General features: G+C 41.0%; 53 protein-coding genes and 1 other RNA gene. 24 read left to right on the forward strand and 30 right to left on the reverse strand.

Annotated features, from left to right (window positions below):
* Positions 1 to 15: 15 nt before the first annotated feature.
* The 5 genes from rlmB to H5182_RS15980 all read right to left on the reverse strand — a co-directional run bounded on the left by rlmB (position 16) and on the right by H5182_RS15980 (position 5,429).
* Positions 16 to 762 (reverse strand): 23S rRNA (guanosine(2251)-2'-O)-methyltransferase RlmB, encoded by a 747-nt coding sequence (rlmB, locus tag H5182_RS15960; protein ID WP_145236971.1) that lies wholly within the window; start codon positions 760 to 762, stop codon positions 16 to 18.
* Entirely contained in the window at positions 759 to 3,254 is a 2,496-nt protein-coding gene (rnr, locus tag H5182_RS15965) for a ribonuclease R (protein ID WP_182731626.1), read from the reverse strand. Before rnr ends, rlmB begins: the two co-directional genes overlap by 4 nt.
* Positions 3,255 to 3,374: 120 nt before the next feature.
* On the reverse strand, positions 3,375 to 3,989 hold the full coding sequence (locus H5182_RS15970; RefSeq protein WP_182760313.1) for a DNA-binding response regulator: 615 nt from the start codon (positions 3,987 to 3,989) through the stop codon (positions 3,375 to 3,377).
* Entirely contained in the window at positions 3,989 to 5,089 is a 1,101-nt protein-coding gene (locus H5182_RS15975) for a sensor histidine kinase (protein ID WP_404936220.1), read from the reverse strand. Before H5182_RS15975 ends, H5182_RS15970 begins: the two co-directional genes overlap by 1 nt.
* Before the next feature lie 13 nt (positions 5,090 to 5,102).
* Positions 5,103 to 5,429 (reverse strand): multidrug efflux SMR transporter, encoded by a 327-nt coding sequence (locus tag H5182_RS15980; RefSeq protein ID WP_182731628.1) that lies wholly within the window; start codon positions 5,427 to 5,429, stop codon positions 5,103 to 5,105.
* Positions 5,430 to 5,646: 217 nt separating this feature from the next.
* Here H5182_RS15980 and H5182_RS15985 point away from each other — a divergent pair, with 217 nt between their 5' ends.
* The 4 genes from H5182_RS15985 to queG all read left to right on the forward strand — a co-directional run bounded on the left by H5182_RS15985 (position 5,647) and on the right by queG (position 9,725).
* Positions 5,647 to 6,513, forward strand: coding sequence for a DMT family transporter (locus H5182_RS15985; protein WP_182731629.1), 867 nt, complete (start codon positions 5,647 to 5,649; stop codon positions 6,511 to 6,513).
* A complete protein-coding gene (locus tag H5182_RS15990) occupies positions 6,510 to 7,208 on the forward strand; it encodes a glycerophosphodiester phosphodiesterase family protein (RefSeq protein WP_145236954.1) in 699 nt (232 codons plus the stop codon). Before H5182_RS15985 ends, H5182_RS15990 begins: the two co-directional genes overlap by 4 nt.
* A gap of 95 nt (positions 7,209 to 7,303) precedes the next feature.
* Positions 7,304 to 8,521: a methyl-accepting chemotaxis protein gene (locus H5182_RS15995; protein ID WP_182760315.1), complete on the forward strand. Its 1,218-nt coding sequence runs from the start codon at positions 7,304 to 7,306 to the stop codon at positions 8,519 to 8,521.
* A gap of 70 nt (positions 8,522 to 8,591) precedes the next feature.
* Positions 8,592 to 9,725: a tRNA epoxyqueuosine(34) reductase QueG gene (gene queG, locus H5182_RS16000; RefSeq protein WP_182760316.1), complete on the forward strand. Its 1,134-nt coding sequence runs from the start codon at positions 8,592 to 8,594 to the stop codon at positions 9,723 to 9,725.
* A 25-nt stretch (positions 9,726 to 9,750) separates the two neighbouring features.
* Here the strand turns inward: queG and H5182_RS16005 are convergent, their stop codons facing one another.
* From H5182_RS16005 to H5182_RS16015, 3 genes are all read right to left on the reverse strand, one after another.
* The gene (locus H5182_RS16005) at positions 9,751 to 10,881 is read right to left on the reverse strand and encodes a PleD family two-component system response regulator (RefSeq protein WP_182760317.1); all 1,131 of its coding nucleotides are present in this window, start codon (positions 10,879 to 10,881) and stop codon (positions 9,751 to 9,753) included.
* A gap of 84 nt (positions 10,882 to 10,965) precedes the next feature.
* Complete coding sequence (locus H5182_RS16010) at positions 10,966 to 12,942, reverse strand: ATP-binding protein (RefSeq protein ID WP_182731633.1); 1,977 nt, start codon at positions 12,940 to 12,942, stop codon at positions 10,966 to 10,968.
* Positions 12,943 to 13,018: 76 nt separating this feature from the next.
* Positions 13,019 to 13,507: a GNAT family N-acetyltransferase gene (locus H5182_RS16015; RefSeq protein ID WP_182731634.1), complete on the reverse strand. Its 489-nt coding sequence runs from the start codon at positions 13,505 to 13,507 to the stop codon at positions 13,019 to 13,021.
* 124 nt (positions 13,508 to 13,631) lie between these two features.
* Here H5182_RS16015 and H5182_RS16020 point away from each other — a divergent pair, with 124 nt between their 5' ends.
* The 6 genes from H5182_RS16020 (at position 13,632) to H5182_RS16045 (ending at position 19,009) form a co-directional block, all read left to right on the forward strand.
* Positions 13,632 to 14,204, forward strand: coding sequence for a glutathione peroxidase (locus tag H5182_RS16020; protein ID WP_182731635.1), 573 nt, complete (start codon positions 13,632 to 13,634; stop codon positions 14,202 to 14,204).
* A gap of 85 nt (positions 14,205 to 14,289) precedes the next feature.
* Positions 14,290 to 14,571, forward strand: coding sequence for a peptidylprolyl isomerase (locus H5182_RS16025; protein ID WP_149980623.1), 282 nt, complete (start codon positions 14,290 to 14,292; stop codon positions 14,569 to 14,571).
* A gap of 68 nt (positions 14,572 to 14,639) precedes the next feature.
* Entirely contained in the window at positions 14,640 to 15,218 is a 579-nt protein-coding gene (locus tag H5182_RS16030; RefSeq protein ID WP_182758750.1) for a glutathione S-transferase family protein, read from the forward strand.
* 17 nt (positions 15,219 to 15,235) lie between these two features.
* On the forward strand, positions 15,236 to 15,586 hold the full coding sequence (locus H5182_RS16035; protein ID WP_145236925.1) for a DUF2750 domain-containing protein: 351 nt from the start codon (positions 15,236 to 15,238) through the stop codon (positions 15,584 to 15,586).
* A gap of 77 nt (positions 15,587 to 15,663) precedes the next feature.
* A complete protein-coding gene (locus tag H5182_RS16040) occupies positions 15,664 to 16,344 on the forward strand; it encodes a hypothetical protein (protein WP_149980621.1) in 681 nt (226 codons plus the stop codon).
* 94 nt (positions 16,345 to 16,438) lie between these two features.
* Positions 16,439 to 19,009: a M1 family metallopeptidase gene (locus H5182_RS16045; protein WP_182760318.1), complete on the forward strand. Its 2,571-nt coding sequence runs from the start codon at positions 16,439 to 16,441 to the stop codon at positions 19,007 to 19,009.
* Positions 19,010 to 19,056: 47 nt separating this feature from the next.
* Here H5182_RS16045 and H5182_RS16050 read toward each other — a convergent pair whose 3' ends face one another.
* Both H5182_RS16050 and H5182_RS16055 read right to left on the reverse strand, forming a co-directional pair.
* Entirely contained in the window at positions 19,057 to 19,422 is a 366-nt protein-coding gene (locus H5182_RS16050; RefSeq protein ID WP_145236916.1) for a hypothetical protein, read from the reverse strand.
* A 77-nt stretch (positions 19,423 to 19,499) separates the two neighbouring features.
* On the reverse strand, positions 19,500 to 20,369 hold the full coding sequence (locus H5182_RS16055) for a hypothetical protein (protein WP_149980619.1): 870 nt from the start codon (positions 20,367 to 20,369) through the stop codon (positions 19,500 to 19,502).
* Between the two features lie 137 nt (positions 20,370 to 20,506).
* Between H5182_RS16055 and H5182_RS16060 the strand changes: the two genes are divergently transcribed.
* The 3 genes from H5182_RS16060 to yjjG all read left to right on the forward strand — a co-directional run bounded on the left by H5182_RS16060 (position 20,507) and on the right by yjjG (position 22,693).
* Entirely contained in the window at positions 20,507 to 21,406 is a 900-nt protein-coding gene (locus H5182_RS16060) for a phosphoribulokinase (RefSeq protein ID WP_145236910.1), read from the forward strand.
* A gap of 67 nt (positions 21,407 to 21,473) precedes the next feature.
* Positions 21,474 to 22,019: an inosine/xanthosine triphosphatase gene (gene yjjX, locus H5182_RS16065; protein ID WP_182731640.1), complete on the forward strand. Its 546-nt coding sequence runs from the start codon at positions 21,474 to 21,476 to the stop codon at positions 22,017 to 22,019.
* Complete coding sequence (gene yjjG, locus H5182_RS16070) at positions 22,019 to 22,693, forward strand: pyrimidine 5'-nucleotidase (RefSeq protein WP_145236903.1); 675 nt, start codon at positions 22,019 to 22,021, stop codon at positions 22,691 to 22,693. Before yjjX ends, yjjG begins: the two co-directional genes overlap by 1 nt.
* Positions 22,694 to 22,949: 256 nt before the next feature.
* On the opposite strand, the gene lpxC is transcribed toward yjjG, so the two are convergent.
* The 16 genes from lpxC to mraZ form a co-directional block, all read right to left on the reverse strand.
* Positions 22,950 to 23,861: a UDP-3-O-acyl-N-acetylglucosamine deacetylase gene (lpxC, locus tag H5182_RS16075; RefSeq protein ID WP_182718054.1), complete on the reverse strand. Its 912-nt coding sequence runs from the start codon at positions 23,859 to 23,861 to the stop codon at positions 22,950 to 22,952.
* A 103-nt stretch (positions 23,862 to 23,964) separates the two neighbouring features.
* On the reverse strand, positions 23,965 to 25,209 hold the full coding sequence (ftsZ, locus tag H5182_RS16080) for a cell division protein FtsZ (RefSeq protein ID WP_182731641.1): 1,245 nt from the start codon (positions 25,207 to 25,209) through the stop codon (positions 23,965 to 23,967).
* Positions 25,210 to 25,230: 21 nt separating this feature from the next.
* Positions 25,231 to 26,463 (reverse strand): cell division protein FtsA, encoded by a 1,233-nt coding sequence (ftsA, locus tag H5182_RS16085; protein ID WP_145236894.1) that lies wholly within the window; start codon positions 26,461 to 26,463, stop codon positions 25,231 to 25,233.
* Positions 26,460 to 27,239, reverse strand: coding sequence for a cell division protein FtsQ/DivIB (locus H5182_RS16090; RefSeq protein WP_182735144.1), 780 nt, complete (start codon positions 27,237 to 27,239; stop codon positions 26,460 to 26,462). Before H5182_RS16090 ends, ftsA begins: the two co-directional genes overlap by 4 nt.
* A 1-nt stretch (position 27,240) precedes the next feature.
* Positions 27,241 to 28,161, reverse strand: a complete 921-nt coding sequence (locus H5182_RS16095; RefSeq protein ID WP_182760319.1) for a D-alanine--D-alanine ligase — start codon at positions 28,159 to 28,161, stop codon at positions 27,241 to 27,243.
* A complete protein-coding gene (murC, locus tag H5182_RS16100; RefSeq protein WP_259397186.1) occupies positions 28,158 to 29,597 on the reverse strand; it encodes a UDP-N-acetylmuramate--L-alanine ligase in 1,440 nt (479 codons plus the stop codon). The genes H5182_RS16095 and murC overlap by 4 nt, the downstream gene beginning before the upstream one ends.
* A gap of 9 nt (positions 29,598 to 29,606) precedes the next feature.
* On the reverse strand, positions 29,607 to 30,716 hold the full coding sequence (gene murG / locus H5182_RS16105) for an undecaprenyldiphospho-muramoylpentapeptide beta-N-acetylglucosaminyltransferase (protein WP_182760320.1): 1,110 nt from the start codon (positions 30,714 to 30,716) through the stop codon (positions 29,607 to 29,609).
* A complete protein-coding gene (ftsW, locus tag H5182_RS16110; RefSeq protein ID WP_182718050.1) occupies positions 30,713 to 31,888 on the reverse strand; it encodes a cell division protein FtsW in 1,176 nt (391 codons plus the stop codon). The genes murG and ftsW overlap by 4 nt, the downstream gene beginning before the upstream one ends.
* Entirely contained in the window at positions 31,885 to 33,210 is a 1,326-nt protein-coding gene (gene murD / locus H5182_RS16115) for a UDP-N-acetylmuramoyl-L-alanine--D-glutamate ligase (protein ID WP_182735146.1), read from the reverse strand. Before murD ends, ftsW begins: the two co-directional genes overlap by 4 nt.
* Complete coding sequence (gene mraY, locus H5182_RS16120) at positions 33,211 to 34,293, reverse strand: phospho-N-acetylmuramoyl-pentapeptide-transferase (RefSeq protein ID WP_145236872.1); 1,083 nt, start codon at positions 34,291 to 34,293, stop codon at positions 33,211 to 33,213.
* Entirely contained in the window at positions 34,287 to 35,675 is a 1,389-nt protein-coding gene (gene murF, locus H5182_RS16125; protein ID WP_182760321.1) for a UDP-N-acetylmuramoyl-tripeptide--D-alanyl-D-alanine ligase, read from the reverse strand. Before murF ends, mraY begins: the two co-directional genes overlap by 7 nt.
* Entirely contained in the window at positions 35,672 to 37,177 is a 1,506-nt protein-coding gene (murE, locus tag H5182_RS16130; protein ID WP_182735153.1) for a UDP-N-acetylmuramoyl-L-alanyl-D-glutamate--2,6-diaminopimelate ligase, read from the reverse strand. Before murE ends, murF begins: the two co-directional genes overlap by 4 nt.
* A complete protein-coding gene (locus H5182_RS16135; RefSeq protein ID WP_182731646.1) occupies positions 37,170 to 38,987 on the reverse strand; it encodes a penicillin-binding transpeptidase domain-containing protein in 1,818 nt (605 codons plus the stop codon). The genes murE and H5182_RS16135 overlap by 8 nt, the downstream gene beginning before the upstream one ends.
* Positions 38,984 to 39,310 (reverse strand): cell division protein FtsL, encoded by a 327-nt coding sequence (gene ftsL, locus H5182_RS16140; RefSeq protein ID WP_145236863.1) that lies wholly within the window; start codon positions 39,308 to 39,310, stop codon positions 38,984 to 38,986. Before ftsL ends, H5182_RS16135 begins: the two co-directional genes overlap by 4 nt.
* Positions 39,307 to 40,245, reverse strand: coding sequence for a 16S rRNA (cytosine(1402)-N(4))-methyltransferase RsmH (gene rsmH, locus H5182_RS16145; RefSeq protein WP_182760322.1), 939 nt, complete (start codon positions 40,243 to 40,245; stop codon positions 39,307 to 39,309). The genes ftsL and rsmH overlap by 4 nt, the downstream gene beginning before the upstream one ends.
* 29 nt (positions 40,246 to 40,274) lie before the next feature.
* Complete coding sequence (mraZ, locus tag H5182_RS16150) at positions 40,275 to 40,733, reverse strand: division/cell wall cluster transcriptional repressor MraZ (protein WP_145236856.1); 459 nt, start codon at positions 40,731 to 40,733, stop codon at positions 40,275 to 40,277.
* A 506-nt stretch (positions 40,734 to 41,239) separates the two neighbouring features.
* Here mraZ and H5182_RS16155 point away from each other — a divergent pair.
* The 7 genes from H5182_RS16155 to H5182_RS16185 all read left to right on the forward strand — a co-directional run bounded on the left by H5182_RS16155 (position 41,240) and on the right by H5182_RS16185 (position 48,679).
* Positions 41,240 to 41,584: a DUF883 domain-containing protein gene (locus tag H5182_RS16155; protein WP_182731648.1), complete on the forward strand. Its 345-nt coding sequence runs from the start codon at positions 41,240 to 41,242 to the stop codon at positions 41,582 to 41,584.
* A gap of 6 nt (positions 41,585 to 41,590) precedes the next feature.
* The gene (locus tag H5182_RS16160) at positions 41,591 to 42,040 is read left to right on the forward strand and encodes a hypothetical protein (protein WP_182731649.1); all 450 of its coding nucleotides are present in this window, start codon (positions 41,591 to 41,593) and stop codon (positions 42,038 to 42,040) included.
* Positions 42,040 to 42,297: a hypothetical protein gene (locus H5182_RS16165; RefSeq protein ID WP_182731650.1), complete on the forward strand. Its 258-nt coding sequence runs from the start codon at positions 42,040 to 42,042 to the stop codon at positions 42,295 to 42,297. Before H5182_RS16160 ends, H5182_RS16165 begins: the two co-directional genes overlap by 1 nt.
* A gap of 135 nt (positions 42,298 to 42,432) precedes the next feature.
* The gene (locus H5182_RS16170; RefSeq protein ID WP_220497101.1) at positions 42,433 to 45,531 is read left to right on the forward strand and encodes an EAL domain-containing protein; all 3,099 of its coding nucleotides are present in this window, start codon (positions 42,433 to 42,435) and stop codon (positions 45,529 to 45,531) included.
* Positions 45,532 to 45,651: 120 nt separating this feature from the next.
* Positions 45,652 to 46,320: a YoaK family protein gene (locus H5182_RS16175; protein ID WP_182760323.1), complete on the forward strand. Its 669-nt coding sequence runs from the start codon at positions 45,652 to 45,654 to the stop codon at positions 46,318 to 46,320.
* Positions 46,321 to 46,473: 153 nt separating this feature from the next.
* Entirely contained in the window at positions 46,474 to 47,103 is a 630-nt protein-coding gene (locus H5182_RS16180; RefSeq protein ID WP_182760324.1) for a response regulator transcription factor, read from the forward strand.
* Entirely contained in the window at positions 47,090 to 48,679 is a 1,590-nt protein-coding gene (locus H5182_RS16185; RefSeq protein ID WP_182760325.1) for an MASE1 domain-containing protein, read from the forward strand. Before H5182_RS16180 ends, H5182_RS16185 begins: the two co-directional genes overlap by 14 nt.
* Here H5182_RS16185 and H5182_RS16190 read toward each other — a convergent pair.
* From H5182_RS16190 to rsmI, 3 genes are all read right to left on the reverse strand, one after another.
* Entirely contained in the window at positions 48,676 to 49,218 is a 543-nt protein-coding gene (locus tag H5182_RS16190; RefSeq protein ID WP_182731654.1) for a hypothetical protein, read from the reverse strand. The genes H5182_RS16185 and H5182_RS16190 overlap by 4 nt on opposite strands.
* Positions 49,219 to 49,400: 182 nt before the next feature.
* Positions 49,401 to 49,765, reverse strand: an RNA gene (rnpB, locus tag H5182_RS16195) — RNase P RNA component class A.
* A 43-nt stretch (positions 49,766 to 49,808) separates the two neighbouring features.
* A complete protein-coding gene (gene rsmI, locus H5182_RS16200) occupies positions 49,809 to 50,666 on the reverse strand; it encodes a 16S rRNA (cytidine(1402)-2'-O)-methyltransferase (RefSeq protein ID WP_182760326.1) in 858 nt (285 codons plus the stop codon).
* Positions 50,667 to 50,727: 61 nt separating this feature from the next.
* Between rsmI and H5182_RS16205 the strand changes: the two genes are divergently transcribed.
* From H5182_RS16205 to dolP, 4 genes are read left to right on the forward strand one after another with little or no spacing between them, the layout of a single operon-like run.
* Entirely contained in the window at positions 50,728 to 52,605 is a 1,878-nt protein-coding gene (locus tag H5182_RS16205; RefSeq protein WP_182731660.1) for a penicillin-binding protein activator, read from the forward strand.
* Between the two features lie 40 nt (positions 52,606 to 52,645).
* On the forward strand, positions 52,646 to 53,017 hold the full coding sequence (locus tag H5182_RS16210) for a YraN family protein (RefSeq protein ID WP_145236829.1): 372 nt from the start codon (positions 52,646 to 52,648) through the stop codon (positions 53,015 to 53,017).
* 1 nt (position 53,018) lies between these two features.
* Positions 53,019 to 53,606, forward strand: a complete 588-nt coding sequence (locus tag H5182_RS16215; protein WP_145236825.1) for an SIS domain-containing protein — start codon at positions 53,019 to 53,021, stop codon at positions 53,604 to 53,606.
* Positions 53,606 to 54,172 carry a division/outer membrane stress-associated lipid-binding lipoprotein gene (gene dolP / locus H5182_RS16220; RefSeq protein WP_145236822.1) on the forward strand — a complete coding sequence of 189 codons (567 nt, stop codon included), beginning with the start codon at positions 53,606 to 53,608 and terminating at the stop codon, positions 54,170 to 54,172. Before H5182_RS16215 ends, dolP begins: the two co-directional genes overlap by 1 nt.
* A 191-nt stretch (positions 54,173 to 54,363) precedes the next feature.
* On the opposite strand, the gene H5182_RS16225 is transcribed toward dolP, so the two are convergent.
* Positions 54,364 to 57,660: an EAL domain-containing protein gene (locus H5182_RS16225; RefSeq protein ID WP_182760327.1), complete on the reverse strand. Its 3,297-nt coding sequence runs from the start codon at positions 57,658 to 57,660 to the stop codon at positions 54,364 to 54,366.
* Between the last annotated feature and the right edge of the window lie 11 nt (positions 57,661 to 57,671).

Here is a 57,671-nt window from a genome sequence, read left to right on the forward strand (position 1 = left end):
CTTAAAGCTTTTCTTTTATGGCTGTGTCGTATTTCTCTGACGCAGTACTTCAAATAAACAAATACCTGTTGCTACAGATACGTTTAAGCTTGAAACAGTGCCCGCCATTGGGATTTTAACTAACACATCACAATGTTCGCGCGTTAAGCGGCGCATACCTTCACCTTCTGCGCCCATAACAATCGCCATAGGGCCAGTTAGATTGGCATCAAATACATGAACATCGGTTTCGCCAGCAGTACCAACAACCCAAACACCGGCATCTTTAATTTCACGTAAAGTACGCGCAAGGTTAGTCACTTGGATCAGGGGTACTGTCTCAGCTGCACCACAGGCAACTTTACGCGCTGTGCCATTTAGTTTTGCTGATTTATCTTTTGGCACAATAATGGCGTGAACACCGGCAGCGTCTGCACTACGTAAGCAAGCACCTAAATTATGCGGATCTGTTATGCCATCGAGAACCAGTAAAAATGGCGTTTCTTCACGCGCAATGATTGCATCTAAATCTTTTTCATTGAAAGTAGGAGCTGCGATAACATTAGCAATAATGCCTTGATGCTGTTCACCCTTTGATTTGTTATCAAGCGCTTTACGCTGCATAAACTGCACTGATATACCAAATTTACGCGCTTCTTCAATAATTGGAGATAAGCGTTTATCATCACGTCCTTTTAGGGCATAAATTTCAATAAAACGCTCAGGCTCACTTGCGAAAATTGCTTCAACAGAGTGAAAGCCAAAAATTAATTCATTACTCACGTATCACTTGCTCCTGAACTCTTACTTTTACGGGCATTTTTGCCGGGTCTTTTCGGCTTTTTCACGGCCTTTCTCTTTGGTTTTTTTGCAGTCGTTGAAGTGCCAGCATCCGCTGATTTTCCTGCAGGCTTCTTTTTACCTCTACTGGCACTGTTTTTTTTTGGCTTTGGTTTTCCCTGTTCAGAACGACCGCTAAGTTCACCAGGCTCTTTCGCGTCAGCTTTTTTACCTGGTATTTTGCCACGTTTTAGCTGCGAACGAACACTTGCCGGCTGATGCCCTTTTGCATCACCACGACGACGGGCGTATCTGTCTTGTGCAACATCGCCACTGAGCGTTAAATTGATGCGACGCTCATCTAAGCTTACCGATGCCACCTGAACAGTGACTTTATCGCCTAAACGATAAACTTTACGAGAATGCTCACCAATCAAGCAATGTTTAGCGCCATCATATTGAAAATACTCATCGCCTAAATTAGTGACATGGATAAGGCCATCAATTTGTAAATCAGCTAAGCGAATAAACAAACCAAAGTTAGTAACCGATGAGATCACTCCTTCAAATTCGTCGCCCACATGATCTTGCATGTATTCACATTTCAGCCAATCAGCTACTTCACGGGTTGCATCATCTGCACGACGCTCCGTATTTGAACACTGCTCGCCCAATTGCGCGACTTCTTCGTCACTATAAACATACGCACCCGACGTAACCATACCTTGGGCTTTCAAAATGCCTTTAATCGCACGATGTACGACTAAATCTGGGTAACGACGAATTGGCGAGGTGAAATGTGCATATTCACCTAATGACAAACCAAAGTGACCGATGTTTTCAGCTTGATATACTGCCTGCTTCATCGAACGCAGTAGCATAGTTTGGATAAGTTCAGCATCAGGGCGGTCGCCAAGCTTGGCTAACACATGGGTAATTTCTTTTGGTGTTGGCTCATCACTGAGTGTTGATTCAATACCCAACTCTGATAAAAACTGTCTAAAGTTAGCCAGTTTTTCTCCATCTGGTTCAGCATGAACACGATAAAGCGCGCTGGCTTCGTGTTTTTCAAGCATTTTAGCCGCAGACACATTGGCTAAAATCATACATTCTTCAATCAGCTTGTGGGCGTCATTACGCAGCACCGGCACTATTGATTCAATCTTACGCTGAGCGTTAAATACAAAGCGTGTTTCAAGGGTTTCAAACTCAATCGCTCCGCGCTCTTGGCGGGCGGCTTTTAATGCCATATACATTTGCTGTAAATCAGTTAAATGTGGCACGACCGGTGCGTATTCAGTACGTAACTTCTCATCACCTTGTAGGATAGCGTTTACTTTAGTGTAGGTTAAGCGAGCATGCGAATTCATCACCGCTTCGTAAAAACGATAGCCTGATAATTTACCTTCAGCCGATACCAGCATTTCTGCGACCATACATAAACGGTCAACTTTTGGATTTAATGAACACAAGCCATTGGACAATACTTTTGGCAGCATAGGAATAACTTGCTCAGGGAAATACACTGAGTTACCACGTTCGATTGCCTCGGCATTAAGTGGGGTATTCATTGCGACATAATGGGATACATCAGCAATCGCAACCCATAACCGCCAACCACCCGATTCAACAGGCTCACAATACACCGCATCATCAAAATCGCGAGCATCTTCACCATCAATCGTAACCAATGGTAAATCACGTAAATCAACTCGATTTTGCTTGTCACCTTCTTCGACAAACTCACCTAAGTGTTCAACCTGCTTTTCAACCGCTTCTGGCCATACATGCGGGATATCGTGATTACGCAGTGCCACTTCAATTTCCATACCAGGGGCTAAATGCTCACCCAGTACATCAATGATTTTCCCTACCGCATTCATATTACGGTTAGGGTTTTGGGTAATTTGCACTTGCACCATTTGGTTGTGACGTGCGCCGTTTTCACTGCCCGGCAAAATAATAATATCTTGGGTGATACGTGGATCTTCCGCCACCACCACTGCTATGCCATGCTCAACAAAATAGCGACCAACAATCGGTGCTCGCTCGCCAGCCAGCACTTTAATAATACGCGCATCGCACTTGCCGCCGGAGCCTCGTTTGGTGCCTTTAGCCAGTACTATGTCGCCATGCAGCACCGAACTCATTTGATGCTTGGCAATAAACCAGTCTTTACTTTCGCCTTCGACTTCTAAAAAGCCAAACCCGTCACGGTGACCGATTACTTTGCCTTTAACAAGCCCAGCTTCATCAATTAAGGCGTAGCATTTAAATTTATTAAAGAACAGTTGACCATCACGCTCCATGGCACGTAAACGACGCTTAAAAGCAATTTGACGCTCATCATCGTTTACCGCTAACTCCTCACATAATTGATGAAAATTAGCAGGCTTGGCACGGTCTTTTATATGAGTAAGTATAAACTCACGACTTGGGACAGGGTTTTCGTACTTTTCTTGTTCTCGACTGAGATTAGGATCTTGGTTTGACATTCACTATCTTGTTAATTGGTTATGATGTTATTTTAACCCATAACCGATCAATGAGACAGGCAAAAGCTATGAAACTTTTAAGAAAGCGCTTTTACTTGCTTTAAACAGCTTATTACGGCGTTATAACCAACCTTTTTGTTTGGCTATACGCGCTGCATCTACTCGGTTTATGGCATTTAATTTAGCAATAGCGTCTGATAAGTAATTACGTACCGTGCCCTCGCTTAAGTATAACCTTGCGGCAATATCGGCTGTTTTCAACCCTTCACTTGCGAGTTGTAATGCTTTTCGTTCTTTATCTGTCAGCGGATCAGTTTCATCTAATGCGTTAATAGCAAGCTCAGGATCAATAACCTTTTGCCCGTGCATTACTTTTTTAAGCGCGCTAATTAATTCATCGCTCGGGGCTTCTTTTAAAATAAAGCCCTTAACGCCAGCACTTAAAGAACGCCTAATATAACCCGCTCGCGAAAAGGTGGTCATAATAACTATTTTTATAGCAGGGTATTTTGATGCAATTTGCTCACTGAGTTCGATGCCGTTCATGCTAGGCATTTCGATATCGGTTAAAATAATATCAGGAAGAGAGTTACTGTCTAGCATGTTTATGTCTGTTAATGCATCTTGCCCGTTACTTGCTTGACCAATTACCTCAATATTAAAATCTAGACTTAATAATGCTGCGATTGCGTCGCGCACAAGCCCCTGATCTTCTACTAAATACACCTTGATCATTAGAAACCCTTCGCTGTTAAAGGCAGCATTACATTTAAACTAAAGTTATCCTCACAGGTAAATGTAGCCTTACCACCTAGCTGCTCTGCTCGTTCTTTAATGCCATTTAAGCCATTTCCAGGTTTTATTGAGCTGCCTGGTGCATGATCAATCACATTGATTATTAATTGCTGCTGATTTTGCGTTATGCTAATTATACATTTCTTGGTGCTGCTATGGCGTAGTAAGTTAGTAACAACCTCCTTAATTATAAGACTTGCTATGCCTTCTACTTTCGCAGGTAACGCATTTAACTTCACGTTAAAATCGGCCTCAAAACCTTGCTCGATTAGCCTTTGTTTTAATTGTGAAATTTGACTCGCAAGATTGAGCTGTTTTAAATCACTGACAGCACTTCTCACATCACTCAATAGCTGCCTTGCAAGCTCTGCAACTTGGGCAATTTCAGTATTTGCTTGTGTGTAACGTTCACCTTGATTTAATTTATTAGCAAGCTCTGCTTTTAAAGCAATAGATGAAAGAGAATGGCCTAGAATATCATGTAAATCGCGAGCAATACGCTCGCGCTCAGCAATAGCTGCTAATTGCTCTAATTGTTTTGCACTTTCTTGCTCACGAATTTTATGAATATGCTCTTTACGCGTAGCGACACCAAAACTAAAAAGTGCAATACTCAATATTAATGAGCCACCTAAAAAATATTGTGGGTTATCAATATCTGTAATATAAGTACTAAACACCACACCAATAAAGACCCCTGTAACTGACATCGCTCGAGATAATTTTGCAAAACTAAAACCGGCAATAAAAGCTGAAAAACCAAATAATGTAGAGCTACCTGTCGTTAAAAAGCTTGCAAAAATACACACTAAGAGCATCGCAATAAATAATTTCGTTACTTCCCCTTGTTTTTTATTTACAGCCTGAATATACAGTGTAATAAATGTTATATAAAAACCTAAAGTAGCACTGATATTAAGTGTACTTAAGTGGGAAAAATTAAAAATGGTAGGCAATAAATAAAAAACCGAAAAAAGTAAATGCCCCCAACTCCAAAAGGATTTTGCTTTAGTCTTTGGGGTTAATTTATTAAGTAGCATACTCATCCTTAATTTAATTGCCTTGCACTTTCAGACCAACAATACCTATAAGAATCAAAATAATACAACCAATTTGAAAAGCAGATAATGGCTCTTTAAACCACACAAAGCTCATAATCGTTATTCCTAAAGTACCAATTCCTACCCATACAGCATAACTAATACCCAAAGGTAAAGACTTTAAAGCAAATGATAAAAATGCAAAACTTACCCACATCGCTAAAAAAGTAATCACACTTGGCCATAATTTAGTGAAACCATTGGATTGCTTCATAGACAACGCCCACACGACCTCAAATATACCTGCTATTAGTAAACTAACCCACGCTGCAATATTCATCAATTTATCACTCCTTAGTTATTAAATTTATGGTGTTTATTACCTTTAATAACTTAACTATCCCTTTTAATGATGAGTGAGTGTAGTGTAAATTGTCATGAATAAAACTGACTTTTGTCATACATAAAGATACACAATACCTAGTCATAACACCTAGACACTAAGCTCTTTGATAACAGGCAAAGTGCTGGTATTAAAAAAATAAAAAGGTTCATAGATGCAGGCTCAACAGCAAAGTTTAGTTTATTTACACATTGCGGTATTACTTTTTGGTGGCACAGCACTATTTGCCAAATTAATAAATCTAAACGCATTAGATATTACCGTGTACCGCGCAGCCATCGCGGGTCTGGCTATTATGATATTGCTGTTATGGCAAAAAAAAGCAATTAAACTCAGCTGTGCTAAAGATTACTTAATTGCTTTGTTGTTAGGAGCTGCTGTAGGTATACATTGGGTCACCTACTTTGCTGGTATGCAAATGGCTGGGATTGCGGTTGGCATGATTGCATTTTTTACCTACCCTGTGATCACCGTATTTATTGAACCATTCTTTAATGGTAGTAAACCCAAAGTAAACGATTTGCTCAGCGCCGGTGTAGTAATAACTGGGATCTATTTGCTGACCCCAAATGCAGATATGGGTAATGATGTCACCTTAGGCGTGGTAACAGGTGTTATTTCAGCATTTTTTTTCGCATTTAGAAATATTGTTCATAAGCGATACTTTAGCCACTACGGTGGGCCACAAACTATGTTTTATCAAACATTAGTGGCTAGCTTGTTATTATGTGCTTTTATTGAAGTACCAGTGATTAATATATCGAACCAAGATCTAGGGTTATTGCTCGTCGCTGGCGTAATTTTTACTGCAACTCCGCACTCTTTATTTGCAGCAAGTTTACAGTATTTATCAGCATCAACAGCGGGACTTATTTCTTGTTTACAGCCTTTATACGGCACATTTTTAGCTTTTTTGCTGTTGCATGAACAACCTTCACTACAGACCCTGCTTGGCGGTGCTTTAGTGATCAGTGCAGCATTTTACGAAACATGGTCAGTTACTCGGAAACACACATTATGATAAAAGTTTTTGCTCATCGCGGCGCCAGTGGCACTTATCCAGAAAATACCCAGAGTGCGATAACCGCAGCAGTCGAAATTGAAGTCGATGGTATTGAAGTCGATGTACAAAGCTGTTTGGATGATTACATGATCATCCATGATACTTGGCTAGATCGCACCACCAGCGGCCGTGGCAAAATAAATAAACTCACCCGAGAGCAAATTCAATGTTTTGATGCTGGCAATGGCGAATTTGTCCCAACCCTACAGCAAACTATTGATTGGACAGCCAATAAAGTGCTCTTAAACCTTGAGTTAAAACACACTTTCTCGTTGGATAAATTTGTTGAGCTGATTGAGTTAAATATCGTTAATAACAAACTATCTCAGGACATGCTGTTAGTCTCTTCATTTGATCATCATCAATTAATGTGGCTTAAACAAAAACTACCTTGGCTAAAAATTGGCGCGTTAACGGGCTCCATTCCTATCAACTATGCTGAATTTGCCCAGCGCTTACAGGCGTTTAGTATTCATGTTGATAAAAACTTTATTAACCATGAGTTTGTCGCGGATGCCAAACAACGCGGCTTACAAGTTTATGCATACACGGTTGATAAACAAGAAGATATTGAGTTAATGCTGAGTTTTGGTGTCGACGGAATTTTTACTAATTACCCATGCAACACGAAAATGATTTTAAACTCACTGTAGTTATCAAAAATGGCTGCCGTTCATCCTATATTCTTGAATTAAAGTGAATTTGAACGATACTGAGTAAAACAATACAACAGCCGAGCGGGCAATTGATGAGTGGGTATATGCGTATTTATAACTTTATAGAACAAAGCTTCTTTTTTACTTTAACCCGAAAGATTGTTGGCAATCTTAGCTTTGTATTTTTTTTCCAAGCTATTACTTTGATTTGGTTATATAAAAGTCTAACTACGCAAGACGCAGACACTAGCCTATTTTGGTTACTCACGGTGATTATTATTGCCGGCTTTGCCTTTACACTCTTTTACATGCGCTTTCTGATCGTGCGCCCAGTTACAGCAATGCGTGATACTTTAATAAAAATTAACCGCCAAGATGCAAACTTAGCAGCTAAACTCCCCCACTTTACCTATGATGAATTTCGTGAGATCAGCCAACAGTACAATACCTTTACTGATCATCTAAGCCAATTACTCGCTACCACTTACCAAAGTTCGCAGGCCAGCGCACAAAGTAATAATCAAGTGACTGAGTCAATGCAACATACGGCGCAGCTAAGCGAACAACAAATTGATTTTAGCCAAACAATAACCGCAGCCAGTAATCAAATAACTGATAGTCTGCAAAGTATCGTTACCAATACCGATGATGTTCATCAAGTAAACGCAGAGCATTTAAACTTTGTTACACACTCTGCACAAGAACTCACAAAACTAGTCACTCAAGTTAAATCGATTAGTCATGTATTGAGCAGTTTTTCAAAAACGATTTCTGGCTTAAAACAAAACAGCGAGAATATTCGTAGCATCCTGAAAATGGTTGAAGAATTTTCAGATCAAACTAATTTGTTGGCGCTCAATGCTGCAATAGAAGCCGCTCGTGCGGGTGAAGCAGGTCGTGGTTTTGCGGTTGTAGCAGATGAAGTAAGAACTTTATCGGTTAAAGTAAGTGATGCAACTCGCCAGATCAGCGATTTCATCAACCAAATGGATTCTTTAGTAAATCAAACAAATAAAGAATCTGAGCAACTTGTCAGTTATTCACATAATGCAGAAACAACCATTAGTAATACATCCCATGGATTTACCGATCGGCTTGTTGAATTTGAACACAATCAACAACAATTACAGCAAATTGTAAGCGCTGTGCACTTACTCGAACAGACACAAAATCAAACCCATCAATCAGTTGAACAAATCGTTGCATTAGGCAGCCAAGCAAAAGCACAAATTGATGTAGCGTTAAGTGATTGTCAATTATCACAACAACTAAGTGAGCAAACTCAGCAGCAGTTAAAGCGTTTTGTCTAAGTACAAGCGTTTTAACTGCGCTGTAAATGTGTTAAATTGCGCCGTTATTTTTTCTTAATGATGTACCCATGTGAGTAGTTCAATATCCGATCACACGCAGTTAGCCCTTGATATAAAACAGTGGGGTAAAGAACTTGGCTTTGCTGAAGTTGGCATCACTGACATTGATTTAAGCAAACACGAAGCACAATTACAGCGCTGGCTTGATTTAGGCTATCACGGCGATATGGAATATATGGCCGCTCATGGAATGAAACGCGCTCGCCCTGCGGAGCTAGTCCCTGGTACTATGCGGGTTATATCAGTAAAAATGAATTACCTGCCCCCCGATGCAAGCTTTGCTAAAACCCTCAAAAATACCGATAAAGCTTATATTAGTCGTTATGCGTTAGGGCGTGATTATCATAAACTGATGCGTAATCGATTAAAGAAATTAGGTCAAAAAATTGAGCTGCAAATCGGTCAATTAGGCTATCGGCCATTTGTTGATTCAGCACCAGTATTAGAACGTCAACTTGCTGAAAAAGCAGGTTTAGGCTGGCGTGGAAAGCACAGCTTGCTAATCAATAAAGAAGCCGGTTCTTGGTTCTTTTTGGGTGAGTTATTTGTTGATATCCCTTTACCAATTGATAAGCCCAATGAGTTTGAGGGATGTGGAAAATGCGTAGCCTGCATTACTTTATGCCCAACCGGCGCAATTGTAGAGCCTTACGTGGTTGATGCACGCAAGTGTATTTCTTATCTTACTATTGAGCTGCAAGGACCAATCCCTGAGCAGTATCGCTCACTATTAGGTAATCGCGTTTACGGCTGTGATGATTGCCAATTAGTTTGCCCATGGAACCGCTACGGGCAAATTACCGATGAAGCCGACTTTCACCCACGAACACAACTAAAAGATAAAGATTTACTTGATTTATTTAGTTGGGATGAAGCTACCTTTTTAAAAAATACCGAAGGCAGTCCGATCCGTCGAATTGGCCATCAGCGCTGGCTACGAAATATTGCTGTAGGTTTAGGTAATGCGCAATTTAGCCAATCGATCGTTGACGCGCTCAGCGCCAGCTATGATCAATCAACCGAGTTGGTAAAAGAGCATATAGAGTGGGCGCTTAAGCAACAATGCTCAAAACAAGATAAATTGCTACGAAAAACCGCCCGTTTGATACGTATCGTAGAAAAGGGCTTACCAAGAGATGCGTAGCTTCACACCCCTTGATTATTTACTGTTACTTTTTCAATAAGATAGATAGGTCTTGCTCAATTTCATGAAAAGCGGCTTTCACTCCCTGCACAGACTCTTCACGGGCAACTGAGTTTTGAATCGCTTGATCTACCTTCTGATAAATAAACACTTCTTGATCTTCGTCTAACCCCATTGATGGAATACGCTGTTCTAACTCTTCTTGTAAACGCTTGAACACCGCTTCATTACTCTTACGGTTTTCATTTAACAGCCCAATTAAGCCATGAAACTTGCTATTCACCATAGTAATTGCATCATTTAGCTTTGTTTGTTGCGACTGTAAAGCTTCACGAGTCATGATTGCTCGTAGCTGTTGCTCTGTGACACTGACAATAAAGCACACATGGTCACGGATCCGGCCATGCTTATCAGGATCGTGATCTGGCATATTTAAAATCAATAAACTAATTAATTCATAGTTAACTAAGATACGGTGAGAAAACTCATGTAAGCGGCCCTTATTTTTGAGCATATCAAACAACTCAATTACAATTGGCGAACACGTAGCATTGAGGGCAAAGTGCTCAGGAGCATCAGCAATAACTCTAAACTCAATATTACTTTGTAAATCAAACGATCTTAAACAATGAACTAGGGCCTCCCCAAGCGCTTTGGTGTTGTTAATCATACCAATCTTCTCAATATAATTAACTATTTGCCCCATTTCACTACTGTTTGCCATAGCATTGAATGCAGTTGATGTGGCCTCTTCAATTTGCTGTTCTAACGATTTTTTTTCAATCAGTACTTGATTAAGAATTTTCAGTTTCGATTTAAGTTCATCCTGTCCAAATGGCTTAACAATATAATCTTCAGCACCTACAGCATACCCTTCCATCCGCTCCTCTACTGTGCCTCTGGCTGATACAAACATGACTATGATATGAGCCGTACGAGGGTTTGCTTTTAGTCTTCTACATACTTCATAACCATTCATTTGTGGCATACTCACGTCAAGTAAAATTACTTGTGGCGCAAACTCTTCCACGATACTGAGGCACTCAGGGCCACTGCTAACCATCTTTAATTCAAAATCAAGATCTAATAATATTTCTTCTATAATTTCTAAATTAAAGGGCTCATCATCAACAGCTAGAATTCTCGTTACAGGCATAATTGTCATCCATTTCATAATTCATATTAATAGTTTAGTCGTAAAAAAAACTCTTACCAGTAAGGCTAAGTAATTTATTATTGCTTAGCTGAAACTTTTTATTTCTAAAGGCAGAGCGATGTGAATCGTCGTGCCTCCTGAGCTATTGTTATGAGCAGAAATAACTCCTTCATGTAATGAGACAAACTCACGGCATAAGGCTAAACCAAGCCCTGTTCCACCAGCACCGCTATTAGTTGTGCTACTCTGCACGAATTTTGAGAACACATACTCAAGTTCATCATCAGGTATCCCTATACCACTATCAATCACTTCAATAATTGCCTGCCCTTGTTGATTAGTTAAAACGACTTCAATACGGCTATGCTGATCACTAAATTTCAACGCATTGCCGAGGATATTACGTAATAATTGATTTATTTGCTCTTCATCACAGTCAATTATAATAGGCGGTTTTGGTGGCAAATACTGTACTTCAATCTCTTTTTCCATAGCGGTACCTGACACATCATCAATACTGGTTTTAATAATATTACTCAGGTTATGCGGGCGCGGATTAAAAGGGAACTTACCAACATCGAGTTTAGATAGGTCGAGTAAATTATTAAGTAATGAGAGCAGCCGCTCGCCACTACACTCTATGCGAGATAAATATTTCTGTAGCTTTTCAACTGAAATATCACCTCTGCCGAGTTTATCTAAACCAAAGCGAGCAAAACTTAATATTGAATGCATAGGAGTACGTAATTCATGGGACATATTAGCAAGAAACTCTGATTTACTGTGATTTGCTGCCTCGGCGACATTTTTAGCATGCTCAAGCTGCGATGTTCGGGCACGTACTTGCTCTTCAAGCATATCTTTTGCCTCGAGCAACAGCTCCTCTTTAAGTTTAAGATGAGTAACATTCTTAAAAATAACCGCGAGTGCAATATTACCATGATGGTCAATCTCATTAAACGAACCAACTAATGGGATAGCCTCTCCCTCTTTCATTGGCAGATATACATCACAACTAAATTGACGATTTTTATTTAACGTCGCTATTTTTTCTTTAATTTGCTCAGCAGACATCGTATCTAATAAAGTAAAAACTGAGCTACCTTTAAGTATTTTTGCAGGTAAATTAAAGAGTTTAGAGCAAGCATCGTTTGCTTCAATCACTTCACCATTGCGCTCAAATAACATAATCGCATCAGGTGTGTGCTTATAAATAACGCGTAACAAGCTATCCTTTTCAATAAGTGCATCAACGGTATCTTGCAGACGTTCAACTAACTCTGTGTTATGCCGTCTTAGCAACTCAGTTTGCCAAAGTTTATGCACAGATTGCAGTATCATATTTTCATTGATCGGTTTAACCAATACGTCTTCCACCCCTTGACGAATTGCTTCAATCATCGACACTTGATTTGGTTTTGAGGTAAATAACAAACAGCGACATTGCGGATATAGTACTTTGAGAGCGGCGAACACTTCTAAACCTGAGCCATCAGGCAGACTAAAATCACTCAATAACAGATCAATTTCATGCCCTTGCGCTTGAGTTACCGCAGAGCTAATACTATGAGCTGTAATCGTTTTAATATGGGCGCCTAACAGGCTATTTGCTATTTTTTCAAGCCGCTGGGGGATATGATCAACCAGCAATACCGTTGGTAATACTAAAACACTATCGGAGCCAAGCTCTAAAACACTCTCCAGCAAGGTGCTGATTTCTTTATTCGCAAAAAATGGATAAATTACAATAGCATTTGGCACCAGCCGATTAAGATCACTAAATGAAGAAAGTTGTTCATTGTTTTCAACTTTAGGGGCGAGAAGCAAAAAGCGATCTTGATTGATCTGCGTTACTAAAGAATTTGCGGTAGCTAATGGAACGCCATGAGCCACAGCCACTAAATCATAACAACTAAACGCAGTGCACTCATGTAGCATTGAAAAATGAATCAACTCAACTTCACAGCCAATCAATTCGAGCAATACTTTTATTCGCATCGCTAAAATGCTACTGCTATCAACTATCAATATTTTCCGCACAGCTTTGACCACGCTTTTCATCAACTTGAGATTGTAAAAGCGTAGCCTAAGTTTTCTGCATTAACATAATCAAAGAGGTTATTTTTTGGGAGTACCGCTACCCTAAGTGCTTACCTAAAATAGTTAAGCTGTAGTGATTGCCATCCATAATTGCTACATTAGGCAACTCTCCCCACCGTTGATAACCAAAACGCTCAAACAATTTAACACTCGGTATATTATGACTAAATATAAATGCCAGTAGTACTTTAATATTTAATGGCTTAGCTTGCTCTTGGGCAAAAGTAAGTAAACGTTTACCAAGCCCTTGACCTTGTGCATTGGCTGTAATGTAAATACTGACCTCTACCGTACCATCATAGGCTGGACGGCCATAAAATGACTTATAACTAAGCCAAGCTATCACCTTCGAGTCTTGCTCATAAACGTAAATAGGCCGCTGCTCGGTATGGCTATTAAACCAACTTTGCTTGTCTGCTATGCTTACTTGTTCGGTGTCGGCTGTAACCATTCTACTTGCGATTGTTTCATTATAAATTGCAACTATAGCGGCTAAATCATTACTATTTGCTAATCGTATTGTCATTTTGTTTTTAGCGGTTGTTGATCAATTCATTGCATAGTAACGTATGAGTTAAACTGACACTACTGCAAAATAAACGGTAGACTGCCATCTAGGGTGATCAGCCACAACAAGTTAAGGAATCGGTATGTTTAAAAAATTATTATTATGCTGCGCAATACTCAGTTGTAGTGTTTATGCACAGCCAGAGCAAACAAGCCAACAGCAGGTTGAGGCTACATCATGTGATGACTTCACTAATGTTACTATGCGCAAACTTCGCTCTAAAGAGAGCATTAATTTGTGTCAATTCAAGAATAAACCCTTATTAATAGTCAATACGGCAAGCAACTGCGGTTTTACGCCACAATTTGAAGGTCTAGAAGCGCTATATCAAAAATACCAAGATCAAGGTTTAGTGATACTGGGATTTCCTTCTGATGATTTTTTCCAAGAAGAAGATGACGAAAAAGACACCGCTAAAGTTTGCTTTGTAAATTACGGCGTAACTTTCCCGATGTTTGCCACCAGCGAAGTCAGAGGCAGTGATGCTAATGCTATATTTAAACATTTAAATGCCCAAACGAGTTCGCCAAATTGGAACTTTTATAAATATCTTGTATCTGCAGATCGCAAACAGGTTGAACGTTTTAATAGCAAAACCAAGCCTGATTCAGACAAGTTAGTTAAAGCAATAGAACAAGCAATTTCAGATATTTAATTTTATACTGGTACAAGTAGTTATTATTGAACTAGAATAACGTAAGATTTGATTAAAAAAACACCACCTTGAAACGGGAGATTTTATGACAGTGGCAAGTGCAAGACACATATTAGTAGACAGCGAAGCGCAGTGCTTAGATTTAAAAACCAAGATTGAACAAGGCGAAGATTTTGCTGAGTTAGCTAAGGTACATTCAAACTGCCCTTCAGGTCAGGATGGCGGTGCATTAGGTGAGTTTGGTCCTGGTATGATGGTTCCTGAATTTGATAAAGTGGTATTTTCAGCACCGATTAATCAAGTACAAGGTCCTGTGCAAACTCAGTTTGGCTACCACTTACTTGAAGTGACTAGTCGTACAGAATAACGTTGGTTTTATTACTAACCTAAAAGAAAGCCGCCTCTGCGGCTTTCTTTTTATCCAAAGGAAAGCACATGCAACTATTAGGCTCAACAACCTCGCCATTTGTACGCCGCATTCGTATTTGGGCACTGTTAAATCAATGTAGTCTTGAGTTTATCAACTTAGATATTTTTTCAGACACTGATCGTCAGCTGATGATACAAAATAATCCAGCCCGAAAAATTCCAGTGCTAATCACTAAGCAGCAAACTTTAGCTGATTCAAATAACATCATCCGCTTTTTGCTCGAACAACACAGTCAAACTCGTCTGAATTGGCAACAAGAGCACCTACTAACAATCATTAATGCATGCAATGATTCGCTGGTTGAGCTATTACTTTGTCAGCGTTCAGGATTCGATACACAGGATGATAAATTATTTTTTAATCTACAAAATGAACGCATTGCTGAAACATTAAGCTATTTAAATAACCATTTTGCAGATGCAGAATTTAAAAGCTGTGAATACCTGTGCATCAGTTTATACTGCTTACTTGATTGGATTTGCTTCCGCGAGTTAACGGATTTAACGGCACATACCGAGTTAATGAATTTCTATTATTCATTTGCTCAGCAACAGGCAGTGCAGCAAACCGATCCACGTAATTAACATTTAAGGGTAAACACATGAGTGATATCGAAATTGAATCAGAACTAGTTAGTTTTGTTGAAAAAGTACGTCAAAGTGAACAAATCTGGGCGCTAGGTGCTGAAGATGGCGGTTTTGTGGTTTGTGACTCTAACCAATTTGAAAACACCGATGTACTACTATTGTGGGAAAGTGAAGCAACAGCAAAAGCCCAGTGTAAAGAAGAATGGGCCGATTACAGCCCACTGCAAATCACCTTGGATGAGTTTTTAGATGACTGGGTTGAAGATCTAAAAGAAGATGACGCACTGGTTGGCCTAAACTGGAATGACGACCAAGTATGTGTTGAAATCGAGCCGGTTGGATTAGCACGCGCACTAAGCGAATAAGCATTATTTAACATTGCTTTACTGCGCTGGTTTATTTGCTATAAACTAGCGCAAATCTTTACTTTCAGGGTATTACGTTGAAGTCCCATCTTGGTCGCCGCCCTTTTTCCGCTATGGAATTACATACGCTTTACCATGGCTATATATATGGTGATCAACGCTTACCTCGCGAACAGCCGAAACACTGGCATTTTTGGCTCCCTTTAATCGCTTATTACAGCGGAGCTTACAGTGATGAAATTGGCCATTTACAACTGTGCGATATTGTTGAACATCAACAGATCCTTTGTTTTCATTTCCATACCCACGGTAAAATAAAAGCCCGTATTGTGCCTATCCATCAAGCACTTTTTGATGCTGGCTTAAACGAGTATATCGCAGCAGTTAAACAACAAGGACACAATCGCCTATTGTTTGACTTACCATCTAAGTCAGGTCGCTATAGCGAGAAAGTTCGCATTTGGTTCTCTGGTGAAGGAGAGCGTGCCGGCTACTTACAAAAGTGTGATATTCCCAATATCGATCAACTTGGTATGAAAACCGCTGTCAGCAGTCTCAGGCTCAATTTTGAGCAGCAAATCCGCATTTATGCAATTCAAGCAGGCAATAAAGATGCTTTTAATTATCTGCTGGGTTTTAATGAATATGAATTGACTGAATTTAGCGATGTAATCACCCTTAATCAGATCTGCCAACAAATACGCGTGATCAACCAGCACATTGATTGGCACCGCTTTAATCAGCGCCACACCATTTGACAAACTTTGTTACCAACTAGCTCATTACTCACTGCTTAAAAACTGTTACGATAACTGAGCACAAAACTCTAACAAGAAAATATCAGGGATATCTATGTTTATTAAAAGCCTACTCACACTCAGTGTGGCCGTTGCAGTAAGTTCAGCTCATGCTAATGAGTTTGTCCTAGAAAAGCTCGCAAAACCAAGTTCTCAACACGTATCTCTAACGCTTGATCCAGCTCAAGAAACCTTTAGCGGTATGACCGAAATCGCCCTTGAAGTACTTAAGCCAACTAACTATATCGAGCTAAATGGTGTTGCTTACGCAACGCAAATGGCAAAACTGCTTGGGGCAGAAAACTGTGACTTAAGTGCTGAAATGCTAAAAACAGGTAAAGTAAAATTTAGCTGCGATGAGCAAATTCAACCAGGTAAATACACGCTTAAAGTCGACTTCACTGCCCCCTATAATCGCCAAAGTGTTGGCCTGTATAAAACCTTAGATCAGGGTGTGCCGTATTTATTTACCCAATTTGAAATGAGCGATGCCCGCCGCGCATTCCCTGTATTTGATGAACCAAGTTATAAAATTCCATTCCAATTAACGATTACAGCACCTAGCTCTCAAAAAGTGTATGCCAATACACCTGAGTTAAAAACGACCGTTAATGGCGATATGACCACTCACTTTTTTGATAAAACACCGCCAATTCCTTCATACTTAGTGGCCATGGCTGTCGGTCCATTTGAGGAGCGTGAAGTCAAAGGCATGCCAATTCCAGGTCGTGTGATCACGCCACAAGGTAAAATTCACTTAGGTGAATATGCCGAGCAAGCAATGCCAAAAGTATTGGCCGCGCTTGAAGGCTACTTTGGTATTCCTTACGTTTATAAAAAACTAGATTCAGTCGCTGTTCCAGAGTTTCCATTCGGTGCCATGGAAAACGCAGGCTTAGTTACCTACCGTGAAGATATTTTGCTGCTTGATTTGGCTACAGCGACTCGCAATAAAAAACAACGTAATGTATCTATCATCGCTCATGAACTTGCTCACCAGTGGTACGGTAACTTAGTAACCATGAAATGGTGGAATGACTTATGGCTAAATGAAGCGTTTGCAAGCTGGATGGCTGCTAAAATCACAGCCCAGCTTAACCCTGAATTTGAATCACATTTAGACCTGCCGCAAAATAACGTTATGGCGTTAGATGCTCGTTTAAGTACTAAGCCAATTCGTAAACCAATCAAAACCGAAGCCGATATTATGGACGGCCTAGGCTTAGCTTATAGCAAAGGCAGCTCGGTATTAGCTATGGTTGAAAACTGGATTGGCGAAGAGGCTTTCCAGCAGGGTATTCGTGCTTATTTAAAAGAGTTCTCGTATAAAAACGCCGAAGCAGCCGACTTATGGCAAGCCCTTGGTAAAGCATCAAATAAAGATGTGGCAGCGGTTTTAAAATCGTTTATCGAACAATCTTCATTCCCACTGATCAAAGTAACTCAGCAAGGTAAAACGATTACCATTAATCAAAGCCGCTTTACTAACGCGGGCGTTGATGCTCCTGCACAGCTTTGGAATGTGCCAGTTGCAATAAAATACGGTGCTGGCGATAAAGTTAAAACTGCCAATGTATTACTAACTAAAGCCAATCAAACTGTTGAACTTGAATTTGAACCTGAGTGGATTTATCCAGATCAAGGCGCTTTAGGTTATTACCGCTGGGTGATGGATGACAAACAATTTGCTGCATTGATTGATAACGCTGCACAGTCATTGACAGTACGAGAACGTTTAGCGTTATTGTCTGCCGCTGATGCATTACTAGATGCTGGTGTTATTTCTGCTGCACATTTAATGCAAACACTAGAAGTTTTTGTAAGCGACAAACACCCACGCGTTGCTAATACCGCTTTGGGTTATTTAGCCGCACAAAAGCGTACCTTTGAAGATGAAAGCAACCAAGACCTGTGGCCTGAATTTATTCGTAAAAGCATCATGCCTGCAGCTAAACAGTATGGTTTAACTGCAAAAGTTAAAGAAGATGCTGCAATCTCGCAATTACGTACTCAAGTAGTTGCGCGTTTAGGTTTTGATGGTGAAGATCAAAGTGTGATCAATACCGCCAAGGCACAAGCCCGTGTTTACTTAAATAACCCAGAAAAAGTTGATCCGTACCTTGCGTCAATCTACTTAAACTTAGCCGCATTCCATGGTGATAAAAACCTACTCGATGCATATATAAATACCTTTAAAACTACCAAAGATCCGCAAGTGCGTACAAAAATGCTAGCGGCTATGAGTTACTTTGGCACGCCAGAGCTACAAACTAAGGTATTAAATTACAGCTTAACTGACGATGTCACTGCATCTGACATGCGTACGATTATGTCAGGACAGGCTTACACGAAAGCCCGTGAAGCTTTGTTTATTGAATGGATATACGCGAATTACGATAAGGTAGTTGCAAACTTGCCACCTTTCTTCGTACCTAACCTGCCTAACTTTACCACCTCAGGTTGTAGCGCCAGCAGCTTAGCAAAAACACAAAGCTTCTTTATGAGTAAAATTGCTGACGAACCAGGTTATGCCCGTACCTTAAGCAAACTTGAAGAAAGCGTGAATAACTGTATTTCACTTAAAGAGCGTGAATTAGCGTCTGTAAATAGTTTCTTAAAACGTTAATTTGTACGGCAAGCCATTGGCTTGCCGTTTTTTATCAACAGCGTTATTTATCCATTGATAATTTTTACTAGCTGAGAAATAAACTCTTTTGCTCCTTCAACGCTGGTCATTTTAAAACCAATTCCATAATGGATTGGATTCGTGCTTTTAAAAATACGCGTTGGAAACCGTGTCATTTCACTACTATGAAAAAAACCGCTAATGCGGTTAACGCCTGCTATTTTATTAAAATCATCACTAAAGACTTCCAGTGCAGGACGAAGCACAAGCTTAGCTTGGCCACCTTCTATATGCAGATAAATTGCTTCTTTGGACTTAGGTAACATATATTCAGTGATATTCTTAATTCTAAAATTACTACGGCACTCTAATGCAATAAGTTGCTCGTTGATTTGCTCTGGACTAGCTGACATGGATATCCTTGATTTTCATTAAGCTCTTAGCTGTAAACTACAGCACAGCCAAGAACCTGCAAAGTTTTATATTATAGTTATTTAACGCAGACAAAAGCGAGTTGATCATTTAAGTAGCTCATACGGGTAATATTGGTATCACAGAAAGGCGTTAAATCAAGCCATAGCGAGACCTGCTCAGGGCTATTTAGCTGGCGCTGGTAAACACGATTATCGACCGCATAAATGACCGTATTAGCGTCTTTAAATGCGTAATCTTGTACAGTCTGCGGTAAACGAAAGAGGTCAGTGACGGTATTTTCTTGCGGATCATAACTTGCTAACCAGTGCTGCTGCGCTTTGCTATAACTAAATGTATAGGCAGCTAATGCATGATTAAATGTCAACGTACGGCCAATATGCTCAGCAACCACTTTTGGCTTCGCTGCAGCAACCTGAGTATATTGTAAAGTATGTGGTTCGCCTAAAATAAACATCACCATATCATTTTTGGCGCCCCAGGCATGATAACCAACTGGTTCTATCCACTCAAAAATACGACTTGGTTTAACATTATCGTCAAACGGATATTGCCATAACTTTTGCTTACCATCCGCCTCGACTACGATAGCTGACAGTGCCTTACCATTAGGTGTTAAAGTCGGCGAGTATTCACTCACAGCAGTATTTGTTAAATTAGTTACTTGCTTATTGGTAAAATCATAAAAAGCTAGATCTGTTTGACTTTGCCCTTCACTTTGCACTTCTTGGGTAAAATAAATACCACCTTTGGTAAGTAAAGGCTGATTATTATAAACATCATTATTAGTGATACGGCTTACTTGTAACCCATATTCTGTGTTAAGTTTAGCAAGTAAAATTTCGCTTTTTGGCATCGCAGCTAAAACGCTATTAGGGGTAACTGCAAGGGTGGCAACAAAACTTAGCCAAGGTAAAGTCAATTTCATATCATTCTCTAATTATTTTTATCGCCCTTATAATAGCGCTATTTTATAGTTATTCCCAAGTCTGTTATTGATATGTCACTTGACCTACCCCCTTACTACGCCTTATAACTACAGAGCTACTTAAAACGAGAAAAATTATGTCAGCTAAACATCCTATTATTGCGATCACTGGTTCATCTGGTGCGGGTACTACCACCACGACAAGTGCTATTAAGCATATATTTCGTAGTCTTAATATTGAGGCCGCATTTATAGAGGGCGACAGTTTTCATCGCTATACTCGTCCTGAGATGGATAAAAAAGTTCGCGAAGCGCAGCAAGAAGGTAAACACATTAGTTACTTTGGTCGTGAAGCTAATGACTTTGCAGCCCTAGAAGGTTTGTTCAGCACCTATGGCGATACTGGAGCAGGTAAACTACGTCGTTATTTGCATACCTTTGACGAAGCCGTGCCATACAATCAACTACCAGGTACCTTTACTCCGTGGCAAGAACTGGAAAGCAGTACCGATATTTTATTCTACGAAGGACTGCATGGCGGTGTTGTCGATGAAGATCATGATGTAGCTAAGCATGTTGATTTACTAATTGGTATGGTGCCTATCATTAACCTTGAGTGGATCCAAAAGTTAATCCGCGACACCTCTGAACGTGGTCACTCTCGCGAAGCTGTTATGGGCTCAATTGTCCGCAGTATGGATGATTACATTAATCACATTACGCCACAGTTCTCACGTACTCACATAAACTTTCAGCGCGTGCCAACCGTTGACACCTCAAACCCATTTAGCGCAAAAGATATTCCGTCCCTTGATGAAAGCTTTGTGGTTATTCGTTTTCGTGGCATAGATGACGTCGATTTTCCGTATTACCTACGTATGATCGAAGGCAGCTTTATGTCGAGGATCAACACCTTAGTGGTCCCTGGCGGAAAAATGGGACTCGCTATGGAGTTAGTATTAACCCCACTTATCAAAGATATTATCCTTAAAAAGCGTGCGCTTGCCGAATTAGCCCCCGTTGATTTGCCTATTTAAGAAATACGCTTGCTGAAATACATAGCTTATGTAAACTGCTGACTTCATCATAAAAGGAGATGTCAGCATGACAGAGCCATTACGCATTCTCGTCGGTTCCAAAAATCCGGTAAAAATAAATGCTGCCCGCAGTATTTTCTCTCTCTATTACCCTGATATGACGATTGATTGTCAAGGAGTTGATGCACCTTCACAAGTACCTGATCAGCCAATAGGTGAAGATGAAACACGAATAGGCGCACAAAATCGTGTCTTGTATTGCCAACAGCATTACCAAGCTGATTTTTATGTTGCAATGGAAGGTGGTGCTGAGCAATTTAGCTACGGCCCTGCGACCTTTGCATTTGTAGTCGTTGCTGATAACCAACAACGTGCTATCGGTCGTAGTAGTAACCTTCCTTTACCCCCAAGCCTGTATAATGCGTTATTGCAAGGCAAAGAACTTGGCGATGTAATGGATAACGCATTTAATACTACCAATATCAAACAGCAAGGCGGTGCTATTGGTTTATTAACTAATCATCATGCCACCCGAGAAAGTACCTATACGCAAGCGCTGACACTCGCTATGGCGCCTTTTCTTCATCCCGCGCTTTACTCTAAGGAAGTTTAATGAAGTACACCCATGTTTTATTTGATGCCGACGAAACCTTATTTAGCTTTAATGCCTATGCAGGCTTAAAAAGAATGTTTGCAGTTTATGGCGTTGATTTTAATGACGCTGATTACAGTCATTATCAAGCAACAAATAAACCGTTGTGGCTTGAGTATCAAAACAATACTATTTCCGCTACTCACCTACAAGTCACTCGATTTAGTGAGTGGGCTAATAAGCTCAATGTTCCAGCTCAACAGCTTAATGATGATTTTTTAACTGCCATGGCTGAGATCTGCGAACCATTACCTGGTGCTATTGAACTGCTAAATAAACTAAAACCGCATGCTAAATTAGGCATTATCACTAATGGTTTTACCCAGCTACAAGCACGCCGCTTAGAGCATACCGGATTAAAAGAGATGTTTGATTGTTTAGTTATCTCTGAGCAAGTGGGAATTGCAAAACCAGCCGCAGAAATTTTTTATCACACTTTTGAACTGTTAGGTAATCCACCAAAAGAACAGATCTTAATGGTCGGTGATACCGCAAGCAGTGATATCTTAGGTGGCCAAAATGCCGGGATTGATACCTGCTGGCTACAGCATCCCAACACAGTTCTGCCAGAAGGCATTGAACCAACATACCAAGTGACTGAGCTGGTACAGTTACAACAGCTGTTAGGATTGTAAAAAGGTTTAATACCAATCGACTTAAATATTTAACCATTCTAGCGAGCTAAATAAAGCGCTAACTGCGTTATAATTTTTTAAGTAGAACAACTACATGTCAAAATTTACGCCTTGTTATCACTCCATTTATCTGTCGCTATAAATGGTCAGTAACTTAACACGATTGGTATAACATTAAAAAACTAAACCGCAATATTTAAACAAAAAAATGACGCTAGATAGCGTCATTTTTTATAACTGTTTTAAGCGTTTGCGATTAAGCTGTGGCTACTTCTAAACCTGGTGCTGGCATGTATACTGGGGTATCAAATGTTGCCCATTCCCATGCTGACTCAGTCGCCATAATTTTACGAAGTAACTTATTGTTCAGGTCATGGCCTGATTTATAAGCTGTAATTTTTCCTAAAATGTTGTGGCCTGTCATAAACATGTCACCAACACAGTCTAGAATCTTATGCTTAACAAACTCATCGCTATAACGCAGACCGTTAGGATTAAGTACTTTAAACTCATCCAATACCACGGCGTTATCCATGCTGCCACCTAAAGCTAGGTTATTAGCATGCATATATTCAATGTCTTTCATAAAGCCAAAAGTACGTGCGCGGCTGATTTCTTCCGTAAAGCTTTGTGCCGTAATATCTAAACCGATACGTTGGCGGCTTTCATTGATTGCCGGATGATCGAAAGCAATTTCAAAGTCGATATGAAAACCATCATATGGTTCAATCTCGGCCCATTTATCACCTTCTTCAATACGTACTTTTTCTTTAATACGAATAAAGCGCTTAGCCGCATTCTGCTCTGCAATGCCGCCTTTTTGTAACAAATAAATGAATGGTAATGCACTACCATCCATTATTGGTACTTCTGAGCTATCTAATTCAACGATCAAATTATCGATACCCATTGCCGCTACCGCAGCAATAAGGTGCTCAGTCGTAGATAAGCGAACGCCATCTTTATTAGTTAAACAGGTACATAATTGCGTATCGCCAACGGCTTCAGGTGTTGTTTCAAAATCAACAACCGGATCAAGGTCGACACGACGAAATACTATCCCAGTATTTGCGCTCGCAGGTCGGAGAGTAATAGTGACCTTCTCACCTTTGTGAAGTCCAATTCCTATGGCTTTGACTATCTCTGCAATGGTACGCTGTTTAATCATAGCTTCGCTCACTTATAGTTACAGTTAGACCGCCGATTATATCACATATACGACCAGCTGCCAAATTCGTTCGCTTTTTAAACAAAAACAATTACCTTTTTGCTTAATCTGCTTGTTTTCTTAAAAATGCAGGGATGTCGAAATAATCGCCACCTTCTGATTTATTAGACTTTTTACCGCTATCATTAGTTTTAGATAAACCACTATTGCTTTGCGTTGTCTTGCTCGATTCATGCTTTTCAATCGCTGGAGCAGCAGTCATTTCATCGCCACTACCTTGGCTTGCAAAGCTTGGTACATACATACTGCTAGTTTGGTTTGTTGAACTGCTAACATCAGAACCTGACGCTTTTTTAAAGCCGTTATCGACAATACCAAACTGTGGACGACGATCGCCGCCTAAACCTGTAGCGACTACAGTTACACGTAGTTCATCAGTCATTTCAGGGTCAATAACCGCACCAACCACCACAGTCGCATTTTCAGATGCTAATGCTTTAACGTGATTACCAACAATTTCAAACTCTTCAATTGCGATATCCATACCTGCAGTGATGTTAACTAGGATGCCTTTCGCGCCAGTTAAATCAACGTCTTCAAGCAGTGGGCTTGAGATTGCAGCTTCTGCAGCTTCTTGCGCACGATCAGGACCCGATGCAGACGCTGTGCCCATCATCGCAGTACCCATGGCTGACATTACTGTACGTACGTCGGCGAAATCCACGTTAATCAAACCAGAACGAGTAATTAGTTCCGCAATACCTTGCACGGCACCAAATAATACATCATTAGCTTTAGCGAATGCGTCTAATAGTGTAGTCCCTTTGCCTAAAACTTTAAGCAATTTATTGTTAGGAATTGTAATAAGTGAATCTACAATTTCTGACAATTCGTTAATACCTTGTTCAGCCGCTGCTGCGCGCTTTTTACCTTCAAAGTCAAACGGACGTGTCACTACAGCAACCGTTAAAATACCTAACTCTTTAGCAATTTTGGCAACCACAGGCGCAGCACCTGTGCCAGTACCACCGCCCATACCCGCTGCGATAAATACCATATCAGCACCTTCAAGGCTGGCACGAATAGTATCGGCGTCTTCTTCTGCTGATTTACGACCTACATCAGGGTTTGCACCCGCACCTAGCCCAGATGTGATCTGAGTACCTAGTTGCACCGTAATATCTGCTGATGAGTTACGTAATGCCTGAGCATCCGTATTAGCGGCAATAAAACGCACGCCTTCAATTTGTTGCTTAACCATGTGCTCAACAGCGTTACCGCCGCCGCCGCCCACGCCTATTACTTTTATAACAGCTTCTTCGCTGTGTTGTTCCATTATATCAAACATGTTTACTCTCCGACTTGAGTATTAAAACTCGCCTTGAAACCACTTCGTTATGCGGTTCCACCAATTATTATCGCCTTCAGGTTTCGATTTTTGTGCATTCATCGATTGCATTGTGCGGCCATATTGTAATAAGCCAACCGCCGTTGCATATGAAGGGTCATCTACATAATCTGTCAAACCAACTATCCCTATAGGTTTGCCTATTCTCACTGGCATCTGGAAAATGTCTTCAGCCACTTCCATCGCGCCAGCCATTTTAGCACTACCGCCAGTAATGACGAGTCCTGCTGCAATTTGGTCTGCTAATCCTGAACGATGAATTTCTTCCATCGCTAATTCAAATAATTCTCTAAAACGTGGCTCAACCACCTCAGATAAGGTATGACGCGACATTAACCGCGCTGGTCGCCCGCCTACACTAGGCACTTCAATAGTTTCTTCGCTGCTGGCCATTTGGCTACTTGCACAGGCATATTGTACCTTGAGTGATTCAGCATGGGATATCGGTGTACGAAATATTTTTGCAATATCGCCAGTAACTTGGTTACCCGCTACAGGAATAACTGCAGAGTGGCGCAACGCACCATTGATATAAATAGTGATATCCATCGTACCGCCACCGATATCAAGTACCGCAACACCAAGCTCTTTTTCGTCATCGGTTAATACCGAATAACACGACGCTAATGCGGTGAAAATCAGTTGGTCAACTTCAAGACCACAACGCTCAACACATTTTTCAATATTTTTCGCCATATCGTTTGAGCAAGTTATGATGTGAGCACGGGCTTCCATTCGTACACCACTCATACCACGCGGGTTTTTAATCCCTTCTTGCATATCGATACTATATTCTTGCGGCAGCGCATGCAGCATTTTACGTTCGGCTGAAATAGGCACAGAGCGCGCAATATGAATAACATTTTCAATGTCTTCATCAGTCACTTCAGTGTTATTAATTGCCACAACACCACTTTCGTTTTGGCACTGAATATGTTTACCTGAGATCCCCAAATACACGGAGCTAATACGGCAATCAGCCATAAGTTCAGCTTCATCGATTGCACGACGAATAGACTCCGACACCAAGTTAAGGTCGTTTACGCCGCCTTTATCCATACCATGGGACACTTGGCTGCCAACCCCAACAATGCTGAGTTTGTTATCTGCGGTGATTTCACCAACCGTGGCCACCACTTTTGAGGTGCCAACGTCTAATCCAATCACTAGGTTTCTTTCTGCTGACTTAGTCATGCCTTACTCTTATTTTGTAATTGCGCTTCTTCCAGGAGCTTCCAGCTCACTGCAAGGCCGGTATCATACCGTAAATCCACTACATCTACTTGTGCATCTGCACGTTTTTCCATCCGCGGGTAAACATCTATAAACCGCTGTACCCGTTTAGCTTTTTCTTTACGCCCTAATTTAAGGCGAATACCGTTATCGAGCCATAACTGCCATGAAAATCGCTCTGACAATGCAAGACTGGTTAACTTAAAACTATTGACCTTAAGCATTTCATCAAGCTGCTTGAAAGCTCCCCAAGCTTCAAACTCACTGCCCTCAGGGCCATAAAGTTGTGGCAGCTCGTCACTGAGCTTCGCACTGCTAGCTTGAAACACTTCACCGCTTTGGTTAAGTAATAAATCACTGTTCCACACTGCGACGGCCTGATGCTCTACCACATACACTTGTAATGTATCTGGCCACTGCTTGCGTACCGATGCAGTAGCAACCCATGGCAGCTCTTGAACCAAATGTTGAACATGTTTAACATCTAAATCAAAAAAACTCGATAAGTCAGCTTTTTTAATCGCGCCAATAATCGCTTTTTCGTCCGTATATTGAGGTTTCCCCAACACCGCTAAATGCTTTATCTGCGCATCTTTATTTTCCACCAACCACTGTCTAACGCCGCTGGTTATTTGTACTAAGCTAAAAACTACAATAAGGAAAAAGCTCACACCAAAGATTAACGACCAATTGAGTTGCTGTTTTAATTGTTGCGCTTTTTCCAAAAAGGGATGCATATTAAAGCGTTTGCTCCAAAATGCGAACAACTAATTGCTCAAAGCTTGCACCATTTGCTTTAGCAGCCATTGGCACTAACGATTTTTCAGTCATTCCTGGTACTGTGTTTACTTCTAACAAATAAAAGTTACCGTCTGCATCTTGCATTGCATCAACACGACCCCAACCACTGGCACCCACCAGCTCAAATGCCGCTAAAGCCATTGCTTGTAAATGCGTGGTATCGCCAGCTGATAAGTCTGCTGGGCAATGATATTGCGTGGTATTTGACTGATACTTTGCTTGGTAATCATAAAAACCATTCGGGGTGGTCATTTCAATTACTGGCTGTACCTCATCGCCTAGTACAGTGATTGTAAATTCGCGCCCTGTTATCCACTGCTCAACCAGCACTTGGCTGTCAAACTTAAACGCTTCGGCTAAAGCAGCTTCAAGCTCTTGCGCATTATTTGCTTGCGCCATACCAATGCTAGAACCTTCGTGCGACGGTTTTACCATCACTTTTTTCAGTTCATTCATTATCGCTGTAGCATCAAAACCACGTTTGCTATCCACCACCGCATAAGGCGCAGTGCTCAAGCCCGCAGATTTAAATAAATGCTTACAACGTATTTTATCCATCGCCAATGCTGAGCCTAATACGTTACTGCCAGTGTATGGCAACCCCATAAACTCAAGTGCACCTTGAATAGTACCGTCTTCACCACCGCGACCATGCAGGCCGATAAATACTCGTTCAATGCCGAGTTCTTTTAATTGCCATAACGGTTGCTCTTTTGGATCAAAGCCAATGGCATCAACGCCCGCATTTTGTAATGCGTTCAATACCGCTTGGCCTGATTTTAGTGATACTTCGCGCTCAGCTGAGTGTCCACCAAACAACACTGCCACTTTGCCAAACTGTGTGTTTAATTGCGTCATACCTTTACCTGCTTAAGTTGCTCAATCGACAGCGATGTCGCCGCGAGTGTTTTTACTAATTGACCAATATTACCAGCACCTTGGGTTATAACTAAATCATTATCTTGTAACGTATCAGCTAATACTCCAGCTAGTTCAGAGCTACTTGCAACATGCAGTGGTTCTTTACCGCGTTGACGTAAGCTGCGACATAAACTTTTACTGTCTGCGCCAATAATTGGCTCTTCACCAGCGCCGTATACATCAAGCAATAATAACTGATCAACATCGGCTAACACTTTTACAAAGTCTTCATATAAATCACGAGTACGAGTAAAGCGATGTGGTTGATAAATCATTACTAAGCGTTTATCAGGCCAGCCTTGGCGAATTGCCGCTATAGTCGCTGCAACTTCTGAAGGGTGATGACCATAATCATCCACCAGCATTACTTTGCCACGTTCGTTTTCAAAATCGCCATAATGCTGAAAACGACGTCCGATACCTTCAAACTGTTGCAATGCTTCTAAAATCGCGTGATCAGCTATTTGTTGATCTTTTGCAACAGCAATCGCTGCAGTGGCGTTCAATGCATTATGTTTACCTGGCATATTTAAATGCACAGTTAATTCATCACCTTGCTTAGTGCGCACTTTAAACTGACTGGTATTTGCCGTTTGGCTAAAATCAGTCATGCGGTAATCGGCGTCGCTCGATTCACCATAAGTGATCACAGGACGGCCAAATCGCGGAATAAGCTCAGCTGCCACTTCTGAATCGATACACACCACAGCAAGGCCATAAAAAGGCAGGTTATGAATGAAATCCACATAAGTGTCTTTCATTTTTTCTAAGCTACCGCCGTAGGTATCCATGTGATCTTCTTCAATATTAGTGATCACCGATACCATAGGTTGCAAATGCAAGAATGACGCATCACTCTCATCAGCTTCAGCAATTAAAAAATCACTTTTACCGACTTTTGCGTTACTACCCGCACTATTAAGTAAGCCACCAATAATAAAGGTTGGATCCAGCCCAGCTTGAGCATAAATACTCGCGATCAAACTAGTGGTGGTGGTTTTACCATGAGTGCCAGCGATAGCAATACCGTGGCGAAAGCGCATTAGCTCGGCCAACATCTCGGCACGGCGCACAACCGGAATACGTGCCGCCTTAGCTGCAATAATCTCAGGGTTAGTTTCATCAATTGCACTTGAAACCACCACTACATTGGCATCTTTAACATTACTTTGATGATGGCCAATAAACACTTCAGCGCCAGCTTGGATCAAACGTTCGGTCATTGCACTATGGGCAATATCAGAGCCTGTAATACGATATCCTTCAAATGCGAGTACTTCGGCAATACCGCCCATTCCTGCGCCACCAATACCAATAAAGTGGATAGTGCTAATTCGGCGCATTGCCGGGCGAGTGCTCTTGTGTGTTGACATTTGTTTCACTTAATTATCTCTTTTTTCTGTTACTTGCAGCGCTGACAAGGGGACACCTGCGGCATCCATACAATGCCATGCGACATTGGCAGTAGCTTCTAGTGTCGCCAATTGCTTAGCATTGCCTGCAAGTTCACTGATTAATGCTGGTTTGGCTAAATACGGGCGTAATAGTTCAACAATACTGTGTTGATTGAACTGCCCCTGTGGCATTAATAATGCCGCATTGCCATCAACTAAAAATTTTGCATTCGCAGTTTGATGATCGTCAACCGCATGCGGAAACGGCACAAACACGGCCATTTTTCCTGCAGCAGCAATCTCACTGACGGTTAACGCCCCCGCGCGGCAAATTACAATATCTGCCCAGCTATAAGCCGTATCCATATCATCAATAAACTCAGCCACCTTAGCTTGTTCAGCACTAAAACCTTGCTGCTGATATGCCTGTGTTACTGAGCCTAAATGACCTTTACCGGTTTGATGCCATGTATTGATCTGAAACTCTTCACTGAGCTGTTTAAATGCTGCTGGCAAAGTTTGGTTTAGCACCTGTGCACCTAACGAGCCACCAACGACCAACACGTTAACCGGACTTGATACTTCCCGCATTGCCACATTTGCTACGCTGGCTCGTACCGGATTACCAACCACGTCACTGTATCCAGAGGCAAATGCTTGCGGAAATGCAGCCAACACTTTATTGGCAAACTTGGCTAAGTACTTATTACTCATACCGGCAACTGCATTTTGCTCATGGATCACCAGTGGTATACCTAAGCTTTTTGCGGCAATGCCAGTCGGCCCAGTAACATAGCCGCCCATTGCTAACACAACATCAGGTTGTTGTTTTTTCAATACTTTGCGTGCTTGTAATATGGCAATAATCACCATAAAAGGGGCTTTTACTAAACGTGCAAGGCCATTGCCACGTACACCTTTAACATTAATAAAATCAATCTCAATATTATGCTTTGGTACAACCTGCGCTTCCATTCGATCAGCAGTGCCAATCCAACTCACTTGCCAACCTTGTTGCCTTAAGTGATCAGCCACAGCTATGCCGGGAAAAATATGCCCGCCAGTACCGCCAGCAACAACGACTAATTTTTTATTCATCGCTTGCCTCCACCGGATGTTGCTTGTTTAGTGGCCATTTTGGTTTCAAAATCCACGCGTAATAAAATACCTGCCGCAATAGTCATGATAAGTAAACTTGAGCCACCATAAGATACAAACGGCAAGGTTAAACCTTTGGTTGGCAAAATACCGGCACTCGCCCCCACATTAACCATGGTTTGAAATGCAAACCAAATACCTATTGCGAATGCAAAGTAACCTTCATATTCTTTGCCACATTTAAGTGCTTGCTGACCAATTAACAGTGCTCTAAACACCAAAGTACCAAACACCATTAAAATACTGACGATACCGATAAAACCTAACTCTTCGCCAATCACCGCAAAAATAAAGTCATTATGGGCTTCAGGTAAATATTGCAATTTTTGCACACTATTACCTAAACCTTGGCCAAACCAACCACCTTGGCTATATGCCATCAGCGATTGTACTAACTGGTAGCCTTTACCAAATGGGTCATCCCATGGTTCTAGAAAACCGACCACCCGCGCCATCCGGTATGGCTCAACAATAATGAGCAATACGACTAAGCCTACGCCTGTTAATATCAAGGCAAAAAACTGCCATAACTTAGCCCCAGCTAAGAACAATAAGCCTACGGTAGTTACAAACATCACCACCACAGTGCCTAAATCGGGCTGTAATAAAATCAACAATGCGTAAACTGCAAACACCGCGATTGGCTTAGCAAAGCCTTTGATGTTTTCTTGAACTTCCTCGCGTTTACGCACTAAGTAACCGGCGATATAACTGAAAAAGAATAATTTAGCCGCTTCAGCGACCTGAAAGCCCACCGGACCTACTGGGATCCAACGTTTTGCGCCATTCACTTCACGTCCAACGATTAACACCACTATCAGTAGCGCCATGCCAAACAGTAATAAGTAAGGATTCGAGCGTTTCCACCAAGTCATTGGTACACAACAGGTGATCCAAAACAGCACAAAGCCCATCGCCAAAAACATGCTGTGGCGAATAATAATATGATAGGGATTGTTAAATAAGCGATCAGCGGTCGGCATCGACGCACTCGTCACCATCACAAACCCCAAGCCAATTAGCATGATCACACAATATAACAGTGGCACATCGTATAACTGCGCCGAAGGCTTAGGAGTAAGGGTGTCACGAATATTAGCTAAAGCAATCATACTGCCTCCGCTAATACGCATTGACTAAAGTGCTCACCACGTTGCATATAATTGTTATACATATCTATACTGGCACATGCAGGTGCAAGCAACACAATATCGCCCGCAGTGGCAAGTTGCTTGGCAAGCATCACCGCTTGCTGCATATTTTCTGTTAAGTGGCCTTTGTCAGTCAACGCAACCAGTGCTTTGGCATCTTTACCAAAACAAATAAGCGCTTTAACTTGCTGTTGTAAATACGGCTTTAAGCTATCGAGATCGGCGCCTTTGGCATCGCCTCCGGCAATCACCACTAGTTGCTTGGCCTGATCGGCTAAACTTTCTATCGCCGCAATGGTGGCCCCGACATTCGTAGCTTTAGAGTCATTAAAATATTTAACCCCCGCTTGCTCGGCAACAAACTGACAACGATGCGCCAAGCCAGTAAATTGGCTAAAAGCTTGTGCAAACTGACTAGCACTGATATCAAATGGGCTCAATAATGCCATAACCGCTAACGCATTTAGCTGATTATGACGACCAACTACGGCTAAGCTACTAACAGGCAATAGAGCTTTGCCTTGATAACTAAAGTAACTGTCACCTTGATACGTCATTAAACAATAATCCGCATTTTCTAAGCCAAAGCTTAATTGCGGCATTGTTTTTGTATACGTTGCTGGGTCAGTCTTATTTACTACAGCCAGCGCGGCATTAGCATAAATCGTTTGTTTTGAATCAATATAGGCTTGGTAGCTCGGGTAACGGTCTAAATGATCTTCCGACACATTAAGTACCGTAGCGCTAACCGGTTTTAAGCTGTGCATCGTATCGAGCTGAAAACTCGATAGCTCTAATACGTAAACATCAAAATCATCAGCTAATAAATCCAGTGCGGCAGTACCAATATTTCCGCCAAGTCCGACTTTATAGCCAGCCGTTTTCAATACTTCATAAGCCAACGTAACGACAGTCGATTTACCGTTAGAGCCTGTTACAGCCACCACCGGCTTGTCTGTTAAACGAGCAAATAACTCAATATCACCAATCACTTCAACACCCGCTTGCATTGCTTGTGCAACTGCTGGAAGTGTTAAACTTAAACCGGGGCTGATGATGATCATATCAGCGCTTTCAAGCTGTGCAGTTGCCAAATTACCAAACTGCGTCGTTAAATTTGGCGCATGTTGTTGTAACCAATCACAACCGGGCGGTGATTGGCGACTATCAACTACATTAGGCGTTAAACCTTGAGATAATAAAAAACGCACAATGCCCAGACCGGTTACACCGAGTCCGAGCACTGTAATATGTTTGTTTTTCATCTCGTTTAAATACGTCATTTACCTGATCTTTAATGTTACTAGGCCAGCTAACACTAGCACGATAGAAATTATCCAAAAACGCACGATAACTCGTGGCTCAGGCCAGCCTTTTAATTCGTAATGATGATGGATTGGTGCCATTCTAAAAATCCGTTGGCCACGTAATTTATAAGAGCCAACTTGCAAGATAACCGACAGTGCTTCCATCACAAATACACCGCCCATAATGATTAAAATTAACTCTTGGCGAACTAATACAGCAATAATACCCAATGCTCCACCAAGCGCTAATGAACCAACATCACCCATAAATACTTGTGCTGGGTAAGTGTTAAACCATAAAAAGCCTAATCCGGCACCAACAATGGCGGTACATACCACAACCAACTCACTGGCCAATGGTAAATGTGGAATATGCAAGTAAGCTGAGAAATTCACGTTACCTGTTAAGTAAGCGATAATAGCCAGTGCTGCTGCCACTAAAATAGTCGGTACAATGGCCAGACCATCCAAGCCATCGGTCAGATTCACAGCATTTGACGTACCCACCACTACAAAGTAAGTCATAACTATGTAAAACAAACCTAGCTGCGGTAATACATCTTTAAAAAACGGCACTACTAATGATGTTTCGTTGGCATGATTAGCAGTAAAAAATAATGCGCAGGCAACCACTAAGGCAATCACTGACTGCCAAAAATACTTCCATTTAGCAATTAACCCTTTTGGATCTTTGCGGATCACTTTACGGTAATCATCAACAAAGCCAACAATTCCCAATGAGCCGATCACAAACAAGGTAGCCCATACATATTTATTCGCTAAATCAGCCCACAGTAAAGTACTGGTAAAAATAGACGCTAAAATTAACAAGCCTCCCATGGTTGGGGTGCCCTTTTTCGATAAATGCGACTCCGGGCCATCGTTACGAACTACTTGACCAATTTGCATTCTTTGCAAAGCACGGATCAACTTAGGCCCAAAATACAATGAAATTAATAATGCCGTTAAAATACCAAATACAGCGCGAACGGTTAAATACGAGAACACATTAAATGCACTGTAATATTGTGTTAAATACTCAGCCAGCCAAACTAACATTGAGATACTCCATTGCGGCCAGTTTGCTGGCTGTTAACTAAATCTTGTACTAATAATTCCATGCGAGAACTGCGTGATCCCTTCACGACTATGGTGGTTTTTTGTGCTGAGTCAGTTAACTGTGCTTGTAATTGTTGTAACAGTTCCTCGCGGCTTGAAAAATGCCGCTGTGGTTTAGCAAATTCATCACTGGCGTATTGACTCAATACACCTAAGCTATACAACTCATCAATACCTTGTTGTTTGGCATAGGCGCCAACTTGTTGGTGATAAAGCGCAGCTTCTTCACCAAGTTCTCCCATATCACCTAACGCTAAAATACGCTGACCTTGGAGGTCGCGTAATAAATCAATTGCAGCCTTAACCGATTGCACATTGGCATTATAAGTGTCATCAATCACGGTTAGTGTTTCATTGACTTGAATAATGTTTACTCGGCCTTTTACTTCAGCCATGCTTGCGAGTGCCGTTGCCACCGCCTCAAGACTAACGCCAAATTCACAGGTTAATGCAGCTGCTATAAGGGCGTTTGTAACATTGTGACGACCTGGCAATGCAAGCTTAACGGGTACTCGCTGCTGCTTGGTACAAATATAAAAAGACGCCTGAGCTTGCTCATCGAGGCTGACTTCTTCTGCCCAAATATCTAGTTTATCAGTGCTTGAAAAACGTTTTACACTGCGCCCTTGTAACTTAGTAAGCCAACCATCACTGAATTCGCTGTCACAGTTAACTAGCGCAATGCCATGCTCTTTCAAACCATCGTAAATTTCACTTTTAGCCGTTGCCACACCCGCAAGAGAGCCAAAACCCTCAATATGCGCAGCTGCCACATTACAAACAACGGCAACATCTGGCTTAGTCATCGCCGTGGTGTAGGCAATTTCACCAATATGGTTAGCGCCAAGCTCGATAACCGCATATTTGTGCTGCGGTTCTAGGCGTAACAAGGTTAATGGCACGCCAATATCATTATTAAAATTACCTTTGGTCGACAGTACTTCACCGTGAGGAGCTAAAATAGCTGCGCACATTTCTTTTACTGTGGTTTTACCGACACTACCTGTAATTGCGATAGTTTTTGGTGCCACACTGGCCATTACCGCAGCACCAATTTCGCCTAGCGCAATACGCGTATCAGTAACTAAAAACTGTGGAATATCAACGGCAACTTTTTGACTAACAATAGCGGCTATTGCGCCTTTGTCTTTCGCTTGTTGTAAAAACTGATGGCCATCAAAATTAGGGCCTTGTAGGGCTAAAAATACTTCTCCTTCGCATACGGTGCGAGTATCGGTATTAATATTTTTTACTGTTTGATTATCACCTTGATAATCAGTTGCTAGCACATTTGCTAGCCAATCAAAATCCATTGGGATCATAACTGCGATCCTCTTATTTGTTGTTCTTGTGGGTCTAGCTTTTGCTTTTGTTGTAAGTGCTGCTGGACAAATTTACGATCGCAAAAATCTATCCGTTGCGTACCAATTATTTGATAATCTTCATGGCCTTTGCCTGCAATAAGCACTACGTCATTGGCATTTGCGTTATCTATTGCAAAGGCAATAGCATGAGCACGGTCAGCTTCTAAGTGCGCACGGTCAGGCTGGCTTAAACCAGCAGCAACATCTTTAATGATCTGCCATGGCTCTTCGCTACGCGGGTTATCACTGGTAATAATTACTTTATCAGCATTTTGCTCAGCCGCTTGGGCCATCATTGGTCGCTTGCCTTTATCACGGTCTCCGCCGCAACCAAATACACAACTTACGCCACCGGGCACATGTTGTTGCAATGCTTGCAATGCTAAAGCTAACGCATCTGGCGTGTGAGCATAATCAACAATACAGGTTGGTTGGTTTGGCGCGCTAAATGCTTGCATGCGTCCAGCAACTGGTTGCAAGCTTGCACAACCCGCTGCCAGTTGATCTAATGGGTAACCTAAACCAAGTAAAGTTGCGATTGCAGCCGCTAAATTATATAAATTAAATTCGCCAAACAGCGGACAGGTAATAGCAATATCACCCCAACTTGTAGTCAACTGTGCCGATATACCGGTTTTATGGTAAGAAACATCAGTAAAGTACACAAACTTAGCACCTTTTGGCTGCAAGTTTTTATGGCCATAACACACTAAGTTATTAAAATCGTATTGTTCTAACCATTGCTCTACTTGGTTATCATCTTGATTTAGTACCACCAGCTGCGCGTCAAAATCTCGCATTAGCATTAACTTTGCATCGGCATAACTGGCCATATCACCGTGGTAATCTAAATGATCGCGCGATAAATTGGTAAACACAGCAGCTTTAAAGTGCGTTTTCGCAACACGCTGCTGTACCAAACCATGTGATGACACTTCCATCGCCACCAGTTTGTTATTGTCAGTGGCAAGTTGCGCTAATATTCTTTGTAAATCAACACAAGACGGTGTGGTATTGATTAACTCAGTTAAACTTTCTGGTTGCCCATACCCAAGCGTACCGATAATCGCTGATTGGGTGTCGCAAAACTTAGCTAAATGAGCAATCATCGCAGTGGTAGTTGATTTACCATTGGTGCCAGTAACACCTACCACATCTAATTGTTTACTTGGTTGCTGATAAAAATGACTCGCTAATGCGGGCAATTTCTTATTCAAATCGGAAATTAAATAAAGCGGCTCAAAATCACATTCAAACTCACATAAACGATCAGCAATTACTGCGACAGCACCATTTGCAATCGCTTTATCTATAAATTGTCCGCCATCTAATTGATGACCTTTAATTGCTACAAAGACATCCCCAGGGGTTACATCTCGACTATCTAAACGTAAGTGCCTTACTAATAAGCTTGTTGCTGCTACTTCTATTTGTTGTAAAATTATTTTTAAATCACGCATCATCATCTATGCCCTTCACGTAGGCAACCGAGCCTTTGTCTGGTGCCACGTTTAAAATTCTTAACGCATTGGAGATTATTTCTGCAAACACTGGTCCTGCAGTTGCACCGCCATAATAAACATCTCCACCGGGCTCATTGATCATTACAACAACAGCTAAACGTGGATTACTCGCAGGTGCTATACCAGTAAAGTAACCTACATACTCATCACCATAACCACCTGCGGCAGCTTTTTTAGAGGTACCCGTTTTACCCGCAGCACGATAACCATCAACTTTTACCCGGCTCGCTGTACCACCTTCTTCAAAAACGCTTTCCATCATATGCACAACCGCTTCAACATCTTTTTGTTGAAAAACACGCTCGCCTTCAGGGATTGAATCTTGCTTGAGGATGGTCAATGGTCTATTGATCCCGCCGGCACCTAACATGGCATAAAAACGCGCCATTTGTGCGGTGCTTACAGCAACGTTATAACCAAAAGAAAGTGCTGCAATTTCATGGTCAGACCAACGTCGATTCGGATAAAACAAGCCACTACTTTCACCAACCATGCCGGTGCCTGTATCTGAACCAAAGCCAACCTTTTGGAACAAGCCAACAAAGTAATCCTTCGGTACATCTTGCGTTATTTTTGTCACCCCCATGTTACTGGAGTACTTTAAAATCTCACGTAAGGTCATTTCACCATGGTTACGCGAGTCTGTAACTAACGTACCACCAATGCGCATCCAGCCTGGGTAAGTATCAATTTTATCATCCGGTTGGATTGAGCCGTAGTCTAACCCAGCTAATATGGCTAGAGGCTTAACGGTTGAACCTGGTTCGAACAAATCCGTGATCGCTCGATTTCGGCGTTTATGCGGGGCTGCATCATTTAAATTATTTGGATTAAAAGACGGGCTGTTAACCATCGCTAACACTTCACCAGTTTTCACATCGACCACCATCGCAGAGCCAGACGTTGCTTTGTAGGTTAGAACTGCTGATTTTACTGCTTTATAAGCAATCGCTTGAATGCGTTGATCAATACTTAAATGAATACTTTCAGGCTCGATCCGTTCACGTTCATCAAGCACTTCAACTTCACGACCCTGTGCATCTTTGCGAATTGTGCGACGACCTTCAACGCCAGTTAATGCGTTTTCGTAAAGCTTCTCTATGCCTTCGATACCTTTGCCATCAATATTAGTAAAACCAAGCACATGTGCGGTAACTTCTCCGGCAGGATAATAGCGTTTTGATTCATCTAATAGATGAATACCAGGCAGACGTAAGTCGCCAATATAATTGGCAACGGCAGGGGTTACTTGGCGTTTTAAATAAACAAAGCGGCGACTGGCATCATCCCGCAAGCGACCATTGATTGTTTTCGGTTCAATACGCAGTACGTCGGCAAGTTCACGCCAACGCAAATCATTTTTGTAGTACAACGCAATACGCTGTTCAAGTAGCGCGGTATTTTCTGCAAGAGCATTCTCATCTTCGCCATTTTTACGCGCTTGCTTGAGCACTTTAGCACGCAATGATTTATGCAATGCTTTAGGATCCGCATACACGCTTACCACAGGCACACTAACTGCAAGTTCTTTACCATGACGGTCAAAAATCATCCCGCGTTGCACATGCAACTTTTCCACGCGCACAGTACGTTTATTACTTTCTGAACGGGCTTTATCAGGCTCGATAACTTGTAAATAAGCAGCACGAGAAACTAAAGTAACAAAAACCAGCAGCACCACAGAGCACACCAGCATAAAACGCCATGTGATCAAACTATTAACTGGTTTTTTCCCTCTACTTCTCATGGTAGTACTATCACCTGTTCGTCTTGGCTTGTGGACCGTTTCATCTGAAGTTGCTCGATAGCAATTTCTTCAATGCGTGCATGTTGCGAATAAAACTCTTCTTCAACTAATAGGTAACGCCATTCTAAATCGAGTTCATCTCGCTGTTGTAACAACTGATCTTGCTCAATCAGCTCTTGGCGAGCAAAGTGAGTGACCTGCACCACACTCAAACTTGATGCGAATATCACAACCAACAAGGCCGAGGTTAGCTTATTAGCTCCTAGGCCTTTGATTATTTCTAAAAATAAATTGGGTTGTCGATGATTCGCTTTAGGCTTCATCCCAACCTCTGTGCCACCCTAAGTACTGAACTGCGTGAACGTGGGTTACGGTCAACTTCAGCTTGGCTTGGCTTAATAGCTTTACCCACTGCCTTTAACGTCAGATTTTTATTTATTTGTGCATCAGTTAAAGGCAGACCTCTGGGTAATGCCACTCCCTTACTCTGTTTTTTAATAAACTGTTTAACAATACGATCTTCTAGTGAATGAAACGAAATCACCACTAACCGACCACCGGGCTTTAGTACACCCAGCGCAGCTTGTAATGCCGTTTGAATCTCTTCCAATTCACTGTTGATATAAATACGAATAGCTTGGAAAGTACGCGTCGCAGGATGTTTGAATTTGTCTTTTACTGGCACTGCTTCGTCAACTAAATCAGCTAGTTGCTTAGTTGTTGTAATCGGCGTATGTGCTCGCACTTCAAGCACTTTATGTGCAATACGACGACCAAATTTTTCTTCGCCATAAGTTTTGATCACATGAACAATCTCCTCCAGCTCGGCTTCAGCTAACCACTGCGCAGCACTGCGGCCGCTGGTAGGATCCATGCGCATATCAAGCGGGCCATCTTTCATAAAGCTAAAACCACGCTCGGCATCATCTAGTTGTGGTGATGACACACCGATATCTAATAAAATGCCATCTACTTTTCCTAATAGATCGTTTTGCTCTGCCACTTCGTATAGATTAGAAAAGCGAGTATGGGCAATGGCAAAACGACTATCATCGGCAAACTTTTCGGCAGACTTGATCGCTTGTGGATCTTGGTCAATAGCTTGTAATCGACCATGTTCACCAAGGCGCGCCAAGATTTGTCCAGAATGTCCGCCTCGGCCAAATGTACCATCCATATAAATACCGTCTGGCTTAATTGCTAGACCTTCGATGGTTTCGTCCATTAGTACGGAAATATGTTCAAATTGCGCTGTCATTAGCTATTGTTTGCCTTTTTATTGTGTGATCAGAGCGAAAAATTATCTAAGTCTGGGGTCGATTCAAACTCACCGAGTCGTTCAATTTCGGTGTCTTGGCGCATTTGTTCATGCCAACGCTCTTCATCCCAGATCTCAAATTTATTCATCAAACCGACCAACATGATTTTTTTGCCTAAATCAGCATGAGACCGTAACGACGGTGCCAGCAATATTCGACCATTTTTATCTAATTGGTATTCTGTTGCATTACCTAACAACATCCTTTGCATGCGTCGAGCGCGTGGATTCATATTGGAAATTTTAGCTAAGCGATCTTCTATATCCTGCCATTGCGCCAATGGATATAACCACAAGCAAGGCTCGTTCAGTGCGACAGTACAGATCACCGTCCCCTGATCTTCAGACAACAACGAGTCTCGGTACTTAGTAGGTACCGCAAATCGTCCTTTATCATCCAAACTCAGTGAACTCGCACCACGGAACATAAAAAGCCTACTCTAAAAGTTTGTAATTAATCTGTTTTGATTAATTTGATCCAATTTGATCCACTAAATACCACTTTTTACCACAGTGCTCCAGTTTAGGGCTTGACAAGCTATTTTGTCAAGTCAGCAAAAACCTATAATAGCGTGTTAAAGCCAGAAAAAATAAGGCCTAGCGCAAAGCTACTGAATTACGTGGGAAAAAGTGGATAACTACAAAAAAAATATTTTATTCTGAGATAAAACAAAATAAACAGACTTAAATGATTAATGAATAATCAATGAACAGTTACAAAATATTAGTAGCGAATTACTGCTTAATAGATCTTGTAAAATTTACGCGATCTTTTTGCAATAGTTACTTAAAACGCTGTTATTTCAAACAAACCAATTCGAAAAATAAAAAGTAAAACATTGATTTGTAAGTAATTAAATAAGATTGTAGAAGTGGTACGAAGGCTGCAACAAGTATTACACAATTTAGTTTTAATATTTAAGGAACGATTACTATGACTACTTCAACATCGAGTTCTAATTCAGCTGCAAAAACCAGTAAAAAAGTTGATGACATCGCTGCTCACACTGAATCGCCATTAACAGATAAAGCAACCTCAGCGGCTCATCTTGCTGTTGATTCGCTGTCTTCTAAGGCTGCAACAGCAGAGCAAAATATTCGCCATGGTGCTTCAAGCTCAGCTGAAACTCTGACTGAAAAGCAAAAAATTGCGCGTGAAAAACTGTCTGAATACAGTGGTAAAACTCGTCAATTAGCCGCTGAAAATCCGCTTGCTACAGCTGGTATTGCGTTTGCAGCCGGTATGCTAGTAACTGCACTATTTCGCCGTAGCAAGTAAGCGATTATGCAACCACATACCGATCCTAAAGATAAACAGCATCAAGCCGCTGATCCTGCACCGCAAAGTGCTGATCAGTGGCAAGATCATCTTGCTAAATTGTCTCAATACGGTGAACAGCTTTATCAGGACTATCGCCAACAGGCAGGTATTTGTAAAGAATTAGCGAGTGCCGAGTGGCGACTATCAACCCGCTCTTTGGCATTGACTATTATTTTACTGGTAAGTTTTGCCGGTGGCTTAGTATTGTTGTGGGCCGGTTTGCTGATCACACTTGGCTTTGCGATTTTTGCCTTTAGTCAATCAATATGGCTCAGTGCTGTGTGTCTAATTGGCTTACAATTGCTTTGTTTGATGTGGCTGTGGAAAAATATTGGTTATATCAGCAGTAAAATTGGCTTTGATAAAACTGCGCACAGCATTAAACAATTACTCAATATAAATAGGGGTGAATAATGCTAATTGATTATTTTATTAAGAAACCAAATCATAAAGTTCGTCACTTAAGTCAAAAAATGAATAGCATCAATGCGTTAAAACAGCAACATCATCAAGCTTTCAATTACCGACTTAAACGCTTTGCAGTATCGAATGTCGGTATTGCCAGTGCCTTTACGGCAGGTGCAGGCTTTCAAGCGCTAAATAGTCATAACCAAAATTCATCCAAAAAAATAAAGCTAAGTCAATTTAGCTGGTTATTACGTTTACTATAATAATGAGGTTTACGTAGCGCAATCATACTCTTTTGCGTAGTTGCTCTATTATTTATTAGAGAAAGTATAAATAACCTTTTATTATATATGGTTATTTTCAACTTAATTGGCTACAATTTTATGCCAAAGCCCAGTATGAAGAGTATTGTTATTTTTTCCTCATCGTTACAACACCGACTTTATCGTTTATTTATCTTACTGAGCTTACCAGGTATTTTGGTGATCTTATTTAGCCTTTGGCATGCTAAAGAAACGGCGCGCCAAGAGAGTCGGCTGCAGGCTTTAACGGTTGCCGAACAGCTTGTTGAGCAGCAAATTGAGCTACTCAAAAAAATTAAAACATTTACCACTCAACTTGGTGATTTAAAAGATTTTGCCGCGCCATTACAAACCGACTGCCCTTATTACTTAGCTAAAATACAAAAACTTCAACCTGAAATTGCAAATATTGGTATCGTCAATATACAAGGCGATGCGGTGTGTTTATTACAAGGACGCAAAGAAAATATTAATATTGCCGATCGTGAATACTTTAAAAATGCTGTGGCAACTAAAAGCTTTGCCATTGGCTATTTTCAAAAAGATCGCAGTATCAATTCCCTCAGTTTCAATTTTGCTTATCCACTTATTGATCAGCAGCAACAAGTATATGGGGCGGTAGTAACGGTTGTCACATTAGATTGGTGGAGCCAGATACTTGCCAACTCTCACTTACCCGAAGATGCCATTGCTGTTATAACCGACAACAACGGTCGCATTATTGCAAATTACCCTAACGATCCATCGCTGTTTGGCGAAAATATTAACGCCTATGGATTTAGCTCTGAACTACCTATGCTCAATAGCACAATTGAATTGCAAGGTATTAATCACATTTTACACAGTAAAACCATGTATACCGATGAAACTAAAAATAGCCTAAACGTCTATGTTGTCATGCCATTTAATAACGCAATTCAAGCTGCCAACCAACTATTTTTTATCACATTAGCTGCATTTACATTGATGATTATTGGCCTCTCTATATATGCTCATAGCCAATTAAAGCGCAACGTATTAACGCCCATAGCACAACTCACTCTGACGATTAAAGAGCTTGCGCAAGGGTTATTACCAAAACAGTTTTCTTTAAATAGCCCAGAGCTGAATACTCTCTATCAACATTTTAAAGAGATGGCGCAAACACGTCTGACGGCAGAAGCGAGTGTCAAACGCCAACATGACGAATTAAGTAGTTTATTAAACGCTTTGCCTGATACCTATATTCGGATCAATGTTCACGGTGATGTACTGAACTTAGGTGGGCAAATTTCACAGTTAAATTTACCGGTGTGTACGCGTTCAAAGTTACATCTTCGCGAGCTACTTGGTGAAGAAAAAAGTAAACAGTTACTTAGGAACTTACCCTGTAAAAATAAAACTAGCCAATTTGAGTTAATAATCAATAACAGCGAAGTCGAGCAAGTATTTGAAGCGCGGATCAGTGCCAAGCATAATAGCAACGAGTACACTATTGTGTTGCAAGATATCAGCCAGCGAAAGAACGCTGAAAAAGCCTCTCATCTGGCCTCATTGGTCTACTCAAATAGCAGTGAAGGAATGGCTATTACCGATCCAAACGGCGTTATCTTAGATGTTAACCCAGCTTTTTGTGAAGTAACTCAATACAGTAAAAAAGAAATACTGGGCAATACCACCGCTATCTTAGCTTCAGGCAAACACAGCAAAGCGTTTTATCATGAAATGTGGCTACAGTTACAAAAAACGGGTCGTTGGCAAGGTGAAATAATTAACCGTCGTAAAGATGGCGAGTTATTCACTGAATGGCTTACTATCGATACTGTATACAATGAACATTCTGAAGCGCAGCGCAGAGTCGCGATCTTTACCGATATTACTGCTAAAAAAGCAGCAGAAGATCTGATATGGCATCAAACTCACTATGATCATTTAACCAATCTACCTAATCGAATTGAGCTTAAAGAACGCTTAAATCAGCGCCTCAACAACAGCTTAAATCCTAATGAGCCACTGGTGATCATGCTACTTGATCTTGATCATTTCAAAGACATAAATGACACCTTAGGCCATTTTTATGGTGACGAATTACTTAAGTTGATCGCAATTCGTTTGCAACAAGAAATTGTTGATATTGAGTTTATTGCACGTATTGGTGGCGACGAATTTGTCATTGTGCATGCCAAGCTAGTCACTGAAGAACACATTAAAAAAGTAGCCAACGATATCCTCAATGCCATGACAAAAGCATTTATACTCGAAGGCGAAGAACTACACATAGCAACCAGCATCGGCATCGCTATTGCACCAATCGATGGCGATAGCTCAGAGCTGTTATTAAAAGCCGCCGACCAAGCCATGTATAAAGCCAAACAAAATGGTCGTAACTGTTTTGAGTTTTTCAATCACAACTTACGTGAGCAAGCACAAGCGCGTATGGATTTACTCAAAAATATGCGCTATGGCATTGAACAAAAACAATTTGATCTTTATTACCAAGCAATCGTTAACCTAGATTCTGGGCACATTCATAAAGCAGAAGCACTATTGCGCTGGCGCCACCCGACACGCGGCGTAATTAGTCCCGCAGAGTTTATACCTTTAGCCGAAGAGTCTAGATATATCAACCCATTAGGACAATTTGTATTTACTCGCGCATTACAAACGCTAACGGTTTTACGAGCCCAGGTTGATGCCAACTTTCAACTTAGTATTAATGTCTCGCCAGTGCAATTTAGTTGCCTTGATAGCGGTATTGATCAGTGGCCAGCCTTGCTAAAAGCCGCCAATTTACCACCGAGTGCAATTGTTAGCGAGATCACCGAAGGGTTAATGATCGCACCAGAGCAACTCACTCAACAACGTCTGAAAGCGCTGGTAAAATCCGGTATGGAACTCGCTTTAGATGACTTTGGCACCGGCTATTCATCGCTTGCCTACTTGCAACAAATGGACGCAGATTATTTAAAAATTGATAAATGTTTTGTTGATAACATTCAAGCCGACAATCAAGATCTGGCGTTATGCAAAGCAATTATCACTATGGCACATCAATTTGGTTTAAAAGTGATTGCCGAAGGCATTGAAACACCAGAGCAGCAGCAATTATTACTTGATATAGGGTGTGATTATGGCCAAGGCTATTTGTTTGCAAAGCCATTACCCGAACAGGAATTTTTAGCGCTAGTAAGCAATCAATCCACAACAACGACCTAAATACGAAAGACTAAATACAGATCCAGCACACACTATGCACTGAAAACTTAGCTAGCTATTGTTTAATAAATAACGAACTGATAGGTTACCAAACAGATTTTATTAAATTAACTGTTAGCCGTGATTTCAAAATTGCCTCGTTGGGTAGAATATGGATCGTTTTTACTTGCGCTTGTTGCTGGGCTTGTTAATTCGATAGGGTTACTAGGATTCAAACATCAATCAATTTCACATCTATCAGGCACTGCAACACTCCTTGGCACAAGCCTTGTTACCTCCCCCGTTACTGATGTATTACACTTAGCTCTTATCCTACTGAGTTTTTTAGCTGGTGCGGCGATCTCCGGCGCTTTTTTGCAAAGTGGTGCATTAAAACTCGGCCATAACTACAGTAGCTTGCTGTTATTTGAAGCCATGCTGTTAGCAAGCTCAGTGTATTTTTTATCGAATGACTCTGTAAACGGGCACTATTTAGCATCTGCAGCCTGCGGCTTACAAAATGCGTTAGCCACCACTTACAGCGGCGCAGTTATTCGCACCACCCATGTTACCGGTATCTTTACTGATCTTGGGCTAATGCTTGGCGCTAAATTAAGAGGCGAACCCTTTGATAAACGCAAAGCACTGTTGTTTTTACTGATCATCTCAGGATTCATTTGCGGTGGTACATTAGGTGCTTATGCATTCCAGTTTTATAAATTTAATGCCCTCTTTATCCCCGCCACCATCTGCCTAGTATTAGCCGTTAGCTACTCAGTGTTTAAAGCGATTAATAGTAACAAGACTTAGCCTTTTGCACGGTTAACACCTCTTTTGCAGTACATCATTGCTACAAACCTACATTAACGTTCATCTTAAGAATCGACAGGTAATTTCACTAGGAATAATTCTTAGACATAATAAATTGATTTAGATGTATAATTCCTGAAAATGGAGGGATTTATGCGGATTGGTATCATTGAAGATCATCAGTTAGTTCGAGATAGTTTTAAAAAACTACTTGAGCTCGAGTTAAACTGGCAAGTAACAATTGAAGCTTGCTCAGTGAACGATGCAAAGTTAGCAGTAAATATTGACCAGCCAGATGTCTTTATCGTTGATATTTCAATGCACGAAGGTGAAACTGGCCTGACTTTTCTATCATACTTAAATGAGCATTACCCAGAAATAAAAACCATTGTAGCTTCTATGCATGACCATGAACCGTACGTCAGTAATGCAATACAACTCGGGGCGCTTGGTTATGTGTCTAAGCGCTCAGCTTCAGACGCTATGATTGATGCGGTAAAAACAGTAATGCGCGGCCATCGCTACATCAGTGAAGACGTTAACTTCAACTACACCTGTGTTTCTGATAAAAAAGACCTTTTAACAAATAGAGAAATAGAGGCTCTACCACTTTTTGCCAAAGGCTTAAATGCCAAACAGGTTGCTCAACAGCTTGGCATGATGCCGAAAACCGCTCACGTACATAAAACAAATATTTGTAATAAACTAAACGCAACAACTTCATTTGAACTATTAAAAGTTGCCATTGATATCGGGGTTATTCAACTTAATGAGTTGGCCTAGGTTTATCACTGCCACACCTTCCACTACAAACATATTACTAGGTGCAGCTAAGCAATGCGCGGTTTGCGTTGCTTACTTAATCGCGTTGTGTGCCTCTACATGGGTAAGTAACCATTTAGAAACCGTCCCACAAAGTAGTGCTATATTTCTCCCCGCAGGTATTAAACTGGCTTTTGTTATTATGTTCCCAACACGCTATTGGCCAATAATATGGTTAGCATCACGACTCTATGCAGCGTATTTAGGTTCTTTTTATACCCAGCAATGGCATTTAAATTTATTGCATGGTGCGTGGCAAGAGGCTATCTATTTAGCCATTGTCTTCGCTTTTAAACATAGCCGTTGGCCACCAACGATAAAAGATAGTAAAGGTGTGCTTTCGCTTATTTTACTAGCAAGCTTAGCGGCAGCATCAAAATGGTTTTTGTTTGCCAGCTCTTTTGAGTTCACAACTTGGTTAGAAGGTAAACAACTACTGCAATATCAGTTAAATATGACTTTAGGTGATTTAACTGGCAGCTTGTTTATCACACCTTTTATTATTTTGTGTGCTAACAGTTATCACCGAGCCTTTAGCCTAGAGGGCGGAGTTAAACTAATTATCACAGTCACTGTTTTTACCCTATTAATGCTGTCGATTTATCTGCTGCGCCCTGATATCTACTCACTATTACGCTTGGCTTCCCTACTACCAATTATTTGGTTTTCATATCACTTTGGTATTACAGGCGCTATATTTGGCGCAGCAGCAGCAAATGGCTTAATAATATTAGAAGCAAGCATCACACAAGATGCAACTAATACTTATATTAGCCAATTGTTTATTCTGACCAATGCCGCAACGAGTTTATTACTCGGTGCGGCAGCAGCAGAGCTGCGACAAAAAAATAATATGCTAACACTGACAAACATTGAACTTAGGGCGCAATTAGAAAAAAACCAACAACTGGCTATCAAAATGGTGAATGTACAAGAAAGTGAGAGGAAGCATTTATCACAAGAGCTTCATGATGAATTAGGGCAAAACCTGACTGCATTTAAAACCGATCTTGCCGTTTTAACCAGTATGACGGATCAAAGCGTCAGCGCGATTGTGACTACGTTAAAACAAAATGCTAATTCAATGTATGATTCAGTCTATCACCTGATGCATTATCTGCGTCCGCGTGAGCTTGATGAATTAGGCTTAGCAAAAGCACTTTCACAAGGGAAGTTTAAAAGCTTGATGCATAAAGAAAAAGTTAGGTATATAACACATTTATGCATAAACGAAGCAATTAGAGATGAACATCAAATTGCGATCTATCGAATTTGCCAAGAAGCAATCACCAATTGCATCAAGCACAGCTGTGCATCTGAGTTGGTAATTAGTTTAGATTCCAACTCGGATCTGATCACGTTAATTATTCAGGATAATGGCAATGTCGCGACAACCGCCTCACACTCGGGTGGTTATGGTCTCGCTTTCATTGATGAACGCGTGACTGCTCTTGGCGGCCAATGCTCATTCTCAAACGAGCAAGGCTTCACCATTAATGCAACATTCCCCATATCAGCTGATGAACAAGTCCGCTAGCGAATATAAACTTGCTTGGAATAAAACTTTTTCCTTACCTGTATCGCCTCATTATCGTTAGCAGGTACTTGCACTTCAGCTTGATTACCGACTAACTGTAATAGCAATCCTTGAGCAATTTCCTTATCCCCGACTTTTGATTTTATAACCACTTTTTTGCCAATAGCACCTTGCAGCCGAGGCTTAGGAAAAGTGACTTTATTGATTGGCTTTAAGCCTTCATAATTAGTGAAAAGATTAACGCAGTGCTGTTTTGCTGCAAGTATCAAATCGTCTTTAGACTTCACAATATCGACATTATTCAAAAAGTGAATAAGTGCACTATTACGCCGATCAAACTCACTGGACACATCCTGTATATTAAGCGCTGATGCCCATTTACGGAGCACTAAATATTTTCCTAGTTTGATCCGCGTCAAGCTGGTTGATGCCCCAGTCATCTTGCTATACCACTCGATGCGGTAGCATGATGAACCTAAGCTATGTAATAGCACCGTTGTATTGCCAAACTCCCTTGTACTGCCCTCGATCACGCTCATTCTAATTCCCTAAACTAGCAATAAAGCAATAGGTTAGGCGCTAATGAAAGAGGTTAATATCATCGTTTTTCTTATTACGACTAAGAAAATGGCTTATAGCATTTGTGCCTAGTTTGGATTTAGAGCGTATATTTCAAGCACAAAAAAGCCCGCAGCGTTAACTGCGGGCTTTTTTATTGAATGAGTGAGTCAGCCGTATAAGCCGGGTTCTGTCCTTTCCGAAGAAAGTGATAATCATTCGTCTAGGCCATAAATCGCTCTATGGCTCAAGCAACCTACCCGGTTCCAACGTGGGCCACGCCATAAGGAACCCTATTTGGTCTTGCTCCGGGTGGAGTTTACCTTGCAACCAACTATTGCTAGTGGCCCGGTGCGCTCTTACCGCACCCTTTCACCCTTACCAATCCGAAGATTGGCGGTCTCCTCTCTGCTGCACTTGTCGTAGGCTCACGCCCCCCAGCCGTTAGCTGGCACCCTGCCCTATGGAGCCCGGACTTTCCTCCCCCTGCGCATTTTCGTTGCAGGCAGCGATCATCTTGGCTGACTCGGCGCGCAGTATACCTGAGCTGGATTGTATGTGCAGTAAAGATTTAGCCTTTTTCGTCAATAATTGTTTTATAAAGGGCATTTTTCTTCATGCCAAAATAATCGGCCACTATACCGCAGGCTTTTTTCATTGGCATTTCATTCTCAAGTAACGCCAACATTTTACGTGCTTCTGTCGGAATATCATCAACCTGCTTTGGATTACCAGGCAACATTAGCACTATTTCGCCGCGCTGTTTGGTTGGATCGTCGGTTAAAAACTGTTTAAGTTCACTTACTGTGCCATTAAAAAATGTTTCAAAGGTTTTGGTCAACTCTTTAGCAAACACCACTTGTTGCTCACTACCAAGCGCTATCTCCAAGTCATCTAAACTTGCCATGATGCGATGAGTACTTTCGTACATAATGCTGGTTATATTGGAATTAACCGCTTCAATAAAAAAGTCTTGGCGAGCTTTGCTTTTTGCTGGGGTAAAACCAATAAACTGAAAACGATCTGTTGGTAAACCTGAACAACATACAGCTGTTATGGCGGCGCATGCTCCTGGTATGGGTGTGACATGTGCGCCCTGCTCTCGGCATAAATTAACAACCGCATAACCAGGGTCACTAATTAGCGGTGTGCCTGCATCCGAAACTAATGCTATATTTAAACCTTGATTAAGTTGATCAATAATTTGTTGCGCTTTTTGCTTTTCATTATGGTCGTGCAAAGCAAAGGTTTTAGCTTTAATACCAAAGTGACTAAGCAACTTACCGGTATGGCGCGTGTCTTCAGCAGCGATTAAGTCAACTTGCGATAAAGTCGCGATTGCACGCTGACTTAAGTCGTCATAATTGCCGATTGGGGTGGCTACAATGTAAAGAGTGCCGATTTTCTGTGAATTCTCCTCATTTAACATTGAGGTCTCCTGCGTCAGTCAGTAATATAAGCAAATCGCGTTAACGTATTGGGAAATCATTGTGCGACTTAAACTTGTTAGTCTATTAATCATATTGTCAGGGTTATCGGCCTGTAGTACAACCGAAAAACCGACTAAAACCAGTGAAAACCTCAGTTCAGCTAATAGCGCATCACAAATTCAAGCGACTGACGCACAATCTATGTACCAACTAGCCTTAAATCGCCTAGGCGCTGACAAAATCCAACTTCTTTATAGTGCGCGTGATGCTGCGATTGTAGAGCAACAATGGCCACTGTTAGAGCAAATTAGTACTGAATTAGAACGCACACCTAGCGTAGACCAAGTGCAAAATAAACTCTATACCGCTTTTGCGCAAATGCAACAAAACAAGAATACCCTCGCACTTGAGATGCTAGCCAGTTTAGACAGCCAATTGACTCAACCGGAGCATTTTGCTTGGCATCAATATTTAACCGCCAGTATTTACGCATCACAAAATTTACCAAAACAAGCGATGCCATATTTTTTTCGCGCTTCTGAAACCGCAAGTAAAAAGAACTTAACGATCCCACAATTAAATAGTGCGTTATGGCAGAACCTTCAGCAGCTTTCATCTTATGCCCTTGAACGCTTTAACCGCGGCTCAGTGATACAGCAAGGTTGGGTAAATTTAGCTTTATATCATAAAGTTTACTTAGGTGCCCCTGTAGAACTTGACCAAGCAATTAATAATTGGCAGCGCCGTTATTCAGGCCATCCGGCAATCGCGGTATTACCAAAAAAGGCTGCGGATCTAATTACTGCTGAGCCACTGAATATTGAACGTTTAGTTGTTTTATTACCCCAATCAGGTGCTAATGAACGCCTAGGTGATGCCTTAAAAGCTGGCGTGTTAGCAGCACTAGATAACTCATCTATTGATGAAACCATTTTTATTGATGAAATGCTTAGCTCTGCTGAGCTTTCTGCAAAATTACTCGAAATTAAACCAAACTTTATAATTGGGCCGTTACTCAAAGCGAACATTGATAAGCTAGTTGCAAGCAAAGCATTACAAGATTACCCAGTTTTGCACTTAAATACCTTTGATGGTGAGCGCCAGTCTCCACAGCATTACTTCTTTGCGCTTAATCCTGAACACGAAATACAGCAAGCACTTGAGCACTTTTTAACGGTTGGTTATCAAAAACCTATGCTGCTTGCGCCAAATAATAGTTCAGGCCAGCGCTTAGTGGATTTATTTAACCGACAATGGCAACGCTATAGTGAAACCACACCAGAAGTTGGTCTTTATAATGATAAAAAAGATATGCCAACCACCATTATTAACCTGTTAGAAGTTGATAAATCAAAAGAACGTATTGCGACCGTTAAGTCATTATTTAAACAAGAAGTAGAAAGCGAAACCCGCTCTCGTCGTGATATTGATGTTATTTATATTCTCGGTGATGCTATCGAAACTCGCTTGATTAAACCTTATTTAGATGTAAATGTGAGTACCTTTGCTGATCGCATTCCTCTGTATGCCAGCTCAAAAAGTCATAGCAAGCAAATCGATAGCACCGATAAAGGCGATCTCGATGGTTTGTATTTTACCGAGTTACCATGGATGCTCAGTGGACAAGTCAAAGATCATGCCTTGCGTCAGCAATATAACTCGCTGTGGCCAGAACAGGCTGATATAAGTCAGCGTTTATTTGCGATGGCCTATGATTCGGTTGCTATGTTAAGTAGTATCACACAATTGAGTATGCTTCCCGGTAAGCGGTTTAATGGCTTAACCGGTCAATTAAGCATTACCAGTGATGGGCAAATAAATCGCCAACTTAATTGGGCGCAATACAAAAATAGACAAATCCAGGCGGTGCAGCTAGCAACATCAGCACCGTTACCATTATTTATGCAATCAGCTACCAGCCGGTCAAACAGTGAGTAGCTAAAAGCAATATAAAACAATATAAAACAAGGATGTTGTGATGTCGTGGTTTAAACAACTGTGGCAAAATAGCCGAGAGAAAGGCCAGTATTACGAGCTACAAGCGCAAAAATACTTAGTAACGCAAGGGCTGATCCCGTTAGAGCGAAACTATAACTGCCCCTACGGGGAGCTAGATGTAATAATGCGCGATGGCAACACGCTAGTGTTTGTGGAAGTGAAATTTCGCAGTAGCTATGTTAAGGGTGGAGCAATCCACGCTTTAGGTAAACAAAAGCAAGAACGTTTAAAGCGCTCTATTTACCATTATTTAGCAACCAAAAAGCTTAGTGATCAAGCAATAAGAATCGACTTTGTCGCAATAACAGGCGGCACATCGCAACAACTTAATTGGATAAAAAACGTATTTTAATATGCAAGATACTATAAAAGAGATTTTTACTGAAAGCATTCAGGTGCAAATAGCCGCCGGCGAAGTACTCCCAAGCGCCCTAGAAGCCGCTGCATTTACCATAGCGCAAAGCCTAATCAATGGTAATAAATTGATTTGTTGCGGTACTGCGAGCTGTCATATGCTTGCTCAGCATATGGCCGGTATATTGATCAACTACTACGAAACAGAACGTCCTTGTTTACCGGCAATCGCGCTGTCACAAGAACATATCAATCTTGGTCAAAGCACCCAAAGTGACGACCAAGAAACTTTTGCGCGGCAAATACGAGCGTTTGCTCAACAAGGCGATTTACTATTGGTCTTAGCAATTAATGGCAACGAAAAAAACATCATATCGGCAGTCGAAGCCGCACTCACCAAAGATATGAAAGTTATTGTTATGGTTGGTGATGATGGCGGTGAGCTAGTAGGTTTACTCGGCGCCAATGATGTCGAAATTCGTGTTCCGTCAAAACGTCCGAGCCGCATCATAGAATCTCACTTGGTTAATCTTCACTGTTTGAGTGAACTCGTCGACTTGACCCTATTCCCACAGGAAGAAAGCTAATGTTGAAACAATCTCTAATTGTTATTAGTACAGTACTATTATTACAAGGCTGCGCTGCTGCAGTTGTTGCAGGTACCGCTGGTGCCGTTACCGCAGCCAACGATCGTCGTACTCTTGGTTCGCAAATCGATGATAGTAATATCGAAATCAAAGCTGGGGTCGCAATAAACGATGTACCTCGCCTTGCTGATCATGCCAATATCAGCGTGATTAGCGTTAACGGCATTGTATTGTTAATAGGCCAGGTTGCAACTCAAGAAATGAAAGACGAGGCTCAGCGTACGATTGAGGGCTTACCTGCTATACGCAAAATACATAACCAAATTCGTATTGGCTCTAACATTAGCATGAGCACCCAGACTCATGATTCTTGGCTAACGTCGAAAGTAAAAACACAATTACTTACCACCGACAACATCAGTAGCAACAACATCAAAGTAGTAACTGAGAATGGCGAAGTATTTTTAATGGGCTTAGTATCAGATGCAGAAGCAAACACCGCTGTAAGCGTTGCACGTAATGTTTCGGGTGTAGAACGCGTTATTAAGGTATTTGAGTACTTATAAAGATAAAGAATTTTCAGCCGTGTTTGCCATTAGGTTAACACGGTCTCTCCATTTTAATCACCCGTAGCTGAAACTTAATTCAGCCTTCGTCACAAATAAATATCGTATAAAATCGCTAGCCCTTGGTTTTACTAAAAAAGCCCACAACGCGATGCCCTCTATTTAAGTCGCATTATTGCTACAATAAAATATTAAAATTGTATTTCTTCAAATATACATGGTTTACCAAACAGATAACCCTGATAGGCATTGCAGCCCATGCTCTGTAATAATAACCGTTGTGCTTCTGTTTCAACCCCTTCAGCTATTACTTCTAAATCCATTGAACTAGCTAGTGTTATAACAGCCTGAGCAATCGCTTTATCATTAAGACTATTAATAATATCACGGACAAAACTCTGATCTATTTTCAACTGATCCAAAGGCAGTTTCTTTAGGTAAGACAAAGACGAATAACCCGTACCAAAGTCATCAATTGAAAATGTAATCCCATACTGCTTTAGCTCTCGCATCTTAGCTTTAACATCGGATATATTATTTGCTAAGAGAGATTCGGTGATTTCTAACTTTAGACGCCCTGGATTAGCTTTTGAGCTATTAAGTGCCTTGAGAACTACCTGAACAAAGTCTTTTTTACTAAACTGTACAACACTAATATTAACTGCAACGGTAAAACTAGCTTTAGCAGGAGTTTTTGCCCATTTTGCTAATGTTTCACATGCTTGTTGCAATACCCACTCACCTATAGGCACTATAAGCCCAGTATCCTCTGCCAATGGAATAAAGTCCGCAGGTGAAATAATGCCCTTTATAGGATGAACCCAACGCAATAGTGCTTCAACACCAACAACTTGTTGGTATTGGTTAATCTGCTTTTGGTAAAACAAAGTGAATTGCTGTTGATTTACCGCTTCGTGTAAGTCACCGATAAGAGTAAGTCTTGAGCTAACAGCAATCTGCATCTGAGGGTCAAAGAATTGCACCCCATTACGACCAGCATCTTTTGCCTTATACATAGCTAAGTCTGCTTGCTTGAGTAGCTCCTCTGTTGATGTGTTTGCTTTATTAAACATAGTTACACCAATACTTGCTGAACTATTATATGTTAAACCATCAAGATTAAACTCTTGCGCTAAGCGGGTCATAATTTTTTGAGCAATCGATTCAGCTTGATTAGCAGCCTCTTTTTCATCATCCCCCAGATCAGCAGCAATAATAACAAATTCATCACCACCGAGCCGAGACACAGTATCCCCATGGTTTATTGCTTTAACTAATCGATTAGCCACCTTACATAACAATAAATCCCCTTTATTATGTCCAGCACTGTCGTTTAAATTTTTAAAGTTGTCTAAATCTAAAAATAAGACTGCAGCGAAATTGCAGCTTCGAGCACAATGGGAAATAGTATTTTGCAATCTATCAAGTAACAAACGACGGTTTGGTAACATAGTAAGTGAATCATAAAACGCTAGCTTATGTATTTCCTGTTCACGTTTTTTACGTTGAGTAATGTCGCGAATAATACCAATAAAGTTGATCTCACCAGCATTTTTCACCTCGACAACACCTAGCTCAATAGGAAAGGTAGCGCCATTTTTGTGCAATGCATCAAGCTCTCGAATGCGCCCAGTAATATCACTATTCCCATTGTTTATATATTTTTTTAAATAGTGATTATGGTGCTCGCGGTGCGGTGAACCCATTAGCATGCTAATATTGTTACCTATAACTTCATTATCACTATAACCAAAAATTTCCTTTGCGGCTTGGTTAAATGTGAGCACTACCCCCATACTATCGATAGTAATAACACCATCAAGCATACTTTCTACGACGGCGACCATTTGTTTTGATTTTTCATCGAGAGAGCTTTCAGCTTTGATTTGATCATTAATATCAAAATGCGTACCTAGCAACCACTCTGCTTTACCATCATCAGTGCGAGAGGATATCTTTCCACGGGTATTGATCCAAATCCAATCACCATTTTTGTGCTTCATCCGCATGTTAGCTTCATAGCTCGGGAGCTGACCAGAAACATGTTTTTCAAGTTGAAATAAACAATAATGAAGGTCATCAGGATGAGTTAGCTTCTCCCAGCTAAAACGACTTAATGGAAGCAACTCAGCAAGCTTATAACCTAATAAATCAGCCCAATTGTCATTAATGAGTAACTCGCTAGTTTGAATATTTAAATGCCATGTACCAATCTTGTTTGCATCAATAACAGTTTTAAGTAAATTTTGACTGTTATGAATAACCTGTTCATCTAGCTTTTCTTTTGTTATGTCAGTCTGTATTGCAATATAACCTGAATGCCTGCCCTCATTATCTAACAGTGGATTACATGCTATTCTTATCCAATAAGGCTTTTTATTTTTGGAGTAATTTAGCACATCGACGTTAAACCCCTTGACTGCGCTAATAGCATGTCTCATTTCATTTATTGTCTCAGGATCTGTATCTAGCCCTTGCAACAACTCACCTGGTTTTTTTCCTGAGATATCATCTAATTTGAAACCCGAAATAGCAGTAAAAGCTTCATTTATCCAAACAACTAAACCACTTTTATCGGTGATTATAACTCCGTTTGTTGTTTGTCTGACAACCTCTGAAAGGCGTCGTAACTCTTCGCTTGCGAGTAATTGTTCTGTGATATTACGAATAACGAGTAATACCTCATTTTTATCAATCTTTTTGTAACGAACTTCAAACGACCTGTTTGACTTAGTAGTAAATGTATTATTTTGATGAATAGCATCATCTGCATTAAAAGCCTGTTCAACTTTGCTTATAAGTTGACAGCCTAGCTCATTAGGCATTAGATCATTAATAGTGTGGCCAATAATTTCATGCTGAGGTATCGGTAAATCAGGGTGTTCATTACATGATATAAAACGGTATTCTCGGTCAATCACAAACACCATATCTGGCAACGTAGCTAAAATTGATGCCTTTTTTTTCATAGTAGAATGTAATTGTTGCTTAAAAACCTCCTGGTCTAGCCGAGTAATTTCATGCTCCACCATATCAGCGAATTCACGTAGCATTTGCTTTTCATCACTTGAAAAATCACGGGGCACAACATCAATAATGCATAACGTACCTATTGGTTGCCCACTGGACTCGCGTACTGGTGCGCCTGCATAAAAACGAATATGAGGTTCATGTGTTACTAGCTGATTTGTCGAAAAACGAGAATCTTTTATTGTATCGGTAACAACAAAAACATCCGGCTGTAAAATTGCATGCCCGCAAAAAGAGATTTCACGCCCAGTTTGACAAACATCCAATCCAACCTTTGATTTAAACCACTGCCTGTCACTATCGACCAAAGAAACTAAGCATATTTTTACATTAAAAAAATGTGCAGTTAATCGCGTGATACGATCAAATCGCTCCTCAGCAAGCGAATCAAGTAAACCTGTGTGTTTTAAAGCATTTAAGCGAGCAGATTCATCAGCGGGGTAATCAGGTGCGCTCATTTACTTCTCCA

It is taken from the genome of Pseudoalteromonas sp. SG44-17 (assembly GCF_014164235.1).
Lineage (GTDB): Bacteria > Pseudomonadota > Gammaproteobacteria > Enterobacterales > Alteromonadaceae > Pseudoalteromonas > Pseudoalteromonas rhizosphaerae.

Excerpts from the sequence above, each read along its gene's own strand:
- rnr (WP_182731626.1), bottom strand. The coding sequence starts at position 3,254 with ATGTCAAACCAAGATCCTAATCTCAGTCGAGAACAAGAAAAGTACGAA.
- H5182_RS15970 (WP_182760313.1), bottom strand. The coding sequence starts at position 3,989 with ATGATCAAGGTGTATTTAGTAGAAGATCAGGGGCTTGTGCGCGACGCA.
- H5182_RS15975 (WP_404936220.1), bottom strand. The coding sequence starts at position 5,089 with ATGCTACTTAATAAATTAACCCCAAAGACTAAAGCAAAATCCTTTTGG.
- H5182_RS15980 (WP_182731628.1), bottom strand. The coding sequence starts at position 5,429 with ATGAATATTGCAGCGTGGGTTAGTTTACTAATAGCAGGTATATTTGAG.
- H5182_RS15985 (WP_182731629.1), top strand. The coding sequence starts at position 5,647 with ATGCAGGCTCAACAGCAAAGTTTAGTTTATTTACACATTGCGGTATTA.
- H5182_RS15990 (WP_145236954.1), top strand. The coding sequence starts at position 6,510 with ATGATAAAAGTTTTTGCTCATCGCGGCGCCAGTGGCACTTATCCAGAA.
- H5182_RS15995 (WP_182760315.1), top strand. The coding sequence starts at position 7,304 with ATGAGTGGGTATATGCGTATTTATAACTTTATAGAACAAAGCTTCTTT.
- H5182_RS16005 (WP_182760317.1), bottom strand. The coding sequence starts at position 10,881 with ATGCCTGTAACGAGAATTCTAGCTGTTGATGATGAGCCCTTTAATTTA.
- H5182_RS16010 (WP_182731633.1), bottom strand. The coding sequence starts at position 12,942 with ATGAAAAGCGTGGTCAAAGCTGTGCGGAAAATATTGATAGTTGATAGC.
- H5182_RS16015 (WP_182731634.1), bottom strand. The coding sequence starts at position 13,507 with ATGACAATACGATTAGCAAATAGTAATGATTTAGCCGCTATAGTTGCA.
- H5182_RS16020 (WP_182731635.1), top strand. The coding sequence starts at position 13,632 with ATGTTTAAAAAATTATTATTATGCTGCGCAATACTCAGTTGTAGTGTT.
- H5182_RS16025 (WP_149980623.1), top strand. The coding sequence starts at position 14,290 with ATGACAGTGGCAAGTGCAAGACACATATTAGTAGACAGCGAAGCGCAG.
- H5182_RS16030 (WP_182758750.1), top strand. The coding sequence starts at position 14,640 with ATGCAACTATTAGGCTCAACAACCTCGCCATTTGTACGCCGCATTCGT.
- H5182_RS16035 (WP_145236925.1), top strand. The coding sequence starts at position 15,236 with ATGAGTGATATCGAAATTGAATCAGAACTAGTTAGTTTTGTTGAAAAA.
- H5182_RS16045 (WP_182760318.1), top strand. The coding sequence starts at position 16,439 with ATGTTTATTAAAAGCCTACTCACACTCAGTGTGGCCGTTGCAGTAAGT.
- H5182_RS16050 (WP_145236916.1), bottom strand. The coding sequence starts at position 19,422 with ATGTCAGCTAGTCCAGAGCAAATCAACGAGCAACTTATTGCATTAGAG.
- H5182_RS16055 (WP_149980619.1), bottom strand. The coding sequence starts at position 20,369 with ATGAAATTGACTTTACCTTGGCTAAGTTTTGTTGCCACCCTTGCAGTT.
- H5182_RS16060 (WP_145236910.1), top strand. The coding sequence starts at position 20,507 with ATGTCAGCTAAACATCCTATTATTGCGATCACTGGTTCATCTGGTGCG.
- yjjX (WP_182731640.1), top strand. The coding sequence starts at position 21,474 with ATGACAGAGCCATTACGCATTCTCGTCGGTTCCAAAAATCCGGTAAAA.
- yjjG (WP_145236903.1), top strand. The coding sequence starts at position 22,019 with ATGAAGTACACCCATGTTTTATTTGATGCCGACGAAACCTTATTTAGC.
- lpxC (WP_182718054.1), bottom strand. The coding sequence starts at position 23,861 with ATGATTAAACAGCGTACCATTGCAGAGATAGTCAAAGCCATAGGAATT.
- ftsZ (WP_182731641.1), bottom strand. The coding sequence starts at position 25,209 with ATGTTTGATATAATGGAACAACACAGCGAAGAAGCTGTTATAAAAGTA.
- ftsA (WP_145236894.1), bottom strand. The coding sequence starts at position 26,463 with ATGACTAAGTCAGCAGAAAGAAACCTAGTGATTGGATTAGACGTTGGC.
- H5182_RS16090 (WP_182735144.1), bottom strand. The coding sequence starts at position 27,239 with ATGCATCCCTTTTTGGAAAAAGCGCAACAATTAAAACAGCAACTCAAT.
- H5182_RS16095 (WP_182760319.1), bottom strand. The coding sequence starts at position 28,161 with ATGACGCAATTAAACACACAGTTTGGCAAAGTGGCAGTGTTGTTTGGT.
- murC (WP_259397186.1), bottom strand. The coding sequence starts at position 29,597 with ATGTCAACACACAAGAGCACTCGCCCGGCAATGCGCCGAATTAGCACT.
- murG (WP_182760320.1), bottom strand. The coding sequence starts at position 30,716 with ATGAATAAAAAATTAGTCGTTGTTGCTGGCGGTACTGGCGGGCATATT.
- ftsW (WP_182718050.1), bottom strand. The coding sequence starts at position 31,888 with ATGATTGCTTTAGCTAATATTCGTGACACCCTTACTCCTAAGCCTTCG.
- murD (WP_182735146.1), bottom strand. The coding sequence starts at position 33,210 with ATGACGTATTTAAACGAGATGAAAAACAAACATATTACAGTGCTCGGA.
- mraY (WP_145236872.1), bottom strand. The coding sequence starts at position 34,293 with ATGTTAGTTTGGCTGGCTGAGTATTTAACACAATATTACAGTGCATTT.
- murF (WP_182760321.1), bottom strand. The coding sequence starts at position 35,675 with ATGATCCCAATGGATTTTGATTGGCTAGCAAATGTGCTAGCAACTGAT.
- murE (WP_182735153.1), bottom strand. The coding sequence starts at position 37,177 with ATGCGTGATTTAAAAATAATTTTACAACAAATAGAAGTAGCAGCAACA.
- H5182_RS16135 (WP_182731646.1), bottom strand. The coding sequence starts at position 38,987 with ATGAGAAGTAGAGGGAAAAAACCAGTTAATAGTTTGATCACATGGCGT.
- ftsL (WP_145236863.1), bottom strand. The coding sequence starts at position 39,310 with ATGAAGCCTAAAGCGAATCATCGACAACCCAATTTATTTTTAGAAATA.
- rsmH (WP_182760322.1), bottom strand. The coding sequence starts at position 40,245 with ATGACAGCGCAATTTGAACATATTTCCGTACTAATGGACGAAACCATC.
- mraZ (WP_145236856.1), bottom strand. The coding sequence starts at position 40,733 with ATGTTCCGTGGTGCGAGTTCACTGAGTTTGGATGATAAAGGACGATTT.
- H5182_RS16155 (WP_182731648.1), top strand. The coding sequence starts at position 41,240 with ATGACTACTTCAACATCGAGTTCTAATTCAGCTGCAAAAACCAGTAAA.
- H5182_RS16160 (WP_182731649.1), top strand. The coding sequence starts at position 41,591 with ATGCAACCACATACCGATCCTAAAGATAAACAGCATCAAGCCGCTGAT.
- H5182_RS16165 (WP_182731650.1), top strand. The coding sequence starts at position 42,040 with ATGCTAATTGATTATTTTATTAAGAAACCAAATCATAAAGTTCGTCAC.
- H5182_RS16170 (WP_220497101.1), top strand. The coding sequence starts at position 42,433 with ATGAAGAGTATTGTTATTTTTTCCTCATCGTTACAACACCGACTTTAT.
- H5182_RS16180 (WP_182760324.1), top strand. The coding sequence starts at position 46,474 with ATGCGGATTGGTATCATTGAAGATCATCAGTTAGTTCGAGATAGTTTT.
- H5182_RS16185 (WP_182760325.1), top strand. The coding sequence starts at position 47,090 with ATGAGTTGGCCTAGGTTTATCACTGCCACACCTTCCACTACAAACATA.
- H5182_RS16190 (WP_182731654.1), bottom strand. The coding sequence starts at position 49,218 with ATGAGCGTGATCGAGGGCAGTACAAGGGAGTTTGGCAATACAACGGTG.
- rsmI (WP_182760326.1), bottom strand. The coding sequence starts at position 50,666 with ATGTTAAATGAGGAGAATTCACAGAAAATCGGCACTCTTTACATTGTA.
- H5182_RS16210 (WP_145236829.1), top strand. The coding sequence starts at position 52,646 with ATGTCGTGGTTTAAACAACTGTGGCAAAATAGCCGAGAGAAAGGCCAG.
- H5182_RS16215 (WP_145236825.1), top strand. The coding sequence starts at position 53,019 with ATGCAAGATACTATAAAAGAGATTTTTACTGAAAGCATTCAGGTGCAA.
- dolP (WP_145236822.1), top strand. The coding sequence starts at position 53,606 with ATGTTGAAACAATCTCTAATTGTTATTAGTACAGTACTATTATTACAA.
- H5182_RS16225 (WP_182760327.1), bottom strand. The coding sequence starts at position 57,660 with ATGAGCGCACCTGATTACCCCGCTGATGAATCTGCTCGCTTAAATGCT.